Source organism: Streptomyces sp. NPDC060049, from assembly GCF_042736715.1.
GTDB lineage: Bacteria > Actinomycetota > Actinomycetes > Streptomycetales > Streptomycetaceae > Streptomyces.
In genome coordinates this window covers 128,552-183,060 of record NZ_JBHWVV010000009.1, presented here as the reverse complement: position 1 = coordinate 183,060, position 54,509 = coordinate 128,552, and the positions used below count along the sequence as shown (strand labels likewise).

53 protein-coding genes (1 of these 53 cut by a window edge) are annotated in these 54,509 nt (G+C 73.4%); 29 read left to right on the top strand and 24 right to left on the bottom strand.

Annotated features, from left to right (window positions below):
• Both ACFWBY_RS18860 and ACFWBY_RS18855 read left to right on the top strand, forming a co-directional pair.
• On the top strand, positions 1-367 hold the final stretch of the coding sequence (locus tag ACFWBY_RS18860; RefSeq protein WP_385336850.1) for an NADH:flavin oxidoreductase/NADH oxidase. The gene continues 734 nt to the left of window position 1, outside the view; the window shows 367 of its 1,101 coding nt (coding positions 735-1,101); the start codon falls outside the window, past its left edge; the stop codon is at positions 365-367.
• A 124-nt stretch (positions 368-491) separates the two neighbouring features.
• The gene (locus ACFWBY_RS18855; RefSeq protein ID WP_385336847.1) at positions 492-839 is read left to right on the top strand and encodes an ArsR/SmtB family transcription factor; all 348 of its coding nucleotides are present in this window, start codon (positions 492-494) and stop codon (positions 837-839) included.
• A gap of 26 nt (positions 840-865) precedes the next feature.
• Here ACFWBY_RS18855 and ACFWBY_RS18850 read toward each other — a convergent pair whose 3' ends face one another.
• Together ACFWBY_RS18850 and ACFWBY_RS18845 are read right to left on the bottom strand one after the other, a co-directional pair.
• On the bottom strand, positions 866-2,221 hold the full coding sequence (locus tag ACFWBY_RS18850; protein ID WP_385336845.1) for an FAD-dependent oxidoreductase: 1,356 nt from the start codon (positions 2,219-2,221) through the stop codon (positions 866-868).
• Between the two features lie 52 nt (positions 2,222-2,273).
• A complete protein-coding gene (locus ACFWBY_RS18845; protein WP_385336842.1) occupies positions 2,274-2,924 on the bottom strand; it encodes a DUF305 domain-containing protein in 651 nt (216 codons plus the stop codon).
• Positions 2,925-3,009: 85 nt separating this feature from the next.
• Here ACFWBY_RS18845 and ACFWBY_RS18840 point away from each other — a divergent pair, with 85 nt between their 5' ends.
• The gene (locus ACFWBY_RS18840; protein WP_385336839.1) at positions 3,010-4,494 is read left to right on the top strand and encodes an LVIVD repeat-containing protein; all 1,485 of its coding nucleotides are present in this window, start codon (positions 3,010-3,012) and stop codon (positions 4,492-4,494) included.
• Here the strand turns inward: ACFWBY_RS18840 and ACFWBY_RS18835 are convergent.
• The 4 genes from ACFWBY_RS18835 to ACFWBY_RS18820 form a co-directional block, all read right to left on the bottom strand.
• Positions 4,485-5,120, bottom strand: coding sequence for a TetR/AcrR family transcriptional regulator (locus ACFWBY_RS18835; protein ID WP_385336836.1), 636 nt, complete (start codon positions 5,118-5,120; stop codon positions 4,485-4,487). The two genes, ACFWBY_RS18840 and ACFWBY_RS18835, sit on opposite strands and share 10 nt — an antisense overlap.
• Before the next feature lie 37 nt (positions 5,121-5,157).
• On the bottom strand, positions 5,158-5,847 hold the full coding sequence (locus tag ACFWBY_RS18830) for a phosphatase PAP2 family protein (protein WP_385336834.1): 690 nt from the start codon (positions 5,845-5,847) through the stop codon (positions 5,158-5,160).
• Between the two features lie 79 nt (positions 5,848-5,926).
• Complete coding sequence (locus ACFWBY_RS18825; protein ID WP_385336832.1) at positions 5,927-6,865, bottom strand: M56 family metallopeptidase; 939 nt, start codon at positions 6,863-6,865, stop codon at positions 5,927-5,929.
• Positions 6,866-6,965: 100 nt separating this feature from the next.
• The gene (locus ACFWBY_RS18820; RefSeq protein ID WP_385336829.1) at positions 6,966-7,493 is read right to left on the bottom strand and encodes a DUF5134 domain-containing protein; all 528 of its coding nucleotides are present in this window, start codon (positions 7,491-7,493) and stop codon (positions 6,966-6,968) included.
• 169 nt (positions 7,494-7,662) lie between these two features.
• Between ACFWBY_RS18820 and ACFWBY_RS18815 the strand changes: the two genes are divergently transcribed.
• Complete coding sequence (locus tag ACFWBY_RS18815) at positions 7,663-8,202, top strand: GNAT family N-acetyltransferase (protein ID WP_385336826.1); 540 nt, start codon at positions 7,663-7,665, stop codon at positions 8,200-8,202.
• 31 nt (positions 8,203-8,233) lie between these two features.
• Here ACFWBY_RS18815 and ACFWBY_RS18810 read toward each other — a convergent pair whose 3' ends face one another.
• The gene (locus ACFWBY_RS18810; RefSeq protein ID WP_385336824.1) at positions 8,234-8,926 is read right to left on the bottom strand and encodes a glycerophosphodiester phosphodiesterase; all 693 of its coding nucleotides are present in this window, start codon (positions 8,924-8,926) and stop codon (positions 8,234-8,236) included.
• Between the two features lie 190 nt (positions 8,927-9,116).
• Positions 9,117-9,773 (bottom strand): PadR family transcriptional regulator, encoded by a 657-nt coding sequence (locus tag ACFWBY_RS18805; protein ID WP_385336822.1) that lies wholly within the window; start codon positions 9,771-9,773, stop codon positions 9,117-9,119.
• A 49-nt stretch (positions 9,774-9,822) separates the two neighbouring features.
• On the opposite strand from ACFWBY_RS18805, the gene ACFWBY_RS18800 reads away from it, so the two are divergent.
• From ACFWBY_RS18800 to ACFWBY_RS18775, 6 genes are all read left to right on the top strand, one after another.
• Complete coding sequence (locus ACFWBY_RS18800; protein WP_385336820.1) at positions 9,823-10,944, top strand: LLM class flavin-dependent oxidoreductase; 1,122 nt, start codon at positions 9,823-9,825, stop codon at positions 10,942-10,944.
• A 10-nt stretch (positions 10,945-10,954) separates the two neighbouring features.
• The gene (locus tag ACFWBY_RS18795; protein WP_385336818.1) at positions 10,955-12,022 is read left to right on the top strand and encodes an alpha/beta hydrolase; all 1,068 of its coding nucleotides are present in this window, start codon (positions 10,955-10,957) and stop codon (positions 12,020-12,022) included.
• Between the two features lie 81 nt (positions 12,023-12,103).
• Positions 12,104-13,510 carry a DUF6421 family protein gene (locus tag ACFWBY_RS18790; RefSeq protein WP_385336815.1) on the top strand — a complete coding sequence of 469 codons (1,407 nt, stop codon included), beginning with the start codon at positions 12,104-12,106 and terminating at the stop codon, positions 13,508-13,510.
• A 26-nt stretch (positions 13,511-13,536) separates the two neighbouring features.
• On the top strand, positions 13,537-14,298 hold the full coding sequence (locus tag ACFWBY_RS18785; RefSeq protein WP_385336812.1) for an SDR family NAD(P)-dependent oxidoreductase: 762 nt from the start codon (positions 13,537-13,539) through the stop codon (positions 14,296-14,298).
• Between the two features lie 11 nt (positions 14,299-14,309).
• On the top strand, positions 14,310-15,398 hold the full coding sequence (locus tag ACFWBY_RS18780) for a threonine aldolase family protein (protein ID WP_385336810.1): 1,089 nt from the start codon (positions 14,310-14,312) through the stop codon (positions 15,396-15,398).
• Between the two features lie 85 nt (positions 15,399-15,483).
• The gene (locus tag ACFWBY_RS18775) at positions 15,484-16,083 is read left to right on the top strand and encodes a transglutaminase family protein (protein ID WP_385336807.1); all 600 of its coding nucleotides are present in this window, start codon (positions 15,484-15,486) and stop codon (positions 16,081-16,083) included.
• Here the strand turns inward: ACFWBY_RS18775 and ACFWBY_RS18770 are convergent.
• On the bottom strand, positions 16,019-17,281 hold the full coding sequence (locus ACFWBY_RS18770; RefSeq protein WP_385336805.1) for an MFS transporter: 1,263 nt from the start codon (positions 17,279-17,281) through the stop codon (positions 16,019-16,021). The two genes, ACFWBY_RS18775 and ACFWBY_RS18770, sit on opposite strands and share 65 nt — an antisense overlap.
• Before the next feature lie 334 nt (positions 17,282-17,615).
• Here ACFWBY_RS18770 and ACFWBY_RS18765 point away from each other — a divergent pair, with 334 nt between their 5' ends.
• Positions 17,616-18,845, top strand: coding sequence for an alginate lyase family protein (locus ACFWBY_RS18765; RefSeq protein ID WP_385336803.1), 1,230 nt, complete (start codon positions 17,616-17,618; stop codon positions 18,843-18,845).
• Positions 18,846-18,929: 84 nt separating this feature from the next.
• Here the strand turns inward: ACFWBY_RS18765 and ACFWBY_RS18760 are convergent, their stop codons facing one another.
• Complete coding sequence (locus ACFWBY_RS18760; protein ID WP_385336801.1) at positions 18,930-19,652, bottom strand: lysophospholipid acyltransferase family protein; 723 nt, start codon at positions 19,650-19,652, stop codon at positions 18,930-18,932.
• A gap of 199 nt (positions 19,653-19,851) precedes the next feature.
• Here ACFWBY_RS18760 and ACFWBY_RS18755 point away from each other — a divergent pair, with 199 nt between their 5' ends.
• The 5 genes from ACFWBY_RS18755 to ACFWBY_RS18735 all read left to right on the top strand — a co-directional run bounded on the left by ACFWBY_RS18755 (position 19,852) and on the right by ACFWBY_RS18735 (position 24,553).
• Positions 19,852-20,283: a TlpA family protein disulfide reductase gene (locus ACFWBY_RS18755; RefSeq protein ID WP_385336864.1), complete on the top strand. Its 432-nt coding sequence runs from the start codon at positions 19,852-19,854 to the stop codon at positions 20,281-20,283.
• 223 nt (positions 20,284-20,506) lie between these two features.
• Positions 20,507-21,061 carry a flavin reductase family protein gene (locus tag ACFWBY_RS18750; RefSeq protein ID WP_385336798.1) on the top strand — a complete coding sequence of 185 codons (555 nt, stop codon included), beginning with the start codon at positions 20,507-20,509 and terminating at the stop codon, positions 21,059-21,061.
• 201 nt (positions 21,062-21,262) lie between these two features.
• A complete protein-coding gene (locus ACFWBY_RS18745; RefSeq protein WP_385336795.1) occupies positions 21,263-22,048 on the top strand; it encodes an electron transfer flavoprotein subunit beta/FixA family protein in 786 nt (261 codons plus the stop codon).
• Between the two features lie 58 nt (positions 22,049-22,106).
• Positions 22,107-23,069, top strand: coding sequence for an electron transfer flavoprotein subunit alpha/FixB family protein (locus ACFWBY_RS18740; protein WP_356656677.1), 963 nt, complete (start codon positions 22,107-22,109; stop codon positions 23,067-23,069).
• Positions 23,070-23,254: 185 nt separating this feature from the next.
• Positions 23,255-24,553, top strand: coding sequence for a DUF6986 family protein (locus tag ACFWBY_RS18735; protein WP_385336793.1), 1,299 nt, complete (start codon positions 23,255-23,257; stop codon positions 24,551-24,553).
• A gap of 74 nt (positions 24,554-24,627) precedes the next feature.
• On the opposite strand, the gene ACFWBY_RS18730 is transcribed toward ACFWBY_RS18735, so the two are convergent.
• Positions 24,628-25,662: a LacI family DNA-binding transcriptional regulator gene (locus ACFWBY_RS18730; protein WP_385336790.1), complete on the bottom strand. Its 1,035-nt coding sequence runs from the start codon at positions 25,660-25,662 to the stop codon at positions 24,628-24,630.
• A gap of 148 nt (positions 25,663-25,810) precedes the next feature.
• Here ACFWBY_RS18730 and ACFWBY_RS18725 point away from each other — a divergent pair, with 148 nt between their 5' ends.
• Entirely contained in the window at positions 25,811-26,851 is a 1,041-nt protein-coding gene (locus ACFWBY_RS18725; RefSeq protein ID WP_385336787.1) for an NUDIX domain-containing protein, read from the top strand.
• 7 nt (positions 26,852-26,858) lie between these two features.
• Here ACFWBY_RS18725 and ACFWBY_RS18720 read toward each other — a convergent pair whose 3' ends face one another.
• Together ACFWBY_RS18720 and ACFWBY_RS18715 are read right to left on the bottom strand one after the other, a co-directional pair.
• On the bottom strand, positions 26,859-27,557 hold the full coding sequence (locus ACFWBY_RS18720) for an MBL fold metallo-hydrolase (RefSeq protein ID WP_385336785.1): 699 nt from the start codon (positions 27,555-27,557) through the stop codon (positions 26,859-26,861).
• Between the two features lie 154 nt (positions 27,558-27,711).
• Positions 27,712-29,076, bottom strand: a complete 1,365-nt coding sequence (locus tag ACFWBY_RS18715) for a dipeptidase (protein WP_385336783.1) — start codon at positions 29,074-29,076, stop codon at positions 27,712-27,714.
• Between the two features lie 279 nt (positions 29,077-29,355).
• Between ACFWBY_RS18715 and ACFWBY_RS18710 the strand changes: the two genes are divergently transcribed.
• Positions 29,356-30,636, top strand: coding sequence for a geranylgeranyl reductase family protein (locus ACFWBY_RS18710; protein ID WP_385336861.1), 1,281 nt, complete (start codon positions 29,356-29,358; stop codon positions 30,634-30,636).
• Positions 30,637-30,753: 117 nt separating this feature from the next.
• Here ACFWBY_RS18710 and ACFWBY_RS18705 read toward each other — a convergent pair whose 3' ends face one another.
• Positions 30,754-31,212, bottom strand: a complete 459-nt coding sequence (locus ACFWBY_RS18705; RefSeq protein WP_385336780.1) for a nitroreductase/quinone reductase family protein — start codon at positions 31,210-31,212, stop codon at positions 30,754-30,756.
• A gap of 148 nt (positions 31,213-31,360) precedes the next feature.
• Between ACFWBY_RS18705 and ACFWBY_RS18700 the strand changes: the two genes are divergently transcribed.
• On the top strand, positions 31,361-32,059 hold the full coding sequence (locus ACFWBY_RS18700; RefSeq protein WP_385336777.1) for a TetR/AcrR family transcriptional regulator: 699 nt from the start codon (positions 31,361-31,363) through the stop codon (positions 32,057-32,059).
• 122 nt (positions 32,060-32,181) lie between these two features.
• Complete coding sequence (locus tag ACFWBY_RS18695; protein ID WP_385336774.1) at positions 32,182-33,153, top strand: spherulation-specific family 4 protein; 972 nt, start codon at positions 32,182-32,184, stop codon at positions 33,151-33,153.
• 78 nt (positions 33,154-33,231) lie between these two features.
• Here ACFWBY_RS18695 and ACFWBY_RS18690 read toward each other — a convergent pair whose 3' ends face one another.
• Positions 33,232-33,978: a maleylpyruvate isomerase family mycothiol-dependent enzyme gene (locus ACFWBY_RS18690; RefSeq protein WP_385336771.1), complete on the bottom strand. Its 747-nt coding sequence runs from the start codon at positions 33,976-33,978 to the stop codon at positions 33,232-33,234.
• A 36-nt stretch (positions 33,979-34,014) separates the two neighbouring features.
• On the opposite strand from ACFWBY_RS18690, the gene ACFWBY_RS18685 reads away from it, so the two are divergent.
• On the top strand, positions 34,015-34,701 hold the full coding sequence (locus tag ACFWBY_RS18685) for an alpha-ketoglutarate-dependent dioxygenase AlkB family protein (protein ID WP_385336768.1): 687 nt from the start codon (positions 34,015-34,017) through the stop codon (positions 34,699-34,701).
• Between the two features lie 40 nt (positions 34,702-34,741).
• Complete coding sequence (locus ACFWBY_RS18680) at positions 34,742-36,157, top strand: ROK family protein (RefSeq protein WP_385336765.1); 1,416 nt, start codon at positions 34,742-34,744, stop codon at positions 36,155-36,157.
• A 174-nt stretch (positions 36,158-36,331) separates the two neighbouring features.
• Here the strand turns inward: ACFWBY_RS18680 and ACFWBY_RS18675 are convergent, their stop codons facing one another.
• Positions 36,332-36,883: an ATP-binding protein gene (locus tag ACFWBY_RS18675; protein ID WP_385336762.1), complete on the bottom strand. Its 552-nt coding sequence runs from the start codon at positions 36,881-36,883 to the stop codon at positions 36,332-36,334.
• Between the two features lie 229 nt (positions 36,884-37,112).
• Here ACFWBY_RS18675 and ACFWBY_RS18670 point away from each other — a divergent pair, with 229 nt between their 5' ends.
• Positions 37,113-38,240, top strand: coding sequence for a PLP-dependent cysteine synthase family protein (locus ACFWBY_RS18670; RefSeq protein ID WP_385336759.1), 1,128 nt, complete (start codon positions 37,113-37,115; stop codon positions 38,238-38,240).
• Positions 38,241-38,652: 412 nt separating this feature from the next.
• Here the strand turns inward: ACFWBY_RS18670 and ACFWBY_RS18665 are convergent, their stop codons facing one another.
• Positions 38,653-39,141, bottom strand: a complete 489-nt coding sequence (locus ACFWBY_RS18665; RefSeq protein WP_385336756.1) for an SRPBCC family protein — start codon at positions 39,139-39,141, stop codon at positions 38,653-38,655.
• A 125-nt stretch (positions 39,142-39,266) separates the two neighbouring features.
• Between ACFWBY_RS18665 and ACFWBY_RS18660 the strand changes: the two genes are divergently transcribed.
• Complete coding sequence (locus ACFWBY_RS18660; RefSeq protein WP_385336753.1) at positions 39,267-39,779, top strand: GNAT family N-acetyltransferase; 513 nt, start codon at positions 39,267-39,269, stop codon at positions 39,777-39,779.
• A 29-nt stretch (positions 39,780-39,808) separates the two neighbouring features.
• Here ACFWBY_RS18660 and ACFWBY_RS18655 read toward each other — a convergent pair whose 3' ends face one another.
• The 5 genes from ACFWBY_RS18655 to ACFWBY_RS18635 form a co-directional block, all read right to left on the bottom strand.
• The gene (locus ACFWBY_RS18655) at positions 39,809-42,331 is read right to left on the bottom strand and encodes a right-handed parallel beta-helix repeat-containing protein (protein WP_385336750.1); all 2,523 of its coding nucleotides are present in this window, start codon (positions 42,329-42,331) and stop codon (positions 39,809-39,811) included.
• 104 nt (positions 42,332-42,435) lie between these two features.
• Positions 42,436-43,047, bottom strand: coding sequence for a hypothetical protein (locus ACFWBY_RS18650; RefSeq protein WP_385409676.1), 612 nt, complete (start codon positions 43,045-43,047; stop codon positions 42,436-42,438).
• 228 nt (positions 43,048-43,275) lie between these two features.
• A complete protein-coding gene (locus tag ACFWBY_RS18645) occupies positions 43,276-44,100 on the bottom strand; it encodes an MOSC domain-containing protein (protein WP_385336746.1) in 825 nt (274 codons plus the stop codon).
• A gap of 72 nt (positions 44,101-44,172) precedes the next feature.
• Positions 44,173-44,736 (bottom strand): DUF6643 family protein, encoded by a 564-nt coding sequence (locus tag ACFWBY_RS18640; RefSeq protein WP_385336743.1) that lies wholly within the window; start codon positions 44,734-44,736, stop codon positions 44,173-44,175.
• 255 nt (positions 44,737-44,991) lie between these two features.
• Positions 44,992-46,182, bottom strand: a complete 1,191-nt coding sequence (locus tag ACFWBY_RS18635; RefSeq protein WP_385336741.1) for a glycosyltransferase — start codon at positions 46,180-46,182, stop codon at positions 44,992-44,994.
• A 124-nt stretch (positions 46,183-46,306) separates the two neighbouring features.
• On the opposite strand from ACFWBY_RS18635, the gene ACFWBY_RS18630 reads away from it, so the two are divergent.
• The 4 genes from ACFWBY_RS18630 to ACFWBY_RS18615 all read left to right on the top strand — a co-directional run bounded on the left by ACFWBY_RS18630 (position 46,307) and on the right by ACFWBY_RS18615 (position 50,101).
• Positions 46,307-47,101, top strand: coding sequence for a glutamate racemase (locus ACFWBY_RS18630; RefSeq protein WP_385336738.1), 795 nt, complete (start codon positions 46,307-46,309; stop codon positions 47,099-47,101).
• Between the two features lie 170 nt (positions 47,102-47,271).
• Positions 47,272-47,784 (top strand): hypothetical protein, encoded by a 513-nt coding sequence (locus ACFWBY_RS18625; RefSeq protein ID WP_385336735.1) that lies wholly within the window; start codon positions 47,272-47,274, stop codon positions 47,782-47,784.
• 133 nt (positions 47,785-47,917) lie between these two features.
• Entirely contained in the window at positions 47,918-49,603 is a 1,686-nt protein-coding gene (gene lnt / locus ACFWBY_RS18620) for an apolipoprotein N-acyltransferase (RefSeq protein WP_385336732.1), read from the top strand.
• 9 nt (positions 49,604-49,612) lie between these two features.
• The gene (locus ACFWBY_RS18615) at positions 49,613-50,101 is read left to right on the top strand and encodes an NUDIX domain-containing protein (RefSeq protein WP_385336729.1); all 489 of its coding nucleotides are present in this window, start codon (positions 49,613-49,615) and stop codon (positions 50,099-50,101) included.
• Positions 50,102-50,147: 46 nt separating this feature from the next.
• Here ACFWBY_RS18615 and ACFWBY_RS18610 read toward each other — a convergent pair whose 3' ends face one another.
• Entirely contained in the window at positions 50,148-50,921 is a 774-nt protein-coding gene (locus ACFWBY_RS18610) for a trypsin-like serine peptidase (protein ID WP_385336727.1), read from the bottom strand.
• 189 nt (positions 50,922-51,110) lie between these two features.
• The gene (locus ACFWBY_RS18605) at positions 51,111-52,640 is read right to left on the bottom strand and encodes a hypothetical protein (RefSeq protein WP_385336724.1); all 1,530 of its coding nucleotides are present in this window, start codon (positions 52,638-52,640) and stop codon (positions 51,111-51,113) included.
• A gap of 179 nt (positions 52,641-52,819) precedes the next feature.
• Here ACFWBY_RS18605 and ACFWBY_RS18600 point away from each other — a divergent pair, with 179 nt between their 5' ends.
• Positions 52,820-54,109, top strand: coding sequence for an ATP-binding protein (locus ACFWBY_RS18600; protein ID WP_385336721.1), 1,290 nt, complete (start codon positions 52,820-52,822; stop codon positions 54,107-54,109).
• Positions 54,110-54,509 lie beyond the last annotated feature (400 nt).

Here is a 54,509-nt window from a genome sequence, read left to right as displayed (position 1 = left end):
CGACTGGCTGGAGGAGGACGGCTGGACCGCGGACGAGACCGTGCGGCTGGCCACGCTGCTCCAGGAGCACGGCGTGGACCTGCTCGACGTCTCCACCGGGGGCCTCGCACCCGGCGTGACGATCCCCGCCGGCCCCGGCTACCAGGTGCCCTTCGCCGCCCGGGTCAAGGCCGAGACCACCCTCCCGGTCGCCGCCGTGGGCCTGATCACCGAACCGGAGCAGGCCGAGAAGATCCTGGCCAACGGCGAGGCCGACGCCGTCCTGCTGGGGCGGGAGCTGCTGCGCGACCCGTACTGGGCCCGCCGCGCGGCGGCCGAGCTCGGCGCCGGGATCCCTGCGCCCGACCAGTACCACCGCTCCTGGTGAACCGGTGCGGCGCGGTCCCCGGTACCGCGCCGCACCCGGCCCGCCCGGATCGCCTCCGGTCCTACGAAGGTTCTCGTACGATGGACCACGACCCCGGATCACCCGAGCGAGTGGAGCTACGGACATGACGGAACGTGACGCGGCCCGTGTCCTCGCCCACCCCGAGGCCGCCGAGATCCGGCTCGAAGACGTCCTGCACGCTCTCTCCGACCCGGTCCGGCTGGCCATCGTCCGCGACCTCGCGGCCACGGACGCCGAGCTGGCCTGCTCGTACTTCGAGCTCCCGGTCACCAAGTCCACGACCACGCACCACTTCCGGGTCCTGCGCGAGAGCGGCGTCGTGCGCCAGTGCTACCGCGGCACCGCCAAGCTCAACGGGCTGCGCCGCACCGACCTGGCGGAGCTGTTCCCCGGGCTCCTCGACAGCGTCCTGACGGCGGCCGCCGCCGAGGAGGCGCGGCTCGCCGTCTGACCGGACGGGCTCGCCGTCCGGCCCGGTCAGCCGGACCGGTCCGCGGCGCCCAGCAGGCCCGCCCAGTCGGGGATCTTGACGGAGCGGCGGCCCAGGGAGCGCCCGAGTTCGGCCTCCGCCGTCTCGATCGCGAGCCAGCCCGGCCACTCCACCGGGCGCAGCCCCGCCGCCCGCATCGCTTCCAGAGGGTCCGCGTCCCGCTCGCGGCGGGCCAGTGCCCCCGCGTCCTGGAGCAGGGAGGACGCCGTCTCCTTCGCGCACGGCCGGTTGGTGCCGATCACCCCGGTCGGGCCGCGCTTGATCCAGCCCGCCACGTACTCGCCCAGCGAGGCGCGGCCCGCCCGTACGACCCGGCCCGCCGCGTGCGGGACGGTACCGGTGCGCTCGTCGAAGGGCAGGCCGGGCAGCGGGACCCCCTGGTACCCGACCGAGCGCAGCACCAACTGCGCCGGAACGTCCTCGTGGACGCCGGTCCCGGTCACCCCGCCCCGGCCGTCGGGAGCCGTCCGCTCGAACCGCATCCCCGTGACCCGGCCGTCCGCTCCGCCGAGCACCTCCACCGGGCGCAGGAAGAACCGCAGCGCGATGCGCCGCCCTCCGCCGCCCGCCGGACCCCGCGCCCAGCCGCGCAGCACCTCCACGTTGCGCCGGTTCACCGCGGGCAGGGCCGCGCCCGGATCCGCGTAGGCCGGGTCGATGGCCAGCTCCGCCGGGTCCGCGGCGATGTCCACGCCCGGGAGCGTGCCGAGTTCGCGCAGCTCCTTCGTGGTGAACTTCCCTTGTGAGGGCCCGCGCCTGGCGACCATGTGGACCTCGCGCACCCCGCTCTCGCCGAGCGCCCCGAGGGCCGTCTGCGGCATGTCGGTGGGGGACAGCTCCGGTACGCCGCGGGCCAGGATCCGCGTCACGTCGACGGCGACGTTCCCCGCGCCGACCACGATCGCCGAATCCACCCCGGACAGGCCGAAGGCCTCGGCGGCCGCGTCCGGGTGCCCGCTGTACCAGGCCACGAAGGCGGTCGCGGAGTGCACGCTGGCGAGGTCCTCGCCGGGGATGTCCAGCATCCGGTCCCGGGCCGCGCCGACGCAGTAGACGACCGCGTGGTACAGCTCCAGGAGGCGCGCGGTGGACAGTTCGCGCCCGCCGACCTCGACATTGCCGAGGAACCGGATCCGCTCGTCCTCCAGCACGGTCCGCAGGCTGCCCTGCAGCGACTTGATCTTCTCGTGGTCGGGGGCCACCCCGTACCGCACGAGCCCGTACGGAGCCGGCAGCCGGTCGAGCACGTCGACCCGTACGCCCGGGACCTCACGCTGTTGTACGAGTGTCTGGGCGGCGTAGACCCCGCTGGGGCCCGATCCGACGACGGCGATACGAAGCACGGCGGAGCTCCTCACGCAGGTGTTCCCAGCATGACACCGGGTGCGGGGGCCGTCAGCCCATCGAGCGCATCCGGTGGATTTCGGCGGTCTGGGTGGCCACCACCTCGGTGGCCATCTCCTCGACGGCGACGTTGTTGCCCGAGGCCAGCGCCTCGCCGGCCATCTTCAGCGCGCCCTCGTGGTGGGCGGTCATCAAAGTGAGGAAGAGCCGGTCGAAGTCGGTGCCGGTGGCGCCGGTGAGCTCTTCGAGCTGCCGTGCGGTGGCCATGCCGGGCATCGCCGCGTGGTCGTGTCCGCCCGCGTCCGGGGCGGGCGCCGGGTAGCGGGCCGCCCACCGCTCCATCGCGCCGATCTCGGGCTGCTGCGCGGCCGTGATCCGTTCGGCGAGCCGCTTGACCCCGTCGGCCGAGGCCCGGGCGGGGGCGAGGGCGCTCATGGCCACGGCTTGCCTGTGGTGTTCGGTCATGTTTCGCACGTACGCTCGGTCGGCCGCGTTGGGGCTGTCGTCGGGCAGTTCCCGGGCGGCCTGTTCGGGGGAGATGGTGCGCGCCTTCTCGCCGGGCTTGCCGGGTGCGATCACCGCGGCCGGGGCCCCTTCCGCCCCTGCCGCGCCGCCGTCCTGGCAGCCGGTGAGTGCGAGCAGGAGTCCGGCGGCGAGGGCCGCCCCGACGATTCGCCCGAGTACCACTTTCGCCATGTCCATGCAAAGGACGATACTGCCGGGGTCCGCGTTCCGTTCCCACCACGGGCGGAACCGACAGGACTCATGGGAGGGCACAGTGACCTCGATGCAGACCAGCAGGGCGCGGCGCAGATTACTGGGGGCGGCCGCAGCGGCGGCCGGCCTGATCACCACGCTCCTGGCGGCCGGACCCGCGGCCGCCACCCCCGACCCGGGCGACTTGCTCCCGGGCGCGGGCGCGCCGCACAGCTCCGCCGCCACCGCGGCCGGTGAAGGCCGGGAAATGGCGCCCGGAGAGATCCCGGGCCAGGACGAGATCGTCCACAGCAAGAACATCAAGCACCTGGCGAACATACCCAGCACCGACCCGGCCGGAATCAACTCCGACCTGGCGTTCCAGGGCAAGTACGCCTACGCGGGCAGCTACAACGGCTTCACGATCTACGACATCGGCAACCCCAAGGCGCCGAAGACCGTCACCGAAGTGCTCTGCCCCGGCGGACAGAACGACATCTCGGTCCACGGGGACCTGCTCTTCCTCTCGACCGACTCCTCGCGCAGCGACGACTCCTGCAGCAGCGTCTCGCAACCCGCCACGGAGAAGTCCTCGTGGGAGGGCATCAAGATCTTCGACATCAAGGACAAGAAGAACCCCAAGTACATCAAGTCCGTCGAGACCGCCTGCGGCTCCCACACCCACACGCTGGTGCCGGGCGGCCGGGACGTCTACCTCTACGTCTCCTCCTACTCCCCGAACGACGCCTTCCCCGACTGCAAGCCGCCGCACGACGGCATCTCGATCGTGAAGGTACCGAAGAAGAACCCGGCGCAAGCCGCGGTCGTCGCCTTCCCGGTCCTCTTCCCGGACGGCGGCAACCCGGGCGGGCCCACCAACCCGGGCGTCTCCAAGACCACGGGCTGCCACGACATCACCGTGCTGCCCTCCAGGAACCTCGCCGCCGGCGCCTGCATGGGCGACGGCATCCTCTTCGACATCAGCAAGCCCGAGGAGCCGCGCGTCATCGACCGGGTGCAGGACAACGTGAACTTCGCGTTCTGGCACTCGGCCACCTTCAACGAGCAGGCGAACAAGGTGGTGTTCACCGACGAGCTGGGCGGCGGTGGCGGCGCCACCTGCAACGAGGCCACCGGTCCCACCCGGGGAGCGGACGGCATCTACGACATCACCGGCCGCGGTGACCAGCGCAAGCTCGTCTTCAAGAGCTACTTCAAGATCCCGCGCCACCAGGCCGACACCGAGAACTGCGTGGCCCACAACGGCTCGCTGGTCCCGGTCGGCGGCGGCCGCGACATCATGGTCCAGGCCTGGTACCAGGGCGGCGTCTCCGTCTGGGACTTCACCGACTCCACCAGCCCCAAGGAGATCGGCTACTTCGAGCGGGGGCCGCTGACCACCGACAAGCTCGGCCTCGGCGGCTCCTGGTCCGCCTACTACTACAACGGGCACATCTACTCGAACGACATCGCCAAGGGCTTCGACGTGCTGAGGCTCGACGACTGGCGCACCGAGAGCGCCAAGTGGGTGCGGATGGACCGGCTCAACGTGCAGACCCAGCCCGACTACCGCTGACGCGCAGAAGGAAACGTTCCGCCGGGCGGTCCGCCGTCCGGCGGGACGCCCATCTCCCAGTCCAGCCCGTACCGCTGGAACAGCTCCGCCCGCAGCCGCGCCGCGGGCATCGGCGCGCCCGGCAGCAGCACCGCCACCACCGCGCCCATCAGCAGGGCCCGCAACAGCGGATAGTCGGTGTCCGCGTCCACCGAGCCGTACCGCACGACCGTGTCCCGAAGCAGCTCCGCGAGCCGCTGCTGCTCCACGCACTGGACGAACCCCTCCGCCTGCAGGATGCCCGCCATGTGGGTCCGCATCAGGCGCGGCTGGTCCCGGGCCAGCCCGAGGATCGCGTCGATCGCGCGTGCCATCCGCTCCCGGCCGTCGTCCGTGTGCGGCTCCCGCTCCAGGGCCGCCTCCAGCGTGAGGTGCATCAGCCGGTGCACGGCGGACTGCAGCAGCTGGCGCTTCCCGGGGAAGTAGTACGAGACCAGGCCGCGGGCGGCGCCCGCCCGGTCGGCGATGTCGCCGAGCTTGGTGGCCTCGTAGCCACGCTCGGCCACGAGCTCGACCGTGGCCTGCAGCAGCCGCTCCCGGGAACGCCTGCGCAATTCTTCATTGACCGATGCGCTGCGCGGGGACATGCTTGCTCCTGCGTTGACTGGCTCCGAGCCAGTATACTCAGCGCGCTGGACCGTCTGCTCTGGGCGACACGGGGGATCGCCCAGAGCAGGCACCGTCCGCTGTCGCGAGCAGCACGAGGCCCGCGCCCAGCAGCCAGCCCGCCAGGACGTCCGAGAACCAGTGGACGCCGAGGTAGAGCCGGGTGAAGCCGACTCCGAGGACCGAGACGGTCGCCACGGCCACGGCCGCGGCCAGGGCGAAACGCGCGAAGCGGCCCGGGCCACCGCGCGGGACCAGACACAGCAGCAGGCCGCAGACCACGGTCGCCGTCATCGCGTGACCGGACGGATAGGCGGAGTAGTGCGCCGAGTCCACCGGATCCGGCCACACCGGACGCTCCCGCCCCACCGATGCCTTCAGACCCATCTGAACCGCCGAGGCGCCGAGAACGACCAGCCCGACCCTCAGCGCACACCGGCCCTCGCCCCTGCGCCACAGCCAGAGGCAGGCCGCGGCGGCCAGAACCCGCATGGTCCACGGATCCCAGAACCAGTCGGTGAGCACCCGCATCACCCGGGTGACACCCGGGTGGGAGGCCGCGTACCCGTGCAGGCTCCGTGCGATCCCCTCGTCATAGGGCGTCAGGGGCTGCCGGCGGGCCATCACCAAGACCGTCAGAAGGGCGACGGCGGCGAGCAGCACGCAACCGAGCCGAGCCCGCCGCGACCGTAGCCAATCGCTCCGCATGCGCCGATCCTCGCACCCGGGCCCGCCCCTTCCCGGCGCCCGCCGCGCGGGACCGCCCGGCAAGATCCGAAAGGGACGCCTACGCCAGCGCGCTCAGGCCGGGTCCGAACGCCACCAGCAGGGGGACCGCCGGAGCCAGCGTCGCCAGGGCGGTCAGCCGCAGCCGCCGGACCGCCGGGAGGCGGGGCTCGGCCGACAGGAGCCGCCGGACCCGCTGCGGGACGTGCGCCTGCGGGGTGGGGGAGGGGCCGAACACCCCGCGGTCCTCGTTCAGGCCGATGAGGGCCAGCGCGATCGTCAGGCGCCCGTACCGCCGCGAGGCCACGTCGTCGGCGGCCAGCTCCACCAGCCGGTGCATCTCGGCCTCGAACGCGGCGAAGACCGGGACCTGCGGAAATCCCCCGGACAGCGCGCGCGAGCAGTGCAGCAGCCAGTCGTGCCGGGCCGCCGCGTGTCCCTGTTCGTGTGCCAGTACGGCGTCCAGCTGGCTCCCCTTGAGTCGGCTCAGCGCCGCCGTCGTGACCACCAGCTGGGGGACCGGACCCGGCAGCCACCAGCTGTCGGGCCGCTCGCCCTCCAGTACGACGAGCCTGGCCCCCGCGGCCTCCTCCCCGGGGAGCAGCGGGGCCCGCAGCAGCAGTTCGGCGTCCTGCGCGCGCCGGCGGGCCCGAGCCCGCAGGACCTCCCTGGCCAGCATCGCGCCCGTCCACAGGCCGCCGCCCGCCAGCACGAGGGCGGTGCCGGTGGCCCAGGGGCCGCCTCCGGCGCCGAGCGCGTAGGCGTCGACGACCCCGCGCGGTGCGGGCGCGAACAGCCTGCCCCGGACCGCCTGCCAGGCACCGGCCGCGCTCAGCAGCATCGACAGCGCGAAGCACAGGAGCACCGCGCCCACCACGCACTGCCACGCCCACAGGGCGACGACCGGTTCGCGCTCGGGCCACTCGGCCCGGGCCAGCAGGCGGGGCGCGAGCAACGCGGTCAGGGCGCCGAGCAGCAGGAGAACGGCGGGGACCATCATGGGCCCAGCCTATGAGCGCGCACCTACCTGCGGGTACGGTCCGGGGGAAGGGTGACGGAGCACACGTTGGCCCCGCCCGGCGCCGGTCCCGAGCGTGATGTCACATCGTGAGCAGCATCGCCAACATCCCCATCCCCATGGCCAGTCGGCAGGCCTTGATCACTTCCGCCGGCCCGGCGGGGGCGCTCGCGCCGCCCACCGTGACCAGCCGCGCCCCGCCCAGCACCACGTACCCGGCGTAGTAGACCAGCAGCAGCCCGGTCAGCAGCGGCAGACCGGCTCCCTCGCCGTGGCCGTGACCCTGGCCGGAACCCTGGCCGGCTCCGGGCGCCAGTGCCATGTAGACCATCGTCAGCGAGCCCACCAGGTGGTGCGCGTGGTGCGGGCCGGCGCGCAGCAGCCACACCGCGTGCAGGGTCGCGCCGCAGAAGACCGCGCCGAGCACCGGCGCCTGCCATCCGCCGCCGGTCCCGAGCGGCAGCGCCATCAGCGCCATGCCGAACCCCATCGCGGCCTCGCCGGCGGCCGGGCCGCCGCCGGATCTTCCCGCCCGCCGCAGGCAGTACGCGCCGCTCACCGCGCAGAGCAGGACGAGGATCCAGGCGGAGACGGAGGTGGAGAGGGACATGGCGGAACCGTGCACGGCGGAACCTCCCGGTTCGTCGGCTTCACCGGAAGAGATGCCCCCGTCGTGCGGGCCACACGCCGCCCGCGGCTAGGCTCTGTCGCGCGGGTGACCGGCGTGCCGTACGCCGCTCCCCGCCCCGTCCAGCAGACACCCGCAGAACGGATCCCCGATGCACAGCGCCGACCCCCGGCCCCTGAACTTCCGCAGTGCCGTGGCGGCCGACGTCCCGGCGCTGGTCGAGCTCGTCGAATCGGCGTACCGGGGCGACTCGAGCCGCGCGGGCTGGACCACCGAGGCGGACTTCCTGGACGGGCAGCGCACCGACGCCGAGGACGTGGCCCGGATCGTCGGGCACCCCGACGGCATGCTGCTCGTGGTGGAGCGTGACGGGGAGATCATGTCCTGCTGCCACCTCGAACACCGGGGGGACCACGTCTACTTCGGGATGTTCGCCGTCCGCCCCGGGCAGCAGGGCGGCGGCCTCGGCAAGCAGGTCTTGGCCGAGGCCGAGCGCCGCGCCCGCGAGCAGTGGGCGGCCAAGGAGATGCGGATGACCGTGATCAACGTGCGGGAGGAGCTCATCGCCTACTACGTGCGCCGCGGATACGAACGCACCGGTGAGATGAGCCCCTTCCCCTACGGGGACGCGCGCTTCGGCGTCCCGCTCCGTGACGACCTGGCCTTCGAGCTGCTGGTCAAGGCGCTCTGAACCCGTCCGGCGCCCCCGGGCCGCCGGGGCCTCAGGCGGTGAAGCGGCCCGTGGAGCGGATCTCCGGGAAGTCGGTCAGCACGCCGTCGAGTTCGAGGGCCCGTGCGAGGCGCAACCGCTCCAGCGAGTTGACCGTCCAGCCCGTCACGCGCAGTCCCGCCTCGTGCGCCGCCTCCACGGTGTGCAGGGTGAGGTGCTGGATGTTCAGGGCGATCGTTTCCGCGCCCGCGGCCACGGCCCGTGCGACGGCCGCCCCGGCGTCCGCCGCGCCCTGGTTCGCGTAGAGCACGGTGCGGACGCCCGGCACCAGCCGGGCGGCCTCCACGAGCACCTCGTCGGTGAAGGAGGCCACCTCCACCCGCCCGGTCAGGTCGCGGCGCAGCAGGAGCTCCGCGAAGGCCCCGACGGCGCGGAGGTCGTGGACCTGCACGCGCAGCGGGGCCGCGACCGCGTCCAGGACCTCCTCCAGGAGGGGCACCTGCTGGCCCTCCCCGGCGTCCAGCCCGCGCAGTTCGGCCAGGGTCAGGTCGGCCACGGCTCCCGAGCCGTCGGTGGTGCGGTCCACCTCGGCGTCGTGCAGGACGACGAGGGCGCCGTCCTTGCTGAGCCGCAGGTCCAGGGCGAGGACGTCCATGCCGGAACGCTCCGCGCGGACGAACGACCGCAAGGTGTTCTCGGGTTCGACACCCATGACCCCGCGGTGACCGATGGTGAGGAAAGTCAAGGTTCTCTCGCTTCCGTCGACGGCGGCTCCCCGCGCGGTCGCGGTATCCCGGCCGGCCGCGCGTGGTCGAGGATCAATGCTAGTGCGCCGCACGGACGATGGGACCTTCCCCGCGGGCCCGCCGGGCGCCGTCCGGCCGCATCCCGCCGGACAAGACGGGTCCCCGGAGCCCCGGACCGGGCTCCCCGTGTCACCCGGGGGTGGGCGCGCCCCCACCGCCTTGACGGTCCCGCGCGGAGCCCGGCCGCGGGCCGCCCGGCCGGGGGACCGCCAGGTCGCCCAGGGCATCCAGGTCCGCCAAGAGCGCCCGCGCCAGCTCCAGTTCCGCCAGGTGTCGGCGCTCGCTCCAGCGCAGGGCGAGGACCGGGAACGCCCAGTCCAGTTCGGCGGAGGCCTGCGCCATGGCCTCCCGCACGGCGGTCAGTTCCCGCTCGGTGTGCTCCGCATGCTCGCCGACCATCGTGCGCAGCCGCTCCGGCTCGGCCAGGTGCCCGAGCCAGACCCGCAGCAGCAGCCCGTGCTTGAGCACCGGTGGGCCGGCCACCGCGGTGTCGCCTGCCCAGCCGGCCAGCGCCTCGCGCCCGGCGGGGGTGATGCCGTAGCGGCGCTTGGCCCGCACCTCCTCGGGCCCCGAGCGCACCGAGGCCGCGTAGCCCAGCTCCTCGAGGCGGCGCAGTTCGGCGTAGATCTGGCTGATGGCCGGGGACCAGTAGAAGAAGCGCAGGGAGGAGTCGGCCCACTTCTTCAGCTCGTAGCCGGTGCGCTCCCCCGGGAAGGAGAGGAGGCCAAGAACGGCCCAAGCGGTCGGCGGTAGCTCTTGCTTCTTCGACGTCTGACTACTAGTCATATTACTCATTGAAGTAAGACCGGGCACGGGACGCAACCCTGGAGGCACCGTGAAATTTTCCGTGATCTTCGAAGCTCAGCTCGCCGACCCGACCGTGGAACGGGAGCACCAGGTCATCCGCGACAGCGTCGAACAGGCGGTACTCGCCGAGCGGATGGGGTTCGACCGGATCTGGGCCGTGGAGCACCACTCCTTGAAGTGGTACGCCCACATGAGCGCTCCCGAGATCTTCCTCACGTGGGTGGCCGCCCGGACCGAGACCATACGCATCGGGCACGGAGTCGTGTGCATGCCCTTCGCCTTCAACCACCCCGTCCGGGTCGCCGAGCGGGCCGCGATGCTCGACCTGCTGTCCGGCGGGCGGGTCGACCTCGGCGCCGGGCGCGGCGGGACCGCGCAGGAGACCTCGCTGTGCGGGGTCGACAAGGACCGCACCACGGCGGAGGTGGAGGAGGCGCTGCGGATCATCGGGAGGGCATGGCAGGAGGAGGAGCTCGAGTACCACGGGGAGCTCATCGACATCGACCCGCACCCGATCCTGCCGAGGCCGAGCCAGACCCCCCACCCGCCGCTGTTCCTGGCGTGCAGCCGGGCCGAGACCCTGACGCAGGCCGCCGAGCTGGGCGTCGGGGCGCTGGTGATGGGATTCGCGGGGCCGGACTCCATCGCGGGGATGCGCGCCGTGTACGACGCCGCGATCGCGGGGCGCGACGGCGGCCGCTTCGTGTCCACCGCGGTCAACGACCACTTCTCGGTGCTCTGCCCGACCATCGTGCTCGACGATCCCGAGGAGGCGCGCCGGATCGGCGTCCGGGGGCAGCGCTTCTTCGCGCAGTCCATCGGCCACTGGTACGGCGGGTCCGGCATCCCGGACGAGGCGGTGGTGGCGGGCGCCGACGAGGAAGCGCGGATGCGGGAGGCCGCCGAGCAGGTCGTGGCCCGGCTGAACGAGCTGGACATCCCGGTGCGGCCCACGTCCACGGCCACCTTCAACGCGGATCACGCCTACGGGAGCGCGGACGAGGCCATCGCGTACGTCGAGCGGCTGAGGGAGGCGGGTGCCGACGAGATCATGTGCCTCATCCAGATGGGGACGGTGCCGCAGGAGGCCTGTCTGGAGACGCTGCGCCAGTGGGGCGAGAAGGTCATCCCGCACTTCAGGAACGCGTAGGGCCGGCGCCGTGACCGATGTGGATCACGGGTCCCGCGCCGCGGCGGCCCGGCCGACCGGGACCGGGGCCGACGTTGCCGCCGCCCCCGGGGCGGACGACCGGCTCGACCCCGCCGCCCGGCCCTACGCCGACGCGCTGGCCTCCTTCTTCCCCGACCTCGGTGGGAGCGTCACCGATGCCGGAGAGGCGCGCCGGATCCTCGCCGCGGCGCGCGCGACGGTCCACCCGCCGGCCGTCGGCTCCGTGGAGGACCGGGACGTCCCCGGGCCGGACGGGGCGCCGCCGGTCCCGGTGCGCGTCTACCGCCCCGACCCCGGGCGGTGGCCCGGACCGAGGCCGACCGTGGTGTTCTGCCACGGCGGCGGCTGGGTCCTGTGCGACCTCGACAGTCACGACGCCACCGTGCGGGCCCTGTGCCGGGCCTCCGGCGCCGTCTTCGTGTCCGTCGGCTACCGCAGGGCCCCCGAGGACCGCTTCCCCGCGGCCGTCCACGACGCGTACGCCGCCCTGTGCTGGGCGGCCGAGCACGTCGGCGAGCTGGGCGGGGACCCAGCCGCCCTGGTGGTGGCCGGGGACAGCGCCGGCGGGAACCTCGCGGCCGCCTCGCTGCTGCTGGCCCGCGAGCGCGGGGGACCGGCCGTCGCGCTCCAGGTGCTGCTCTACCCCTGTCTGGACGCCCGGCAGGACAGCGGGTCCTACCGGAGCAACGGGGAGGGCTACTTCCTCACGGCAGCGCACCTGCGCTGGTTCTGGGAGCAGTACCTGGGCCCGGACGGCGACGGCGGCGATCCGCTCGCCTCGCCGCTCGCCGCCGACCTGCGGGGACTGCCGCCGGCGTTCGTGGTGGTCGCCGGGTGCGATCCGCTGCGGGACGAGGGCGAGGCGTACCACCACCGGCTGGCCGGAAGCGGGGTTCCCTCGGTCCTCGACTCGCACCCCGGGATGTTCCACGGGTTCCTCGCGCTGGCCGGCGTACTCCCACAGGCGCGCGAAACGCTGGCGCGGCTGGGTGAAGTCATCGGCTCCACGCATAAGAACGGGAAGAATTTCGGTTACACCGGGGGTGACGCAGGATAATTTCCCGGATCTCCACTTGAACAGGAGACCCTCGCACGCATACGCTGCCTTGACGTGAGGTTCTCCTGTGGAGGAAGTGACATGACGGAAACTCTTGTGCCGGGTATCGGCGGCGCCGTGATAACCGCCGGTGTACGGGTGGTGGACCACCCGGCGTGGCCCGAGCTCAAGGCCGCCGTGGAGGAGATCCGGCCCTGGCAGTCGGCCGACGGCTCCATCGACTTCGACGCGGAGGGCGCGCCGTCCCGCGCCGCCGCCGAGGCCGCCGTAGAGCGCGTGGTCACGGCCGTCGAGGCCCTGTCCCCGCTGCTGCCGCACGCGGGCGCCTACCACCGCGCCCTCGTCGCCGACCTGCGCAAGTGGGCCGTCGGCGGCTTCGTCGTGCCGGACTTCCTCGACTCCCTGCTGGCCTTCCACCCGGCGGCCGACCGCGCCGACGGGCTCCAGCACCTCGTGGTCTTCCCCATGTACACGCAGAACGGCAACCCGGACCGCAACCTCGAGGCCGTCGTGCTGAAGATGGTCTGGCCCGAGTGGCTCGCGGAGCTGGAGCGCACCCGGTACGACAACCCGCTCTTCCTCGGCATCGCCCTGGAGGACTTCACCCCGGGTTACGACACGCACTCCGCAGTGCTCTTCCCGGAGACCATCGCGGTCCGCGAGGCCCCCGAGCGCTTCACCTGGGGCGGCATCTTCTGCGACCGCGAGGCCGCCCGCTACCGCAAGGTCACCGAGGCCGCCGTCGACATCCTGGGCATCGAGCTGCCCGAGGACATCGCCCGCATGGTCGAGGACCAGGAGCGCTGCGAGAAGGCCTTCGTCCTGTGGGACATGGTCCACGACCGCACCCACAGCCACGGCGACCTGCCGTTCGACCCCTTCATGATCAAGCAGCGCCAGCCGTTCTGGATGTACGGCCTCGAAGAGCTGCGCTGTGACCTCACCGCCTTCAAGGAGGCCGTGAAGCTGGAGTCCGAGGGCAACGAGCACGGCCGTGACGTGCAGTACGCCGTCCTCTTCGACCGGATGTTCCGCTTCCCGGTGTCGGGCGACCGCAACCGCAACTACGACGGCCTCGGCGGCCAGCTCCTCTTCGCGTACCTCCACAAGCACGACGTGGTGCGCTGGACGGACAACAAGCTGAAGATCGACTGGATGCGGGCCCCGCAGGTCACCAACCAGCTGTGCGCCGAGATCGAGGACCTCTACCGCGCCGGCATCGACCGTCCCAAGCTCGTCCACTGGTTCAAGGCCTACGAGCTGGTCTCCGAGTACCTCGCCCCCCACCCGGGATCCCGCTGGGCCCAGGGTCCCGACGCCCTGGACCTGACCCAGCCGCCGCGCAAGCTCGTGGACGACGTGCTTCCGGACGAGTTTCCGCTCAGCATGTTCTATGAGGCGCTCGCCAAGAAGCTCAAGGGTGTGATCGCCTCTACCAAGGGCATCACCGCTCTGAACTCTGACGACGCGCAGCGAGTGGCCGCGTGAGCACTCGCCCTCAGGAGGCTGCACCGATGAACGGCTCCGGGAACGGCAACGGAAAGCTCCATGGAGCGGTAGTGGCGGTGGCCGGGGCCGGCGGGCCCGCCGGCCGCGCCACCCTGCTCCGCCTGGCGGAGGCGGGCGCCGTGGTCGTCGCGTCCGACGCCGATCCGGCACGCCTCGCCGAAGCGGTGGACGCGGCGCGCTACGCCCACGGCGGCGCCACCATCACCGGCGACACCGTGAACCTGCTCGACCTGGCCGCCACCAAGGCCTGGGCCGAGCAGACCGAGAAGGAGTTCGGCCGGATCGACGGCCTGGTCCACCTCGTGGGCGGCTGGCGCGGCAGCAAGACCTTCACCGACGTCGACCTCGCGGACTGGGACTTCCTGGAGAAGCTCCTCATCCGCACGGTCCAGCACACCTCGCTCGCCTTCCACGACGGACTGCTGCGCAGCGAGCGCGGCCGCTACGTCCTGGTCAGCCAGTCCGGCGCGCACAAGCCGGTCGCCAACAACGCCGCGTACAACGCCGGCAAGGCGGCCGCCGAGGCCTGGACGCTGGCGATGGCCGACTCCTTCCGCAAGGCGGGGGGCGAGGACGGTCCGCAGGCCGCTGCTGCGATCCTGGTCATCAAGGCACTGGTGCACGACGCGATGCGCGCCGAGCGTCCCACTGCGAAGTTCGCGGGCTTCACCGACGTCAAGGAGCTGGCCGAGGCCATCGCCGACGTGTGGGAGCGGTCCGCCGCCGATGTGAACGGACAGCGCCTGTGGCTCACTCCGCAACCGTGAAGAACGCTGCCGTGAGGACCGCGATCAGGAAGTCCGAGGCGAAGACCGACGCCCGCCGGCACCACGACCCGGCGGTGCGCGGTTTCGCGAGCGACAACTACGCCGGCGTGCATCCCGAGATCCTGGCGGCCATCGCGCTGGCCAACGGCGGCCACCAGGTCTCCTACGGCGACGACGAGTACACCGAGCACCTGCAGACGGTCTTCCGCGGCCACTTCGGCGCGGACGCGCAGGCCTACCCGGTCTTCAACGGCACCGGCGCCAACGTGACGGCCCTGCAGGCCCTCACCGACCGCTGGGGCGCCGTGATCTGCGCGGAGTCGGCGCACATCAACGTCGACGAGGGCGGGGCGCCCGAGCGGATGGCGGGCCTCAAGCTGCTCACCGTCCCCACCCCGGACGGCAAGCTCACCCCCGAGCTCATCGACCGGCAGGCCTGGGGCTGGGAGGACGAGCACCGGGCGATGCCGCAGGTCGTCTCGATCACCCAGAACACGGAGCTCGGCACGGTCTACACCGTCGACGAGATCCGGGCCATCTGCGAGCACGCGCACGGCCAGGGCATGAAGGTCCACCTCGACGGCGCCCGGATAGCCAACGCCGCGGCCTCGCTCGACGTGCCGATGCGCAGCTTCACCAACGCGGTCGGCGTGGACGTGCTGTCCTACGGCGGCACCAAGAACGGGATGATGGCCGGCGAGGCCGTCGTCGTGCTGAACCCGGACTCCGTCCGGCAGATGAAGCACATCCGCAAGATGTCGATGCAGCTCGCCTCCAAGATGCGCTTCGTGTCGGTGCAGCTCGAAGCGCTCCTCGCGAAGGACCTGTGGCTGCGCAACGCCCGCCACGCCAACGCGATGGCGCAGCGGCTGGCGGCCGGGGTGCGCGAGAGCGACGGGGTGGAGATCCTCTACCCGGTGCAGGCGAACGCCGTGTTCGCGCGGCTCCCGCACGAGGTGACGAGGCGGCTCCAGGAGCGCTACCGCTTCTACTTCTGGGACGAGATCGCCGGCGACGTCCGCTGGATGTGCAGCTACGACACCCAGGAGGAGGACGTGGACGGCTTCCTCCAGGCCCTGAAGGAAGAGCTGGCCCGCTGACCCGCAGCGCCCCGCACCCACGGGGAGACGTAGCGGTCATAAATCTATAGGCATGCAGAATTATGCATGAGTATGCTCCTGGATCGTGAAACTGATCCAGGAGCATACTGAGCTTTCCGCCTATCTGGCCGCCGACGAAGCGGTAGATCACGGCCATCCCCTCGTCGAAGAGACCGCCGACGCCCTCTGGTCGGCTACGGGGGACGCATATTCATACGCCGAGGCGGCCTTCGAGTTCGTCCGCGACACCATCCCGCACAGCGCCGACTCCGGGGACGACCGCGTCTCCTGGCGCGCCTCCGAGGTCCTGAGCACGCGCAACGGCATCTGCTACGCCAAGTCCCACGCGCTCACGGCCCTGCTGCGCGCCCGGGGCATCCCGGCCGGCCTCTGCTACCAGCTCCTCGCCGACGACGACGGATCGAACCTGGCCGTCCACGGCCTCGTCGCGCTGCGCCTGCCCGGAAGCGCCCACTGGGCCCGGGTGGACCCACGGGGCAACAAGCCCGGTGTCGACGCCCGGTTCACCCTCGACCGCGAACAACTGGCCTTCCCCGTCCGCCCCGAGTTCGGCGAGGCCGACTACCCCGGCCTGTACGCCGCACCGCACCCGGCGACGCTCAAGGCGCTCCGGGAGTCCGCGGACCGGACGCAGTTGTGGCGGAACCTGCCGACGGCACTGTAGCGGCGCAGGCTGCGGAGGTGGCGGCCTGCGGTCCGCGTGCCGGGCCGCCTGCCGTCACCAGCGTGTGCAGCAGGGCGGCGGCCAACTGCAGCGCGGCGATCGCGAGCACCAAGGTCCACGGCGGCGCGGCGGCCGCGAGCCCCACGAGGGCGGCGCCCGTCGACGCGGCCGTGACCTTGAGCCCGGCGCCGAGGGTGAACACCTGGGTCCGCACCCCCTCCGGTGCGAAGTCCGAGCGGATCCGCAGGGTGGCCGTCAGCAGCGGCCCGTCGCACACGCCCGCGACCGCGAACGCCACCGCCGTGAGGGCGAGGGACGGGGTGAAGGCGGCCGCCGTCAGCGCCACCCCGGTCGTGGCCATGGCCCAGCGCGCCAGGCGGCCCGGCGGCACGGCCGTGATCCGGCCCAGCGTCAGGGAGCCGGTCAGGGCGCCCAGGGCGAAGGCCGTCATCAGCACCCCGCCGCCGCGCGGGCTGCCGAGCGTGGTGGCCAGCAGCACCGAGGTGGTGGTGAGCGCCCCGATGCCCATGTAGGCCAGGGTCGTGGCCGAGGTGACCGCCCGAAGGTCCCGGATCCGCCACAGGGCGGCCAGCCCGGCGCCCAGCCCGGCCCGGCGTCCGCCAGGCGCGGGGCCCGGGTCCGGCTTCCCGTACGGAAGGGTCGCCGCCAGCGCCGCCGCCACCGCGCCGGACGCGGCCAGGAGCCCCATCGCGGGCCCGGCCGAGCCGAAGGCCGCGACCAGGCTGACGGCCGCCGGGGCGGTGACCGCGGCGCCGTTGTAGGTCGACGCGTCCCACCCGTACGCCCGGTCGCGAGCGGGACCGGCCGGCACCAGCCCCGCCACCAGGCTGGACAGCCCGCCCGTCGCCATCGGCCCGCAGGATCCGCCGAGCACCGCCACCACGAGCACCACCGGCGTCGGCGCCCGTCCCAGCAGGACCGCCAGGGCCGCCACGGCCACGGTGAATCCGGCCAGGGCGCCCACGTGGAAGAGCCGGGGCCGGCGCGACCGGGCCGCGGCGGCGCCCGCGAGCGGAGCCGCAAGTACGTGCGGAGCCAGCCAGGCGGTCAGCACGAAGGCGCCGTGTGCCGCGCTCCCGGTGCGTTCCAGGGCGAGCAGCACCACCGCCATGCCCATCCCCTCCGAGGCGGACCGCGCGGCCAGCGCGGCGGCCAGGTACCGTCCGAGCCCCTGCATTCCAGGCCCCTCTCGCGATGTGACGTGATGGAGGAGCAGAGGTTACGTCATGCGGGTGTAGGACTAAACGATCGTGGCGCGGCCGTCCGCGGGGCCGGATCCCGGGCGGCCCGGCGGCTGTTCGCCTCGGCGATACCGTTCGCGGTACACGCGAAGTCCCTCGCGCGCAGCGGGCTTTGCCGCTCGCGCGGCACGTCCCCGGCCGCGGGTTTTCGGTCAATAGGAAACTTTCCTGTCTGACATCGTTGTCAGCTGACATGTGCATGAGTATCTTCGGCCGCGGGATCCCCCCACGGGCCCCCGCCCCCCCCACCTCCGACCGGAAGGTCGCCCCATGCGTTACGGAGTCCCCGCCGGGCTGGTCGCGACGGCCCTGGGCCTGGTCGCGGCACTGACCCTCACCCCCACCTCCGCCGCACGCGCCGGAACCACCCCCGCCGCCCCCGCCTCCGCAGCGGAGCCGGCCGCCGCCCCCACCGCCTTCGCCCATCCCGGAGTCCTCAACAGCCGCGCCCAGCTGGACTTCGTACGCGCCAAGGTCCAAGCCGGACAACAGCCGTGGAAGGCGGCGTTCGACGACATGCTGGCGAGCCGGTACGGCTCGCTGTCGCGGACGCCCAAGCCGCGCGCCGTCGTCGAATGCGGTTCCTACTCCAACCCGAACATCGGCTGCACCGACGAGCGCGAGGACGCCATCGCCGCGTACACCCACGCGCTCGCCTGGTACATCACCCGCGACGCCCGGTACGCGAAGAAGTCCATCGAGCTGATGGACGCGTGGTCCGCGACGATCCGGGACCACACCAACAGCAACGCCCCGCTGCAGAGCGGCTGGGCCGGCTCCACCTGGCCGCGCGCCGCCGAGATCGTCAAGCACGCCTACACCGGCGGCTGGGCCGGACAGGGGCGCTTCGCGACGATGCTGCGCGAGGTCTACCTGCCCGAGGTGATCGGCGGGAGGCCGAACAGCAACGGCAACTGGGAACTGATCATGATGGACGCCGCCGTCGGCATCTCCGTCCACCTCGACGACCGCGCGAGCTACGACAAGGCGATGGCGATCTACCTCGGGCGGGTGCCCGCCTACTTCTACCTGGCTTCGGACGGCCCGCAGCCCAAGTACCCGCCGCGCTCCACCATCGACAGCAGGAGCGAGCTGATCGAGTACTGGCACGGCCAGAGCACCTTCGTGGACGGCCTGGCACAGGAGACCTGCCGGGACTTCGGCCACACCGGCATGGGCATCGCGGCGACGATGCACGTGGCCGAAACCTCGCGCGTCCAAGGCCGGGACCTCTACCCGGAGTTCAAGGACCGCTTCCGGCACGCGCTGGGCTTCCACGCCAAGTACGAGCTCGGCGCGGCGGTGCCCTCCTCGCTGTGCGGCGGGAGCGTGGCCAAGGGCCTGGGCCCGGCCACCGAGGTCGGCTACAACGCGCTGCACACCCGGCTCGGCGTCACGCTGGAGAACACCCGCAGGCTCACGGAGAGTCGGCGCCCGGCGGGAACCGAGAACCACTTCGAGGCGTGGGAGACCCTGACCCACGCGGAGAACCCCAACTGACGGCCACGGCCACCGCTACGGCCACTCCCGTGACCGGCACGGTGCGGTCCCGCCACCCGGCGGGGCCGCACCCGCGCGGATGCGTCAGCCGGCTTCCTTGACCTGCGCCGCCGTCGGCGCGGTGCCGCCGAGGTGGGCCGGCAGCCACCAGGAGTCCTCCGTGCCCTCGGGCTTGGCCGGATAAGCGCTCTGCGCCGCATCCAGGAGCTCCTGCACGCGCTCGCGCAGCCGGCGGGTGATGGCCCCGGCGTACTGGTCGGACGGCGCCTCCAGCGGCTCGCCGACCCGCATCGTCACCGGGATGTGGCTGCGCTTGAGGTCCTTGGGGCGGCCCTTGGTCCACAGGCGCTGCGTGCCCCACAGGGCCACCGGGATCAGCGGGACCCCGGCATCCTGAGCCATCCGTGCCGCACCGGACTTGAAGCTCTTGAGCGTGAAGGACTGGGAGATCGTCGCCTCCGGGAACACGCCGATGATCTCGCCGGCGCGCAGCGATTCCAGGGCGTGCTGGTAGGCGGTCTCACCCTGCGCGCGGTCCACCGGGATGTGCTTCATCGCGCGCATCAGAGGTCCGGACACCTTGTGCCGGAACACCGAGTCCTTCGCCATGAACCGCACGAGCCGCTTCTGCGGACGCGCGGTGAGCCCCGCGAAGATGAAGTCGAGGTAGCCGATGTGGTTCGACACCAGGACCGCCCCGCCCTTGCGCGGGATGTTCTCGGTGCCCTTCATGTCGATGCGGACGTCGAGGGCGCGGAACAGGGCGTGCGCGGCGCCGATCACCGGAGGGTAGACGAGCTCAGCCATGGTGGGGGAGACCCCGCTTTCTGCCTGGAGGTGCTCCCGGCCGGAAGTTACGGCAGCGTAGGTACGCGGCCATGGGGATCGTGCCCCAAACGCGAGCCGCAGGCCAGTCCAGACGCCCGTGCCCGGAGAGATTCTCGTCACGCCGGGAATGCGGCGCGCGCCCGGGGCGCTCGGATCAGCGTACGAACGTACCGGGATGATGGGCGGGTACGGGGACGGCCGCACGTACGACGGTGGGACCGGGCGCGGGGCGGCACGCATCGGCGGTACGGCCACGACGGCGACGGGAGCACGTGTGCGCGGACACGAGGGGCACGGGGACGGGCGACGGTTGGGCGCCGCGGAACTGGGCGCGGAACCGGGGGAGCGGGCCACCCTGTTGCAGTTCTCCAGCGCCTTCTGCCAGCCCTGCCGGGCCACCCGCAGGATCCTGGCCGAGGTCGCGGCCATGGTCGACGGCGTGGCGCACATCGAGATCGACGCCGAGAAGAACCTGGACCTCGTACGGGCGCTCGGCATCGAGAAGACTCCGACGGTGCTCGTCCTGGACGCGGCCGGCCGGATCGTGCGGCGGGCCGCCGGAATGCCGCGCAAGGCGGACGTGATCGCCGCCCTCGGGGCCGCCGTATGAACCGCAACCGGCCGGGCCCCGCGCGCCGGAGCGGGCCGGGTCCCGCGACCGACCACCGGCCGGCGCCGTGCCGCGCGCTGGTGGCCGGAGCGCCGGTACGCGCGCCCGCACGCAGCGTGACGCGCCCTACATCTGTCCGCCACGGCTTGACTGTGTACACGGCTGATCGCCAGGCTGGCGACATGCGGTACGAACTCCTGCTTCACCGATGGGGACTCCCTTCATGACGGCTCCGACGGCCCCGACGGCTCCGTCCCCGCGTTCCGGCGCCGCCCTGCCCGGCTCGCCCGACCTGCTGCGCGCGGTGTTCCGCCGACACGCCGCGGGCGTCGCCGCGATCACCGCCGAGAGCGGTGGCAGGCCGGTCGGCTTCACCGCGACCTCGCTCAACTCGGTGTCCGCCGACCCTCCGCTCCTGTCGTTCACCATCGGTACCGGATCCTCCAGCTGGCCCGTGATACGGGACTCCGAGCACCTCGGCGTCCACATACTCGGGGAGCACCAGGCCGACCTGGCCGGGCTGTTCGCGCGCAGCAGCGCCGATCGCTTCGGTCCGGCAACCGGCTGGGCGCCGGGGCCGTACGGGGTCCCGGTCCTGGACGGGGTCCTGGCCTGGCTGGTGTGCCGGGTGGTGGCGCGGGTGCCCGCCGGAGCGCACCGGGTGATCATCGCGGAAGCGGTGGCCGGGGACCCGGCGGGGGATCCCGTGGGGGATCCGGCGGGGGAGGGCCGCCCGCTGCTGTACCACCAAGGACGCTTCAACGCGTTGCGCGACTGAATCGTGCCTGTTGGGGCGGGTTGCGGTGGCGTTGGCCAGATCACAGTTCGCCACCCTTGCAACCTGGCGGAACCCGCTGTGTACTGACGAGTAACATCCCCTATGGGGCACGGGCCGCCCCTTAAGGGGTGGCTCCGAGATGGCGCCTATGCTGCCTGGGCAAGGCGGTACCAGAAATGTCGATGCGGTAGGAGAGCCGGCGTGAGCCTGAGGATCGTTGTCTGTGTGAAGTACGTGCCCGACGCCACCGGCGACCGGCAGTTCACCGAGGACCTGACCGTCAACCGCGACGACGTCGACGGCCTGCTCTCGGAGCTCGACGAGTACGCCGTCGAGCAGGCGCTGCAGATCGCCGACGAGGCCGACGACGCGGAGATCACCGTCCTGACGGTGGGCCCCGAGGACGCGAAGGACGCGCTGCGCAAGGCGCTGTCGATGGGTGCCGACAAGGCCATCCACGTCGAGGACGACGACCTGCACGGCAGCGACGTCATGGGCACCTCGCTGGTGCTCGCCAAGGCGATCGAGAAGGCCGGCTACGACCTGGTCATCACGGGTATGGCCTCGACCGACGGCACCATGGGCGTCCTCCCGGCGATCCTGGCCGAGCGCCTGGGCGTCCCGCAGGTCACCCTGCTCTCCGAGGTCAAGGTCGAGGACGGCGTCGTGACCGGCCGCCGCGACGGCGACTCGGCGAGCGAGCAGCTGGAGGCCTCCCTCCCGGCGCTCGTCTCGGTGACGGACCAGTCGGGCGAGGCCCGCTACCCGTCCTTCAAGGGCATCATGGCCGCCAAGAAGAAGCCGGTGGAGGCCTGGGACCTCGAGGAGCTCGAGATCGAGGCCGACGAGGTCGGCCTGGAAGGCTCCTGGACCAAGGTCGACTCCGCGGCCCAGCGCCCGGTCCGTACCGCCGGCACGATCGTCAAGGACGAGGGCGAGGGCGGCAAGGCGCTGGCCGAGTTCCTGGCCGGCCAGAAGTTCATCTAAGAGCTTCGGTCATCCCTCGAAAGTCCCCCTGACTACTTCGCATTCGCAGGAGCATTCCATGGCTGAAGTCCTCGTCTACGTCGACCACGTCGACGGTGCCGTCCGCAAGCCCACTCTCGAACTGCTGACGCTGGCCCGCCGCATCGGCGAGCCCGTCGCCCTGGCGCTGGGCGCCGGCGCCGAGGCCACCGCCGCCGTGCTCGCCGAGCACGGCGCCGTCAAGGTCCTCACCGCGGACGCCCCCGAGTTCTCCGACTACCTCGTCGTACCGAAGGTGGACGCGCTCCAGGCCGCGTACGACGCCGTCTCCCCGGCGGCCGTGCTCGTCCCGTCCTCCGCCGAGGGCAAGGAGATCGCCGCCCGTCTGGCCGTCCGCATCGGCTCGGGCATCATCACCGACGCCATCGACCTGGAGGCGGGTGACGAGGGTCCGGTCGCGACGCAGGCCGCGTTCGCCGCGTCCTTCACCACCAAGTCGCGCGTCTCCAAGGGCACCCCGGTCATCACCGTGAAGCCGAACTCGGCCCCGGTCGAGGCCGCTCCGGCCGCCGGCGTCGTCGAGGCGCTCGCCGTCACCTTCGGCGCCCTGGCCACCGGTACCAAGGTCACCTCCCGCACCCCGCGCGAGTCGACCGGCCGCCCCGAGCTGACCGAGGCAGCGATCGTGGTCTCCGGCGGCCGCGGCGTCAACGGTGCCGAGAACTTCCACATCATCGAGGCGCTCGCGGACTCCCTCGGCGCGGCCGTCGGCGCCTCGCGCGCCGCCGTCGACGCCGGCTGGTACCCGCACTCCAACCAGGTCGGCCAGACCGGCAAGTCGGTCTCCCCGCAGCTGTACATCGCCTCCGGCATCTCGGGCGCGATCCAGCACCGGGCCGGCATGCAGACCTCGAAGACGATCGTCGCGATCAACAAGGACGCCGAGGCTCCGATCTTCGACCTCGTCGACTACGGCGTCGTGGGCGACCTCTTCGCGGTCGTCCCGCAGCTGACCGACGAGATCAAGGCGCGCAAGGGCTAGTCCTCGACCAGTAGGCGCTGACCTGCGGGTAAGTGGTCTCCGGGGCCGTGTGGTGTTTCTCACCGCACGGCCCCGAGTCGTTTGTCCCAGGCCGTGGAGGGACCATTGACTGAGCGGAACCCCCGTGACTAAATTCTGCAATGCGGATCTAAGCTTCCGTGAAGCGGAAAAGAGGAGAGTGCACGATGGGTCAGCAGGAGAAGGTGGCGACGAGCCTCGCAGGCGCGGTCAGCGAGGGCATCAGCGCTTCCCTCGCGCCGGTGGACGCGGAACTCGCGCGCCACTACCCGGGCGACCCCGGCACCCGCCAGCCCATCCACACGGTCTACGTGCCCGGTGACGTCTTCGCCGAGGACACCATCCGCTCCTGGGGCGACCAGGCCCTCGCGGCCCTGGACGAGCACGCCCCCGACGCCGCCACCTTCGCCAAGGTACTGGGCATCGCCGACGACCTGGCCGTACCCGTCTACGAGCGCGTCCGCGCCAAGCTCGCCTCCGAGCCCGTCGAGGACCTCCGCGTCGACTTCGAGGACGGCTTCGGCGTCCGCTCCGACGAGGAGGAGGACCAGGCCGCTGCCCGCGCCGCCCGCCTCGTCGCCGAAGCCTTCTCCAACGGCACGAACGCCCCGTACATGGGCATCCGCATGAAGTGCATGGAGTCCAACGTCCGCGACCGCGGCATCCGGACCACCGACATCTTCCTCTCCGGCCTGCTGGCCCACGGCGGCCTGCCCGAGGGCCTCGTCCTGACCCTGCCCAAGGTCACGTACCCCGAGCAGGTCACGGCCTTCGTGAAGCTGCTGGAGGCCTTCGAGACCGCCCGCGGCCTGCGGCCGGGCCGGATCGGCTTCGAGATCCAGATCGAGACGAGCCAGTCCATCCTCGCCTCCGACGGCACCGCCGCGGTCGCCCGGATGATCGAGGCCTCCAAGGGCCGCGCCACCGGCCTGCACTACGGCACCTTCGACTACAGCGCCTGCGTCGGCGTCTCCGCCGCCTACCAGTCGAGCGACCACCCCGCCGCCGACCACGCCAAGGCGATCATGCAGGTCGCGGCCGCGGGCACCGGCGTACGCGTCTCCGACGGCTCGACGAACGTCCTGCCGATCGGCACCACCGAGCACGTCCACGAGGCCTGGAAGCTGCACTACGGCCTCACCCGGCGCGCCCTGGCCCGCGCCTACTACCAGGGCTGGGACATGCACCCGGCGCACCTGCCGACCCGTTACGCGGCCGTCTTCGTCTTCTACCGCGAGGGCCTCGAAACGGCCGCGGCGCGCCTGAAGGCCTACGTCGCCAAGATCGAGGGCGACGTCATGGACGAGCCCGCCACCGCGAAGGCGCTGGCCGGCTACCTGGTCCGCGGTCTCGACTGCGGTGCCGTCGGCACCGAGGAGGTCACCGCACTGACCGGCCTGACCCGCGCGGAGCTCGACGCCTTCGCCATCCCGCGCCGCTCGGCGACCCTGAAGGCGACCGCCTGAGCACCGCCCCGCACTCCTGCGGCCCCGCCCGGACGACCGGGCGGGGCCGCAGTGCTCCGCGGCGGAGCGGCCGGTCAGGCCGGCGGGAGTTCGCCCGAGCCGCGGGGGATCAGGCGGGTCGGGAGTTCGATGCGGGACGGGGGGAGGTCGGCGCCCGCCAGGCGCTGGAACAGGCGGTCCGTGGCCACCCGGCCCAGGGCCGCCGCGTCCTGGGCGACCACGGTGACGCCGGGGCGCAGCAGGTCGGCGAGCTCGAAGTCGTCGAAGCCGACCAGTGCCGCCGGGCGGGGCCGCGCCGCCAGGACCCGTACGACGGTGACGGTCACCCGGTTGTTGCCGGCGAAGAGGGCGGTGACCGGCTCCGGGCCGGACAGCATCGACAGGGCGGCGGCCCGGACGTGCTCGGGGGCCGTCGGGCCGAGGGAGACCCAGGACGCGGCGACCGGCAGGCCGGCGGCCGCCATGGCCTCGCGGTAGCCCCGCAGGCGCTCGGTCGCCGTGTGGACGTGCGGGTGGTCGCCGATGAAGCCGATCCGGCGGTGTCCGCCCGCGATCAGGTGGGCCGCGCCGTCCCGGGCGCCGCCGAAATTGTCGGACAGGACGACGTCCGCGTCGATCCGGCCCGCCGGCCGGTCCACGAACACCGTGGCCACGCCGGCCCGGATCTCCGGCTCCAGGTAGCGGTGGTCGTCCCCGGCCGGGATCACGACGAGGCCGTCCACCCGGCGGGCGCACAGGGCCAGTGCCAACTCCCTTTCGCGGTCGGGGTCCTGGGCGCTGGAGCCGTTGATGAGGAGGGCGCCGTGCGCGCGGGCGACTTCCTCGACGGCCCGGTTGAGCGGACCGTAGAAAGGGTCGGAGAGGTCCTCCAGGACGAGGCCGATGCTGGCGGTACGGCCCTTGCGGAGCACGCGGGCCCCGTCGTTGCGGCGGAAGCCGAGCGCGTCGATGGCTTCCTGGACCCGCCTTTCGGTGTCCGGGGTCACTCCGGGCTCTCCGTTGACCACGCGCGACACCGTCTTCAGGCCCACGCCGGCCCGGGCCGCCACGTCCTTCATGGTCGGCCGGTTGCCGTAGCGGGCCTCGGTCGGGCGGCGGGTGTGCGGCACGGTGGGGAACCTCCGGTGGGTCGGGCGCCCTGCGGCGGGGACGGGTCCGTGGCCTGTGGCCTCGAGGATAAGCACTCGGAGGGGGAGCGGGGTTTCCGTGGCAGGGTGGTGCGGGCAAGCCACTGGGGGCATCGGGAGAGGGGTAGACGTGATCGTCTGGATCAACGGCACTGTCAGCGCCGGGAAGAGCAGTACGGCCCGGGAGCTGACCGGACTCCTGCCGGACAGCACCCTGTTCGACCCGGAGTTCATCGGTGACGCGCTGCGCGTGCTGTTGCCGCGCAAGCGCCTCGCGGAGGTCGGCGACTACCAGGACCTGCCGAGTTGGCGGCGGCTGGTCGTGGACACAGCGGCGGCGATGCTCGCGGAGCTGGGCGGGGTGCTGGTGGTTCCGATGACCCTGCTGAGGCAGGAGTACCGGGACGAGATCTTCGGCGGGCTGGCGGCGCGCAGGATCGCGGTGCGGCACGTGCTGCTCGCTCCGGCGGAAACGATCCTGCGCGAGCGGATCGCGACGCGGGAGGAGCCGGGGGAGGCGGCGGACGCGGACCTGCGGGTGCGGCAGTGGGCCTACGACCACATCCCGGCCTACCAGCACGCGCTGGGCTGGCTGACGGCCGACGCGCACGTCATCGACAACGGGGCCCTGACGGTACGGGAGACGGCGGAGCGGATCGCCGAGGCGGTACGCACCGACACGGCCCGGGTCTGCGACATCGTGCAGACCCCGCAGCCGACGCGGGAGACGGTGGCCGCCGGGGTTCTGCTCTTCGACGACGCGGACCGGGTGCTGCTCGTCGACCCGACGTACAAAGCCGGATGGGAGTTCCCGGGGGGCGTCGTCGAGCCGGGCGAGGCACCGGCGCGCGCTGGGATGCGGGAGGTCCAGGAAGAACTGGGCCTCGAACTGGAGCTTCCCCCCGAACTCCTGGCCGTGGACTGGGAGCCGCCCTGCCCGCCGGCGGGATACGGAGGGCTGCGGCTGCTGTTCGACGGCGGCCGGCTGTCCGCCGGCCAGGCCGAGCGGCTGCGGCTGCCGGGCCCCGAGCTGCGGGCATGGCGGTTCGCGACGCGGGAGGAGGCGGCGGACCTCCTCCCCGAGCAGCGCTACGAACGCCTGCGCTGGGCCCTGCGGGCCCGCGAGCGCGGACGTGCGGTCTACCTGGAGGCGGGCACCCCCGTCGGTTGACCGCCCGTCAGGAGGTCGTGTCGGCGGCGGCCTTGGCGAGGGCCGCCGCCGTGTCCGTCGTCAGGGGGTCGCCGTGCCCGAAGCAGGCGACGGAGGGGGAGAGCGCGGCCAGGCGGCGGAAGGAAGCGATCGCCCGGGCGCGGTCCACGTTGAAGACGCCCAGCATCAGCGGGCCCACGGCGGCGACGCAGTCTCCCGTGAACAGCACCCCGTGGCGGGGGAGGTGCACGCCGATGCTGCCGTCCGTGTGGCCCGGGGCGTGGACCACGTAGGCGCCGTCCCCGAAGCCCAGGGCGTCCCCGTCCTCCAGCTCCCCGTCGACCGGGGTGGGCGGGGCTCCCGGCACCACCGACAGGGCGTGCTCGTACAGCGGGACCTCCCAGTCCAGCAGTACCGGTTCGGGCACGGGCCGCGCGCCCCGGATCACGGGCGCGTCCAGCCGGTGGGCCAGTACGCGCGCGCCCCAGCGGGCGGCGAGCTCACCGGCCGCGCCGGTGTGGTCGCCGTGGCAGTGCGTGAGGACGATCCGCTCCAGCCGCCCGGGATCCAGCCCGAGGGAACGTATCGCCCCCTCGATCTCGGCGGCCGACTCGGCGTTGCCCGAGTCGACCAGGGTGAGGGCTCCGCCGTCCTGCCAGAGATAGGCCTGGCCGATGGGGAAGCGGAGCATGTGGAGACGGTCCGGAAGGACTTCGACGAGATCCATGCCGCGAACGTACGCACGACCGGACGCCCGGAGCACGCGAGTTCGCCGGGAGCGTGGTACGCCCAGAGCGCACTGCGCCCTGGGCGTACACACGGCCGCCGGGACCTCGGTCGCCGGGACCTCGGTCGGCGGGACCTCGGCCGCCGGGCGGGGGTCAGGCCCGCTTGGACTGCGCGTAGTTGACGAGGAACAGCGCCTCCGCGACGGAGAGGCGCTCCAGCTCCTCGGGGGAGACGCTCTCGTTGACGGCGTGGATCTGCGCCTCCGGCTCGCTCAGCCCGATCAGCAGCATCTCCGCGTCCGGGTACAGCGAGGTCAGCGTGTTGCACAGGGGGATGGATCCGCCCATGCCGCTGATCTGCATCTCCTGGCCGGGGTACGCCGTCTCCATGGCCCGCGCCATCGACGCGTACGCCGGGCTGTCCGTGTCCGCCTGGAACGGCTGGCCCTGGCCGACGACTTCGAGCTCCAGCCGGGCCTGCCACGGGGTGTGCGCCACCAGGTGCGCCTCCAACAGCTTGATCGCCTGCGCCGTGTCCACGCCCGGCGGCACCCGCAGGCTCACCAGCGCGCCCGCACTCGCGTGCACCGACGGGGTCGCGCCGACCAGCGGCGGGGAGTCGACGGCCAGCACGGTGACGGCCGGCCGGGCCCACAGCCGGTCCGCGATCGTGCCTTCGCCGATCAGCTCGACACCGTCCAGCACCCGCGCGTCGGCACGGAAGTCGGCCTCCGGGTACTGCAGGCCCTCCCACACCGCGTCCGAGGCCAGCCCGTCCACCGTGGTCGAACCGTCCGGCGAGCGCAGCGAGGCCAGCAGCTGGATCAGGGCGGCCATCGCGTCGGGGGCGACCCCGCCGAACATGCCGGAGTGCAGGTTGCCCGCCATGGTGTCGACCTTGACCTTCAGCAGGGCCATGCCGCGCAGGGTCGCCGTCACGGTCGGCAGGCCCTTGCGGAAGTTGCCCGCGTCGCCGATCACGACGGCGTCGGCGGCCAGCAGCTCGGGGTGGGCCGTCGCGTACTGCTGGAGCCCGCCCGTGCCCTGCTCCTCGGAGCCCTCGACGATCACCTTCACGCCCACCGGCACACCGCCGTTGGCCTTCAGGGCGCGCAGCGCGAGCAGGTGCAGGACGAACCCGCCCTTGCAGTCCGCCGTACCGCGCCCGTACCAGCGCCCGTCGCGCTCGGTCAGCTCGAACGCGGGGGAGACCCAGGCCGCGTCGTCCAGCGGGGGCTGCACGTCGTAGTGCGCGTACAGCAGGACCGTCGGCGCGCCCGCCGGGCCGGGCAGGAAGCCGTACACCGACTGGGTGCCGTCGGGGGTGTCGAGGAGCGCGACGTCCTGGAAGCCCTCGGCGCGCAGCGCGTCGGCCACCCAGTTCGCGGCGCCCTCGCTCTCGCTCTTGGGGAACTGTGCCCAGTCCGCCACCGACTGGAAAGCCACCAGCTCGGCCAGCTCCTGCTTGGCGCGGGGCATCAGCGAGGCGATGGTCTCGGCGATCGGGTGCGACGGCATGGGCACGCTCCTCTTGGGTGCGACGTTGGTATGGGTGCGACGTGGTACGGGTGTGCGCCCCCGCATGCGCGGGGTGGGCGCGTGCGGGTCGGGCTGAACACTGTCTCGATCCTCGCACAGCGGGGCAGTCGGTCCGGCGCCGTAGGATTTCCCCGGCATCGTGCAAGGCGTGAACCGCAGGATCAGGAGCAGCAGCACATCGTGAGCAGCGACGAGAGCGACAGCGGCGACGTACGCGACGCGGCAGCAGGGCAGGCCGCTCAGGGGGCGGACGCGGAGGTGGCCGGGGGGACCGGCGAGGTGTGGGACGTGGTCGTGGTCGGGGCCGGGCCGGCCGGGTCCTCGGCCGCGCACGCGGCCGCGGCCGCGGGACGGCGCGTCCTGTTGTTGGAGAAGGCGGAACTGCCCCGGTACAAGACCTGCGGCGGAGGCATCATCGGCCCCTCGCGCGACGCCCTGCCGCCGGGTTTCGTACTGCCGTTCAAAGACCGCGTCCACGCGGTCACCTTCTCGCTGGACGGGAAGTTCCCCCGGACGCGGCGTTCGAAGCAGATGTTGTTCGGGCTGATCAACCGGCCCGAGTTCGACGCGGCCCTGGTCGCCGAGGCGGAGAAGGCGGGCGCCACCGTCCGTACGGGTACGGCCGTGGCGCGCGTCGAGCAGCACGGCGCGTCCGTGCCCGACCGTCGCACCGTCGCCGTGGTGCTGGCCGACGGCGAGACCGTGCTGGCGCGCGCCGTGGTCGGCGCGGACGGCAGCGCGAGCCGGATCGGCGCGCACGTCGGCGTCGAGATGGACCAGGTCGACCTCGGGCTGGAAGCCGAGATCCCCGTGCCGGACACCGTCGCCGCGGACTGGAAGGGCCGGGTCCTCATCGACTGGGGCCCGCTCCCGGGCAGTTACGGCTGGGTCTTCCCCAAGGGCGACACCCTCACCGTCGGGGTCATCTCGGCGAAGGGGGAGGGGGCCGCGACCAAGCGGTACCTGGAGGACTTCATCGCCCGGCTGGGGCTGGCCGGCTTCGAACCGGCCCTCTCCTCGGGGCACCTGACCCGCTGCCGCAAGCCCGGCTCGCCGCTCTCGCGCGGCAGGGTGCTGGTCGCCGGCGACGCGGCGGGTCTGCTGGAACCGTGGACCCGCGAGGGCATCTCCTTCGCGCTGCGCTCGGGCCGGCTCGCCGGAGAGTGGGCCGTGAAGGTCTCCGAGGCGCAGGACGCGGTGGACGCCCGCCGCCAGGCGCTCAACTACGCCTTCGCCGTCAAGGCGGGCCTGGGTGTGGAGATGAACGTCGGCAAGCGGATGCTGACGCTCTTCGAGGCCAAGCCGGGGCTCCTGCACGCGGTGATCACCGGCTTCCGGCCGGCCTGGCTGGCCTTCGCCCGGATCACGCGCGGCTCGATGACCCTGGCCGAGATGGTGCGTACGTACCCGCTGGCGCGCAAGGCCCTGCACCTGCTCGACGCCAGGCAGGCGCGCGGCCGGGCCGAAGGCGCGAGCCCGGCTGAGGGCGCGGGCGGGGCCGAGGGCCGGGCCGAGGGCGCGGGCGGAGATCAGGGCTGAAGCCGGCGCTCCGGCGGGGGCGCGGAGGTACCGCGGTACGGATTGTGGCGGTCTTGCCGGGTGTGCCGGCGAGGCCGCCTCCGTCGTCGGGCACCGGGTGTCCGGGGCCGGCCGGGTTCAGCGGGTGACCGTGATGCGGAAGACCGGGTGGTCGGCGGCGGCCGCCTGGAGCTCGGGCTCGGAGGACTTCGCGGTGACGCCGTGGAAGAACCGGTTGACCTCCCAGCCCCACTTCTTCAGGTAGCCGCGCAGCACGACGGCCTTCTCGGCGGGGTCGGTGATCTCGGTGGCGGTGAAGGTACGCGTCGTGCGGCCCACACGGATCTCGCCGCTGCCCGCCGCGCGCATGTTGCGCACCCACTGGGAGTGGCCGCGGGCGGAGACGAGGTACTGCTCGCCGTGCTGCGTGTACGGGTTCACGGGGATCCTCTGTATCCGGCCTGATGTGCGGCCGCGCACCGACAGTTCGGCCGATCCGGCCAGGCTGATGCCGAGGCGGGCGAGTTTCCCGAAGAAGGCGTTGAGGCGGAAGTCGAACGGGCTGACTTTGGCGTAGTAGGGCGTGGGCTCGTTCATGGCGGCCTCCGAGGCAGTGGGGAGAGCAGTGCTCTCGCTTGAGAACAGTGTCCACGGATCGGCGCTCCAAAGCAAGAGCAGTGCTCTCTAAACGGATCGCCGCTTCTTATGTTGGGCAGTGCTCTGCTTGCATGTCACACTGAATCTCATGAGCCCCGTGCGAGGGGCCCGCGAGCGGGCCCGCATCGAAGTCACCGCCGCCATCAAGGACGAGGCCCGCCGCGCGCTCGCGGCCGAGGGGGCCGCCAAGCTCTCCCTGCGCGCCGTCGCCCGCGAGCTGGGCATGGTCTCCTCCGCCCTCTACCGCTACTTCCCCAGCCGCGACGAGCTGCTCACCGCGCTCATCGTCGACGCCTACGACAGCGTCGGGGCCGCCGCCGAGGAGGCCGACGCCCGTACCCTCGCCGCCGGCTCCGGGCCCCGCGCCCGCTGGATCGCGGTCTGCGAGGCCGTCCGCGCCTGGGCGCTGGAGCACCCGCACGAGTACGCCCTCATCTACGGCTCGCCGGTCCCCGGCTACACCGCCCCCCTCGACACCATCGGCCCCGCCTCCCGGGTCGGCAACGCCCTCATCGAGATCGCCCGCGCGGCCTACGAGGGCCGCGGCGTCAGCCTCCCGCCGCTCCCCGCCGAACTGCGCCCCGAAGCCGTCCGGATGACCGGGCACTTCGCCGAAGGTCTGCCTCCGGAGGTCACCGCCGCCCTGGTAGCCGCGTGGGCGCAGCTCTTCGGACTCGTCTCCTTCGAACTCTTCGGCCAGTTCACCCGGATCGTCGAGGACCGGGACGCCTTCTTCCGGCACGCCGCGGGGCAGTTGGCCCACGGGGTGGGACTGCCCGTCGTGTGACGGCCAGGGGAAAGTTCGCTTGTCAGTTCCTCATACCGAAGCGAACGGTTTCGCCTTGGTGTGACCGGCCGCGCGTCTAGTGTTCCTCGGGTCGCCCCCCAGCCGCCGCCCGAGGAGCAGTCATGACCCGCGCCGCGAAGGCCGTCTACGCCGTCCTCGCCACCCTCTTACTCGCCGCGCCGGCGCCCGCCGTCACCGCCTCGGCCAGCTCGGGCCGGGCCGCGGCAGCAGCCGCCGCCGGCGCTCCCGGACCGGCCGCGGCCCCCCAGGTGACCCCGACACCCCGCAGACCGGGCGTACGGGGCCTGGAGATAGCCGTACCGGCCTACGTCTGGGCCGACGACCCGATGCTCGTCGAACTGTCCGCCACCGGTCCGGCCGCCTCCGTGGTCGTCCTCAACCCGGGCAACGGAGACTCCCCGTTCGACGCCCCCTGGCGGGCCCGCGCCGACGCCCTGCGCACCGGGACCACCGCCACGGGCGAGAAGACCAAGGTGCTGGGCTACGTCCACACCGACCACGGCAACCGTGACATCGCCGCCGTCAAGGCCTCCGTCGACAACTACCTGAAGACGTCCGACGGCCGCCTCCACGTGGACGGCATCTTCTTCGACGTCGTCAGCCGCGACTGCGGCCCGGCCAACGCCACCCGCGACCACTACGCGGAGCTCCGCGGCTACGTCCAGGACACCATGGAGGCGGTCGCCCCCGGCGCAGCGGACCTGGTCGTCAACAACCCCGGCACGGCCATCGCCGACTGCTACCTGGAGCCCGGCCACCGCACCGCCGACCTCTTCGTCACCTACGAGGACTCCTACGCCGCGTACACCGGCGGGGGATGGCTCGGCGGCAACGTGTTCAACGCCCTCACCGGCTATCGCCCCGGCACCGAACTCGACCCGAGCGGGACGGCGTTCTGGCACCTCGTCCACGACGTCCCGGACGCCACGGCGATGCGCGCCACCCTGCGCACGGCCTTCGAGCGCGGGGCGGGCTACGCCTACGCGACCAGCGCGCGGATGCCCAACCCCTGGAACGCGCAGCCGGATTGGAAGTACCGCGCCCAGACCACGTACGCGTCCGGCCTCGGCTGAAACGGCCTCTCCCAGGGCCGGACGCCGGAGGCGGCCAGGGCGCTCGCCCGCCACCGCCAGGCCGCGCCCGGCGGCGGATCAGATTCCGGCCGTGTCCACCCAGAGCCGCGCCAGCTCCGCGTCACCCGAGACGCCCGGCCCGGTGAGCGGCACCCGGTTCCACAGGGCCGCGTACAGCCAGGCCGCCCCGCCGGTCAGCGTGCAGTCGGCCGTCTCCGCCCCCGGCTCGCCGCGCACGGTCCGCGCCGGCTGCTCGGACAGGTGGACGGTCCACACCGCGCCGGTGTCGTCGGCGCGGACCCGCAGCACCCGCGGCTCCGCCGTCCGCACCCGGCTCTGCGGCCGCGCGTGGAAGCCGGTCAGCAATTCGTCCACACCGTCCTGCGCGAATCCGGGCTCCACCGCCCCGAACGCGGTGCCCAGCGCCGCCTCCGCGTCGATCCGGTGCATGGTGGTCTCGTGCGCCTGGCGCCGGGCCCAGAACGCCAGCGGCGACGGCGGGGCCGTCGGCAGGAAGGTCCAGCACTCCACGTCCGCCGGCGCCTCGGTCAGCGTCCGCACCAGTGCCGCGTGGCCCTCGCGGAACCACGCCAGCAGCTCCGCGCCCGCCACTCCGGGTGCCTGCGGGAACGGCACGCGCTCGTCGCGGCCCTCAGCGACGTAGCCGGTCGCCCAGCGGTGCACCGAACCGGTGTGCCGCAGCAGATCGGCTACCCGCCACTCGGGACAGGCGGGCACGATCGCGTCCGTACCGGCCCGTTCGGCGGCGTCGGCGAGCGCCTCGCCCTCCCGCGCGACGGTCTTCACATAGTCGATGATCTCCATGCCGGGAGTCTGCCAGCCGGACGCACAATGGAGGGCATGGACGGGGAACTCTTCCCGCGCGAGCTCTTCCCGCGCGAGCGGACCGAGATCGTGCCGGGCGCCGTGCACGTGCCCGACTGGCTGGAGCCCGCCGCGCAGCGGGAGTTGCTGGACGCCTGCCGCGCGTGGGCCCGGCCGCCCGCGGGGCTGCGCACCGTGCGCACGCCGGGTGGCGGGACGATGACCGCGCGGCAGGTGTGCCTGGGGCTGCACTGGTATCCGTACGGGTACGCGCCCACCGCCGTGGACGGGGACGGGGCGCCCGTCAAGCCGATGCCCGACTGGCTCGCGCGTCTGGGGCGGGACGCCGTGGCCGCCGCCTACGCGGACGTCCCGGACCTCGCCGCGGCGGACCCCGGGAGCGCGTACGACATCGCCTTGGTCAACTTCTACGACGGCGACTCCCGCATGGGCATGCACCGCGACGCCGAGGAGCGCTCCGAGGCCCCGGTGGTCTCCCTCAGCCTGGGAGACTCGTGCCTCTTCCGCTTCGGAAACACGGCCTCGCGCGGACGTCCGTACCGGGACGTCGAGCTGCGCAGCGGGGATCTGTTCGTCTTCGGCGGACCGGTCCGCAGGGCCTACCACGGGGTACCGAAGGTCCTGCCGGGCACCGCTCCTGCCGCCCTCGGGCTGACGGGGCGGCTGAACATCACACTCCGGGTCGGCGGGCTCGGCCGGTAGGCGGCGTCCCGGGCCCTCCGGCCGTGCGAGGATCGCTGTCATGAACGGCAACGGGGCCCCGCCGCGGGTGGGGGACGTGACCACGGTGTCCGCGGGGACCGACGGGACGGGCAGCACGGGCAGCACGGGCAGGTCCGGCGCATCTGACCGGTCCGACGGGCCCGACGGGGCCGGGGCGGCGGACGGCCCCGCGCCGGCACCGCCGGACGCCCAGGCATCCTCGACCGCCCCCACCGCGTACGCCGGCGGCTCCGCCCGGAGCAAGCTGGAGCGCGGCCGCGGTGCCCTCGGCCCGGCGCTGGAACTCGTCCACACCGGCCGGGCCCCGACCCGCGCCGTCCTCACCGCCGAGCTCGGCGTCACCCGCGCCACCGCCGGGGCCGTGGCCGCCGAGCTGGAGGCGCTGGGCCTGATCCGCGTGGACTCCCGCCCCGGCGGGGCCGGCGGAGCCCAGGGGCGGCCCTCGCACCGGCTCTCCGTGGACGAGGACGGCCCGGTGGCGCTGGCCGCGCAGGTGCACTCGGACGGCTTCCGGGCCGCACTGGTCGGCCTCGGCGGCCGGATCGTGGCCACCGCCCCCGGCCGGGTGCCCGTGTCCGCGGACCCCGCCCAGGTGCTCGGCGCGGTCGTCGAAGCCGGCGCCGCGCTGCTCGCGCAGACCGGCCGGCGCTGCATCGGCGCCGGGCTGGCGGTGCCCTCGGCGGTCGCGGAGCCGGAGGGTACGGCGCTGAACCCGCTGCACCTGGCCTGGCCGGCCGGTTCTCCGGTCCGGGACATCTTCGCCGAGCGCGTGAAGGCCGCAGGCATCGACGGCCCGGCCCTGACCGGCAACGACGTCAACCTCGCCGCGCTCGCCGAGCACCGTCACGGAGCGGGCCGCGGCGCGCAGCACCTGCTGTGCGTGGCCACCGGGCACCGCGGGGTCGGTGGGGCGCTCGTCCTGGACGGGCGTCTGCACAGCGGGAGTTCGGGCCTGGCCCTGGAGGTCGGTCACCTCACCGTGAACCCGGAGGGGCGCGCCTGCCACTGCGGCAGCCGCGGCTGCCTCGACGTGGAGGCCGATCCGCTGGCCTTCCTCACCGCCGCCGGGCGCACGCCCGGTCCCGAGGTGTCGCTGCTCCAGCAGGCCCGCGACCTGCTGCGCGAGGAGCCCGCGGAGCCGGGCGTCCGGGCGGCCGTCGAGGAGCTCATCGACCGGCTCGGGCTGGGTCTCGCAGGCCTGGTGAACATCCTGAATCCGGACCGGATCATCCTCGGCGGACTGCACCGCGAGCTGCTCGACGCCGACCCCGAGCGGCTGCGCGCGGTCGTTGCGGACCGCAGCCTGTGGGGGCGCAGCGGAGGCGTGCCGATCCTGCCCTGCACGCTCGACCACAACAGCCTGGTCGGCGCCGCCGAGCTCGCCTGGCAGCCCGTCCTGGACGACCCCCTAGGGGCCCTGGGGGCGGCGGCCTGACCGCTTGACGGCGCCTGCGGGCGCTCGCCGGGTAGCGCGGCGCGGAGCCCTGCCGGATGCGGAGCCGTGCGGGGCGCGGAGCTGTGCCGGGCGCGGAGCCGTGCCGGGGCGGCGACAACGCGGCCGGGAACGGTGCCGGGCTCCGCGGGCCCGGCACCATCCGAGAGCGAAGCCCTAGCCGGGCCGGGCTCCGACCGAGGCCGCCACCGGCAGGCCCGCCGGGACGGGCTCGGCGGGAACCGCGACGAGCAGGGCCGGCGCGGGTGCTCGTAGGGGTTTGTCGGCCAGGATCACCGGGTGCTCCGACGGAGCCACCGGGCCCGGAGCCGCGCGCAGCGAGAACCACACCACCTTGCCCGGGCAGTCGGCCTGGGGCCGGGCCCCCCACGCCTCGCTGACGGCCTCCACGAGCGCGAGCCCGCGTCCGGAGGTCTCCAGGGCGTCGGCCTCGACGGGATGGAGCACCGGCAGGCGCGGATCGCTGTCGTAGACGGAGACCGTCAGGCGGCCGAGCCGGAGCTCGATCTCGACCGTGCAGGTCTTGTCCGGCTGCGCGTGGCGGTGGACGTTGCTGAGCAGCTCCGTCACGCCGAGCGCTGCCCGGTCGATGAGCGGATCGAGCTGCCAGTGGCGCAGTTGCGCGGAAACGATGCGGCGGATCTGTCCGATCCGCAAGGGCAGGGCCTGCAGTTCGACTACGCAGTGCCTGCGGGAATGACTGATCACGGCTGCGACTCCCCGACATCAGTGTTACGGGTGCTGCACCCTCGGTGACACCCCCCAAGGGTCACCCACTGTGCGGATCTGTGCAACCGAATGCGATCGAAAGGGATTCATATGGATACCCAAAGTGACTGTTTGTGCAGGTGAGCGGGGTACATTGCGAAAGCGGGCCGCAAAGAGACGCACCCCGAAGAGCACTCGGGACATCGGGAAGTACGAAGGAGCACGGCGCATGAGCACCACCGGTACGACCGCCACGACCATCGACGTCGACCGCAGCGACGCGGACTACCGGGCTTGGCTCAAGGAGGCCGTCCGCAAGGTCCAGGCGGACGCCAACCGCTCCGCCGACACCCACCTGCTGCGCTTCCCGCTCCCCGAGGCCTGGGGCATCGACCTCTACCTCAAGGACGAGTCCACCCACCCGACGGGCTCCCTCAAGCACCGCCTCGCCCGCTCGCTGTTCCTCTACGCCCTGTGCAACGGCTGGATCCGCCCCGGCCGCCCGGTCATCGAGGCCTCCTCCGGCTCCACGGCGGTCTCCGAGGCGTACTTCGCCAAGCTGATCGGCGTTCCGTTCATCGCCGTGATGCCGCGGACGACGAGCCCGGAGAAGTGCCGGCTCATCGAGTTCCACGGCGGCGCGTGCCACTTCGTCGACGACTCGATGAAGATGTACGAGGAGTCGGCCGAGCTCGCCGCCCGGACCGGCGGCCACTACATGGACCAGTTCACGTACGCGGAGCGCGCCACCGACTGGCGCGGGAACAACAACATCGCGGAGTCCATGTACCAGCAGCTGCGCCTGGAGCGTTACCCCGAGCCCGCGTGGATCGTGGCCACGGCCGGCACCGGCGGCACGTCCGCGACCATCGCGCGCTATGTGCACTACATGCAGCACGACACCCGCATCTGCGTCCCGGACCCGGAGAACTCCTGCTTCTTCGACGGCTGGACCAACAACGACCCGTACGCGAGCAGCGACTGCGGATCGCGCATCGAGGGCATCGGCCGGCCCCGGATGGAGCCGAGCTTCGTACCGGGCGCCATCGACCGCATGATGCGGGTCCCGGACGCGGCGAGCATCGCGGCGTGCCGCGCGCTGGAGACGGCGATCGGCCGCAAGGCGGGCGGTTCCACCGGTACGGGCGTGTGGAGCGCGCTGAAGATCATTTCGGAGATGGTGGCGGAGGGTCGCACCGGCAGCGTCGTCACCCTGCTCTGCGACCCGGGCGACCGCTACCTGGACAAGTACTACTCCGACGAATGGGTCGCGGCGCAGGGCCTCGACCTCGCCCCGTACGCGCTGACTCTCGAAACCATGCTGACGACCGGAGTGTGGCGGGAGCCTGCCGCATAAAGGTTTCCTCTGGCCGGTCCCGACGGCGCTGGCTACGCTGTGCGGACTTCGGGTACGGGGGCACGGCGCGGAGGGGGCGGGGGCCATGGCGGAGATGACGGACGGCGGCGGGCGGTCACCCGGGAGGTGATCTCGCCGCCCACCGCGCGCGGACGGGGCCCGGCCTCGCCGCCGCCGAGCGGCTCTGGCTCCAGGGCTGGTGCTGCGGGAGCTGCGCCAGGGTCCACTTCGAGGGCGAACAGGCCGCCCTGACCCTCCAGGGGTTCCGCGTACGGGTGTGGACGGCCGGTGGCTACGGGGACCTGGCAGAGGCCAACCCGGCCGTCGGCCACAGACCGGACGGCTCCTCCCGAACCGTTCCGCTCGGCTCCGCCCGGGCCCGGCTCCTACTGCTCCGCCCGGATCCCGGCTCCTACTGCTCCGCCCCGCGCCGGCCCGCCAGGCGCCGGTCCAGTGTGCGGACCGCCGTGCGGAAGGAGTGGCCCAGTCCCGGGCGTGCGGCGGCGAGGGCGAACCGCAAGGGGGCGGGTCCGTCCGCCGCGAAGGTCCAGCGGACCTGCGTTCCGGTTCCGGCGGGCGCGAGTCGCCATTCCTCCAGCAGGGCCCGCATGCCGGGGGCGTTGGTCTCGTCGACCCGGTACGCGTAGCGCCGCTCCGGCTCCGCGGCCATGATCGTCTCCTGGAACCGGACCCCGCCCATCAGCCTGACCTCGCGCCCGGCGCCCCCGTGCGTCGGCCGGGCGAGCGTGACCGCCCGGAACCAGCTCGGCCAGCCCTCCACCTCCTCGGCCAGCGCCTGGTACACGGTCTCGGGCGCCGCCGTGGTGCGGGTGGTGAAGGCCAGGCGCACGGGGGCGTCCTCGATGAAGTCCAGCCCCACGGGGCGCAGTCGGCGGGCCATGGCGGTACTCCCTGGGTCGGGTGGACATCCGGCGGGCAGCCACCATAGCTGGCGGACCGTCAGATGTCCGCCGTGGGGTGGTGAACTCGTTTCGCGGACCCGGCTCCGGGCGGGACAATGCCCGCATGCTGATCAGAGCAGCGCACATCGACGAACTGGCCGTCCTGCGGGACATCGAGCGGGCCGCGGGGGAGTGCTTCCGGGACATCGGAATGCCGGAGATCGCCGATGACGAACCGCTCCCGCTGGAAGAGCTCCTCGGCTACCGGCGGGCCGGACTGGCCTGGGTCGCGGCCGACGGGACGGGGAGGGGGACCCCGGTCGGCTACCTCATCGCGGACCGGGTCGACGGCAACCTCCACGTCGAGCAGGTGTCGGTGCGGCCGGACCGCGCGCACCGCCGCATCGGGCGCTCCCTGCTGGAGCACCTGGCGGAGCGGGCCGGGGCGGAAGGCGCCCCCGCCCTGACCCTCACCACCTTCACCGACGTCCCGTGGAACGCCCCCTACTACGCCCGCTGCGGCTTCCGGGCCCTCGACGAGAGCGACTTGGGGCCCGGCCTGCGCGACATCCGCGACCGGGAGGCCGCCCACGGCCTCGACCGCCGGCCCCGGGTGTGCATGCGCCGCGACCTGTAGGCCCGGGCCCTGTGAGCGGGGCCCCCAGGTCAGCGCGTCGCGGGGACCTGCTGTCCGGCGGGGCCGGGCGACGCGTTGAGGCCGGGAAGGTCCGGCAGGTCCGGCAGGTCCGTCGGGAACAACAGCGTGAGGTCCTCCGTACTCGGCTCCGGCAGCTGCGCCACCCGCCCCGCGTGCCGCTCGACCATCGACTCGAAGGTCTGGCGGGCGGTGCGGCCGTTGCCGAAGGCCGGCCCCTTGGGCAGGTCCGTGAAGTACGTCAGCAGCGCCTCGGAGGTCTTCTCGCCGAGGAGGTACTCGTGCTCCTCGGCCTGTTGCTCCACGATCCGCAGGAGCTCCTCGGGCCCGTAGTCCCCGAAGGTGATGGTCCGGGAGAAACGCGAGGCCACTCCGGGGTTGACGGTCAGGAAGCGGTCCATCTCCGCCGTGTACCCGGCCACGATGACCACGACGGCCTCCCGGTGGTCCTCCATCAGCTTCACCAGCGTGTCGATGGCCTCGCGCCCGAAGTCGCGCCCGGAGTCCTCGGGTGCCAGCGCGTACGCCTCGTCGATGAACAGCACCCCGCCGCGCGCCCGTTCGAAGGCCTCCTGGGTGCGGATCGCCGTGGACCCGATGTGCTCGCCGACCAAGTCCACCCGGGAGACCTCCACCAGGTGGCCGCGCTCCAGCACACCGAGGGACGCCAGGATCTCGCCGTACAGCCGGGCCACGGTCGTCTTGCCGGTACCGGGGGAGCCGGTGAAGACCAGGTGGCGCCGGACGGAGGCCGCTTTGAGGCCCGCCCGCTGCCGCCTGCGGCCTACCTCGATCATGTCGGTGAGCGCACGGACCTCCCGCTTGACGCTGTCCAGGCCCACCAGGGCGTCGAGCTGGCCCAGCACCTCGCCCGAACCGCGCCCGGCCGCAGCCGCGCCGGCGACCGGATCCGCCCCGTCGGACGGCCGCGGCGCCGGCAGCGGCGCCCGGTCCGCCGCCGGGGGCGCTACGGGGCCCCGCGCGACCGGGACCGTACGGATCCCCGCGCGCTCCCCGGACTGCCCCGCTCCCGCCCCCGAGGCCGACTGCGCGGCGAGGCGGGGCCCCGACTCGTCGCTCGTGCACTCCTCGGCGACCGGGCCGTCCTCGGCGAACTCGTAACCCCCGCGCGCGCAGCGTTCGGTGTGGCAGCGGTTCAAGGTGGTGCGGCAGCCGTCGAGGACGTGGAACCCGAAGCCGGAGCTGCCCGTCACCCGGCACGCCGTGAAGGTGCCGCGTCCGCCCGCCGACACGTAGAACCCCGCCTCGGCGGGGGAGCTGACCGTGCACCGCTCCAGCGCGGGATCGGCACCCTTGGTGACGATCACGCCGGTCTGGACCGCGTCGATGGTGCAGTTGGCCAGGGTGCCTCCGCTGCCGTGGTCGCGGAACCAGGCACCGGTGGCCGCTTCCCGGATCCGGCAGTCGTCCAGCTGCACGGTGGCCCCGTCACTCACCGAGACGGCGGTGTTGCGCACTTGGGAGAGATCGCTGTCCACGACGTCGGCGCGCGAACCGCGGTCCAGGACGAACAACGCGTCGGGCACGTCGTGCACGCGGCAGGAGTCCAGCGAGGCACTGGCCCCGTCGCTGATCCAGACCGCGGGATAGTCGCCGGTGCTGTCGTGGATCTCGCAGGAGTCGGCGACGACCCGGGTGCCCGGATCCCACACCGACAGCCCGTTGCGGCCGAACCGGCGGACGGTGGTGCGGCTGAGGGTCAGCACCGCGCGGGAGCGCAGGTCCACTGCGTTCTCCGGGATGTCGTGGATGTCGCACCCGTCGAGGGTCAAGGCGGCGTCCGTGTCGAGCGTGACCCCGTCGGCCGAGGTGCGGTGGACCGCGCAGTCGGTGAGCACGGCCGTGGCCCGCGCGGCGATCTGCACGCCGGCGCCCTTGATCTCATAGACCTCGCAGCCCAGCGCCTCAAGTCCCGAACCGTCACCGGTCACCCCGATGCCCGCGCCCGTGGCGTGGTGGATCCGGCAGCGCTCCAGACGCGGGCGGCCGCCGCCGCGCACCGAGACCCCGGTCTGCCCGGCGGCGACCACCTCGCACTCCTCGAACACCCCGCCGCCGCCGTCCAGTACGGCGATTCCGACCCCGGCCGGATTCTCCACGGTGCATCGCCGGACCAGCGGCCGGGCGCCGCTGCCGCGGACCTCGATGCCGGCCGCCGACCGGGTGCTGACCCGCAGGTCGCTGAGCTCGGGGGCGCCGTCCTCGACGAGCAGCGCGGGCGCCGCCCGGTCCTGCCCCTCCAGGTGCAGGTCCTGGACGACGGCCGAGGCGCGGATGGTCAGCGCGACCCCGTCGAGCGGCGCGATCCGCACCGATCCCAGCGCGCCCTCGGTCCCGCGCAGGATCACGGCGTGCTCCAGCACCAGGTTCTCCCGGTAGGTGCCGGGCGCGATGGACAGGACGTCGCCGTCGCCCGCCGCGGCGAGCGCGGCGGTCAGCGTCGGATATTCACCGGAGCGGCGACGCCACCGCGAGGTCCCGCCGTGCGTCACCTGGACCGTGCCCTGAGCCATGGTGCTGTCGTGCCCCCACCCTCGTGTTCGCGTGCGCCCGTGCCGGCCTGCGCACCTCCTCCGGCGCTCCACCGTAGCGCGCGTGGGGCCGGTGAGCCGCCAGGTCAGCTGCCCGCGCCCGCCCGGCCCCAGTCCGGTCCCGCCTGGGCCCACGCGCGGTCCAGCCGTATGTACCGCCGATGCATGAGCCTGCGTACGACCAGGCGGCGAACGGTCTCCACCAGAGCGGCGATCACGAGCGCGGCCGCGAGGCCCGCGGCCACCGCGTGGAAGCTCGCCGAAGCCGGGTCCAGGGGCTGCCCGACCAGTCGGCCGTGCGTGTCGGTCCATATCCGGAACCGGTCGCCGGGGCGCGGCGGTTCCTCCGCGGCCGGCACCGTCCCCTGGTGGCTGCTGCCGTCGGGCGCGGTCCACGACGCGACGATCCTGGTGCGCTGCGGGGTCTGCCGCTGCGCCGCCGGGTCGGCTTCCGCGTCGACGGCCTGCTCCGGCGAGGGCCGGACCACCACCGCCGGTACGAGGTACCGCTCGTGCCGTTGTTCGCTCGCTGCCCGCTGCAGCGTGCCGTCCACCCGCAGGCCCGCGGCCCAGCCGACGGCCGGGGCCACGACGAGCACGCACACCGCGGCGGCGAAGGCCACCCACGCCTCGAATAGATCAGTCCGGCGGCGCAGCGGATTGCGCCGCCAACGCCACACACCCATAGCTGTCCACACGGTCCGGCTCCCCCAACTTCTGCCAGTCTCCGCCTGCCTGCAGTCCTAGCCTCCCGCATGCCCTCAGCGAGCGCATTCCGGGACTCGCGAGACGTGTGTCACCCGGTCCGGCGCACATGTCCCGACTGATCCAACGGGCAGTTCACGGTGGTTGGTTCCACCGTTTCCCCAGAGCCCCCCGAAGGTGTCATTCCGAGTGGGCTCAGCGGCTGTCGCGCCAGTCTTCCCTCATTCCAGGACGCGGACCTCGTCACCGACTCGAACCGTACCCAGACGCACGGGGACCAGCAGTCGTCCGAAGGCGAGCGACTTCCCGATCCGCCGGTGCCGGGCCAGGGCCTTGAGCGGTTCCTTGCCCCGCCGGGCCGTCGTCTGGTCGGTGGTCGTGACCACGCAGCGCCCGCACTCGCGCGCCCCGCGGAAGACGGCGTCGCCGATCGCGACGCGCAGCCAGCCGTCCTCGGCCCACGCCTCGGCCCCGGAAACCACGACGTTCGGGCGGAAACGGTTCATCGGGAGGGGGCCCTCCTCCGGATGGTCCCCCCGGGAGATCAGCTCGTTGAGCGCGTCGAGCGAGGCGAGGGTGACGATGAGCAGCGGATAGCCGTCGGCCAGGCTCACGGTCTCGCCGGGCAGCGCGTACTCCGGGTCCACGGGCCGCCGAACGGCCGGGTCGTCCAGGTGGGCCAGGCGCGCCGGCACCCCGAGGTACGCGGTGAACCAGTCGGCCGCCGCGCGTGCCGCGCTCACGGTCTCGATGCTCTTGCCGAAGAGCACCACCGGCTCCAGCGGCCCCGGACCCGGTACCTCCACCGTCAGGTCCGCCATGCCCGGTGCCGACAGCGCGATCCCTCCGCCCCCCAGCGGACGGGCGCTCGCCAGAGCCAGCCTCGGCTGCTGGCGCTGGGTGATGACCATGCCCTCGCCGTCCACGACGGCCCATCGCCGGTCGCCGGACAGGCCCCAGGGCTCCACGGCCACCTCGTCGGGAGCTGTCCCCGCTACCGACTTGACGGGGTGAACGTGGAGCGCCTGGACACGCAATATCGACATGAGGGAATACTGCCAGTCGCCCTCAGGACCTCCGCGGCGACCTCCTCCGAGCGATCGTGGCGAGTGCCCCGGTCAGTAGCCACGCCCCTGCTGCTGGTACGGACGGCCGTACGGGTCCTCGTACGAGGCGGCCGGAACGGGCGCGGGCTGCGCCTGCATCGGACGCGGCGCGGCCGGGCGCATCGCCTCGTACCCCGTGCCCGTGGCGACCGGGCGGGGCTGCTGCGGCTGGGGCTGCGGGACGTAGCCCGTGCGGGCCGCGAACTGCTGCTGAGGGATGTAGGGGGCGGGCGCCTGCTGGAGCGGCATCGGCTGCTGCATCTGACCCATCTGGGCCATCTGCGGCATCGGCTGCGGAGCGGACTGCTGCTGGTACGGGTACCCGTACGCAGGGGCGTGCTGCTGCGAGCCGGCCGGCGGGAGCGCGGCCGGCAGCGCGGGGAGCGAGGACGGGAGGGCCGGGAGGTACCCACCGCTCGAGTAGCCGGAAACCGGTGACTCGTAGGCGGCCGGGACGCGGATCGGGGCGATCTGCGGAGTGCCGCGTTCGGCGACGAGGGAGTCGTAGATAGGGGTGTCCGGGAAGGAGGGCGCGGAGTAGTAACCGCCGCCATAAGTGGAGCGGGGGGAGGTCATGGACCTAAGTTAAGCCCACGACTTCACCGGGTCCATAGCGAGGTGTCGTCAACACCGCGCTGACCTGCATATTCGCAGGTCAGGGCCACAGGTTTCACTTCCTCTCCACGTGCACGATTCGTCACTTCCATCCCGTGTTGCTCCTACTCGTACTGGCCGGTTGGGTGTTGAGCCGACGACGGCCCGCGGAATGCTGACAGCGAGTCACAAAGCTGTGACCTCGGATGGCATGGTTTCGGATGGGGACGACCGGTTTCAGGCATCGCCGGGGCGGGCATAGGTACGTCCTTTCCATGCCGCTCCGCGTCCGCGGTAGTGCTGCACGGCGGAATCGACGGTCATCAGGAGATAGAGCAGCGCGGTGAGCGGAAGCAGCGGCGCGAGCGCGATCGGCTGACGGTAGTAGCGCAGCATCGGCAGGTACGTCGCGGTCATGAGCAGCCAGGCCAGGCCGCCGGCCCAGGCGACGGCGGGCCGGTCCGTCGCCAGGCCGGCGAGGAGGGTGACCGGCGGCACGAGGTAGACGAGGACCAGCCCGGCCACCGTTCCGGCGAGCAGGGCGGGCTGGTGGCGCAGTTGCGCGTAGGCGCTGCGCGAGACCATCCGCCACAGGTCCGCGAGGGAGGCGTACGGGCGCACGCTGTCCACCCGCTCCGCGAGGCCGAGCCAGATCCTGCCGCCGGTGCCCTGGACCGCGCGGGCCAGCGAGACGTCGTCGATGACGGCCTGTCGGATCGAGTCCGGCACCCCGGCCCGCACGGCCGCCCCGGTGCGCAGCAGGAGGCATCCGCCGGCGGCGGCCGCCGTGCGGGCTGCGGGGCGGTTGATCCAGCGGAAGGGGTAGAGCTGCGCGAAGAAGTACACGAAGGCCGGCACGATGAGCCGCTCCCACATGCCGACGGCGCGCAGCCGGGCCATCTGGGAGACGAGGTCGAGGCCGGCCGTCGTCGCGGCGGCGACCAGCTCGCGCAGGCTGTCGGGCTCGTGGGCGATGTCGGCGTCGGTGAGGAGGAGGTAGTCGGGCTCGACGGGCGCTCCGCCGGGGCGGGTGTGCGCGGTACGGGCGTGCTCGATCCCGTGGCGCAGCGCCCAGAGCTTGCCGGTCCAGCCGGGGCCGGGGTCGCCCGGGGAGACGACGGTCAGGGGGAGCCCGGGGTGGGCGAGCGCGAGGCGTCGGGCGAGGGCGGCGGTGCCGTCCGTACTCCCGTCGTCGACGAGGATGACCTCGGCCTCGCCGGGATAGTCCTGCGCGAGCAGCGAGGGCAGGCTCAGAGGCAGCACCTGCGCCTCGTCCCGGGCCGGGACGACGATCGCGACGGACGGCCAGCGGGCGGGTGCGTGCCGGGGCGGCAGCCGTGTGTCGGTCCGCCAGAACATGCCCTGCCCGAGGGCGAGCCAGAGCCAGACGGCGAGCGATGCGCAGGCGGCGACGAGAAGGAGACCCATTCCCGGCAGTGTGCCGCCAATCGCCGGTCGTGAGGCCCCGGACACCGGACTCCGGCGGGTGGTTCGGAGCGGGCGGCGGTCCCGCCGCCCCGGGCCCGCCCGGACGATCGATTAAGGTGACCAAGTGAAGATCGCCCTGATGGACTCCGGTATCGGCCTCCTCGCGGCGGCCGCCGCGATGCGAAGGCTGCGGCCGGACGCCGAGCTGGTGCTGTCCTGCGACCCCGACGGGATGCCCTGGGGTCCGCGGACCCCCCAGGACCTCACCGGCCGGGCGCTCGCCGTCGCCCGCGCCGCCGCCGAGCACCGGCCGGACGCACTGATCGTCGCCTGCAACACCGCCTCGGTGCACGCCCTGCCCGCGCTGCGCGCCGAGCTGGAACCCGTGGTCCCGGTCATCGGGACCGTGCCGGCGATCAAGCCCGCCGCGGCCGCGGGCGGCCGCGTGGCCATCTGGGCCACCCCGGCCACCACCGGCAGCCCCTACCAGCGGGGCCTGATCCGCGACTTCGCCGACGGGGCACGCGTCACCGAGGTGCCCTGCCCGGGGCTGGCCGACGCCGTGGAGGCCGCCGACGGGGCCTCCGTCGTACGGGCCGTCGCCGCGGCCGCCGCGCTGACCCCGGCCGACGTCACCGACGTGGTGCTCGGCTGCACCCACTACGAGCTGGTCGAGTCCGCCATCCGGACCGCACTGGACCGGCGCACCGGTGGCGCGGAGCTCGTCTACCACGGCTCCGCCGAGCCCGTCGCCGTCCAGGCGCTGCGCCGGCTCGGAGCCCGGCCCGCGCCAGGCCTGCCCCGCACCGGCGGCCTGACCGTGCTGCTCAGCGGCCGTCCCGGCACGCTTCCCGAGCCCGCTCTCGCATACGCCGAGGGCCGCCTCCTCGCCGACCGGAGCGCCGCCGTCCGGGGATGACCCCGGTCAGGGCGTGACGGCGGCCGCGCGCTCGCCGATGGCGACGTGCTCCTCGGACTCCTTCCGGGTCAGGCCGTCTCGCGGTAGGGGTTCCAGGCCCCCCGGGGGCGCCTCCGGTGCCGGGGGCGAGGTCGGTGGCGTACGTGCGGAACGTGAGTACGCTGCTACACATGAAGGTTCACCCCCCGGGTCCGCTCTGGACGGGCCGGGCCTCCAACCGCGTGCAGTGGGTGCTCGCCGGCGCCGGTCTGGCCTGCCTCGCGCTCGGTGTCGAGCTCGCCGTGGACTACGGCGACGCGGGCCTCGTCGCGCTCCTCATGGCGGTGATCGGCTGCCTCGCCGTGGGGCTGCTCATCCTCTTCGGCACCCTGGCCTTCGTCCACGTCGCCGTCACCGTCGACGCGGAGGCGATGGAGGTGCGCTGCGGCCTCATCGGCCTGCCGCGCCGGAAGATCAGGCTCACCGAGATGGCCTCCGCCGAGTTCGTACCCAAGATCACCCCCCAGCAGTGGGGCGGCTGGGGCTACCGCTGGCGCCCGGAGAAGGGCACGGGCGTCATCGTGCGGCGCGGCGAGGGCGTGCAACTGCGGCTCGGCGACGGCAAGCTCTTCACCGTCACCGTGGACGACGCGGCGAGCGCGGTCCTCGTGCTCCGCGCCCACATGCGGGCCCGCGCGCGCTGATCCCCGCCCGGTCGAACGGTCTGTCCATCCGCGCGCCGACCCGCGCGCCGACCCACCGTGGGGCCCCTTCACCCGCCCGAACGGCCCCGCCGGGAAGTCCACCGGCACAGCACAGGGACGTACACTCCGCCAGATGAGCAGCAGTGCGACCCGCGCGGCCGGGAACGAGCCCCCGAAGCCCGCCACCCGAGCCGAAACGGAAACGGAACCAGCGACCGGTTCCCCGGCCTCCACCGAGGGCGTCCCGGCCTCCACCGAGGGCGTCCCGGCCTCCACCGAGGGCGTCCCGGCGGCCTCCCCCGCGCGACGGCGGTCCGAACGCCTCGCGCGTCCCGCGCTCGCCGTCCTCTCCGGCGTGCTGCTCTACCTCAGCTTCCCGCCCCGCCCCCTGTGGTGGCTGGCCCCCCTCGCGCTCGCCCTGCTCGGCTGGTGCCTGTACGGGCGCCGCGCCCGCGCGGGCTTCGGCCTGGGCGTCCTGCACGGCCTCGGCTTCCTGCTGCCGCTGCTCGTCTGGACCGGCGAGGGCGTCGGCCCGGTTCCCTGGCTGGCCCTCGTCACGCTCGAATCCCTCCTGATCGGCCTCGCCGCGCTGGGCATCGCCCTCGTCAGCCGGCTCCCCGGCTGGCCGCTGTGGGGCGCCGCCGTCTGGATCGCCGGCGAGGCGCTGCGCGCCCGCGCCCCCTTCGGCGGGTTCTCCTGGGGAAAGCTCGCCTTCGGACAGCCCGACGGCGTCCTCCTGCCGCTCGTGGCCCTCGGCGGCACCCCGCTGCTCTCCTTCGCCGTGGCCCTGTGCGGATTCGGCCTCTACGAGGTCCTGCGCGTCGGCGCCGACACCCGCCGGGCCACCGCCGCGCTGCTCGCCGCCACCGCCGTGGCCGCCCCGCTCGCGGGCGCCCTCGCGGCCCGGCCGCTCATCTCCGACACGGCCGAGGACGGCACCGTCGTGGCCGCCGTCATCCAGGGCAACGTGCCGCGCGCCGGCTTCGACTTCAACGCCCAGCGCCGCCAGGTCCTGGACAACCACGCCCACCGCACGGTCCAGCTCGCCGAGGACGTCAAGGCCGGCCGGGTCCCCAAGCCGGACTTCGTCGTCTGGCCGGAGAACTCCTCCGACATCGACCCGTACGCCGAGCCCGACGCCTACGAGGTGATCGACGAGGCGGTCAAGGCCATCGGGGTGCCCGTCGCGATCGGCTCCGTACTGGCCCCGGAGACCGGACCGCTGCGCAACACGATGATCCTGTGGGACCCGGCCAAGGGCCCCACCGACACCTACGACAAGCGCAAGATCCAGCCCTTCGGCGAGCGCATCCCCATGCGGTCCTTCGTCCGGCTCTTCAGCTCCGACGTCGACCGCGTGCGACGCGACTTCGGCCCCGGCAAGGAGCCCGGCGTCTTCGACATGGCGGGCAGCGGAGTCGGCATGGTCACCTGCTACGAAGCCGCCTTCGACGACGCCGTCCGTTCCACCGTCCGGGCCGGCGCCCAGGTCATCGCGGTGCCCAGCAACAACGCCACCTTCGGCCGGACCGAGATGACCTACCAGCAGCTCGCCATGGACCGGGTCCGCGCCGTCGAGCACAGCCGAACCGTCCTGGTCCCGGTCACCAGCGGGGTCAGCGCCGTCATCCGCCCCGACGGCGCGATCGTCCAGCAGACGAAGATGTTCACCGCCGATGCCCTGGTCGCGGAGATCCCGCTGCGCTCCAGCGAGACGCCCGCGACCCGCTACGGCCCGCTCGTCGAGTACGCCCTGCTGGCCCTCGCGGCCGCGGGCCTCGGCTGGTCGGCGGCCCGCCGCCTCGCCAAGGCCTCGTAGGCTCGGGAGATGACGACACCCGACTTCATCCGCGCCCTGCGCGCCTCCGCCGGGAACCAACTGCTCCTGCTGCCCGGGGTGACCGCCATCGTCGTCGACGACCTCGGGCGGGTGCTGCTGGGGCGGCGCGCCGACACCGGGCGGTGGTCGGTGATCGGCGGGATCGCCGAGCCGGGGGAGCAGCCGGCCGACACGGCGGTGCGCGAGGTCTACGAGGAGACCGCGGTGCGGTGCGTACCGGAGCGGGTGGTGCTGGTGCAGATGCTCCCGCCGATCACCTATCCCAACGGCGACGTCTGCCAGTTCCAGGACATCACCTTCCGCTGCCGGGCCACGGGCGGTCGGGCGCGGGTCAACGACAACGAGTCGCTGGAGGTGGCCTGGTTCGAGCCGGACGCGCTGCCCGAGCCCCTGGAGTCCTTCGCCGTCGACCGGATCCGCCGGGCCCTGCGGGACGAGCCGACCTGGTTCGAGGCCCCCGCCGCGGCCGGAGCGTAGAGGCGCACGGCGCGCGGCGCCGGGGAAACGGCGCGGTGACCGGACCTCAGCCGTCGACGGCCGCCTCCCGGTAGAGCTCCGACGCCTGGTCGCCCATGACCGCGCTGTACGAGACGTCCGGGTCGCTCCCGCCGCCCTCGTAGCCGCCGAGGACGCCCGCCAGGGCGCCGTCGACGAGCCAGGGACTGCCGCTGGTCCCGCCGCTGAGGTCCGGACACTCGATGCGACGCTGCGTCGCGGAGATCAGCGTCGTGCCGTTGGAGCAGTACAGCGGGGACTCGCCGGTACTCGGATAGCCCACGATGGAGACCGTGGCCCCGGCGGGCTGCTCCGCCGCGACCGTGAAGCCGCCGACCACGTCCTCGACCTCCCGGCCGCCCAGCGGGGCCAGCGTCGCGAAGGCGATGTCGTGATCGGGGTCGCGGCCGTCCGTCCAGTCCGGTGCCACGTACATGTCCGTCAGCCTCCACAGGCCGTACGGTGCCTCGCCGTCCCGGTAGCCGGGGGCGAAGTAGGTGCGGTCCAGGTCGCCCAGGCAGTGCGCGGCGGTGGCGATCACATCGCGGTCCTCGCTGCGCACCACGGCGGCCGTGCAGAAGTGCCCGCCGTCGATGCCGCCCGCGAACAGGGCGCCGACCCGTCCCGCCGTCGCGTCGGCCGCGGCCGTCGTGGTGACGCCGAGGGGCGGTCGGGCGAGGGCGTCCGGCACGTCGACGCCGAGCAGCGCCGTCATCGCTGCCAGGGCTGCCAGGATCCGTGACGCGCGCCGGCCACGGGCGCGGGGGCGGCGGTCCGATCGGGAGGGAAGGCGCTGGATCATGCTCAGAGCCTGGTGGGCGAACCTGTGGCGGGAGGCCGGGAATCCATATGAATCGGCTGTGAATCACCGGGGGCGGGCCCAGAGCGGGAGCCGGCCCCAGAGCCGGAGCGGGAGCCGGGGCCGGACCGAGCCGGAGCGGGCCCGTGCCGGCGCGACGCGCACGCCTCGCGACGCCGACCGCGCGCGGCGCTAGCGCCGCTCGTACACCGTCACCCGGCGGCCCCGGACCTCCCGGTCCGCCACCACCGTGAACTCGGCCGCCAGGACCGCCGCCTTCGCCCGGTCCGCCTGGGCGCCCGGGGGCTTCGCCGTCCTGGTCGCGTCCGTCACCAGCAGCACGCGCCGCCGCCCGCGCAGCTCAGCCGTGATCCGCGCCGGGCCCGCCTCCTCGCCCTTGAGGGTGCCCGACTCCACGGGACCGCGGGCCAGGGCGACGTCCGCCAGCCCCGCGAACGCCCCGGGCGAGACCAGCGCGGTGTCCCGCCGGGCCGCCGGCACGAAGAGCACCGCGTCGCCGTCACGCTTCAGCCGGGACACCTCCCCGGCGACCGCCAGGACGTCGTCCACCCTGCTGGCCGGGGACCTGTCGGCGACCGCCACCGGCAGCACCGCCAGCGCCGAGACCCCTATGACGGCCGGGACGAGCGCGCCCGACGTCTTCGGCCACCGGGGCGCGAGGGCCCGTACGGCCGCACCGAGCGCGGCGCCGATCAGCAGGGCCAGCCCCAGCATGCAGAAGAGCACGTACCGGTCCAGGAACAGCGGCTGGACCAGGGAGGCGGCGGCCAGCCCCAGCAGCGGCACCGCCAGCAGCGGCAGCCCGACCGCCGCCGCCGACAGCCGGGCTCCGCGGCCCGCGCCGTGCGGCCCGTTCCACCGGTCCGCCCAGGCGCCCAGCACGCCGATCGCCAGAAGCACCGCCGGGCCGATCATCATGTGCCAGGTCAGCGGCGGTATCCACGAGACCTGGCCGGACTGGGTCCGGCTGAACAGGATCAGCGGGAGCGCACCCGCCACGGCCGCCGCCGAGGCGGTCAGCCAGCACGCCAGGGCGCCGCGTCCGGCCCGGACCCACCACAGGGTCGCCGCGTGCGCGGGCAGGATCAGCAGCGAGAACCAGTTCAGCAGCGCGCAGACCAGTACGACCGCCCCGTACGCCGCCCACCGCGGCCGCGTCCGCCGCCCGGAACCGGCCGTGAGCAGCGAGACCAGCAGCAGGGTCGAGACCCCGGCGCCGCCCGCGACCAGCGCGTACGCGCGGCCCTCCTGGAGCTGGAACTGCACGGCCGGCAGCAGCCCGAGGGCCAGCCCGCCGCCCAGTCCCGCCCACGGGCCCGCCAGCCGGCGCCCGATCAGCGCCACGCAGGCGGCGGCGAGCGCCACCGCCAGCACCGAGGGGAGGCGCAGGGTCGTCGTGCTCGCCCCGAACACCTCGAAGAGGACGTGCACCAGCAGGTAGTAGAGGCCGTGGACGGCGTCCACATTGCCGAGCATGTGCCAGATCTCGCCGGGCGAGCGCTGCGCCACCTGCCAGGTCGCCGCCTCGTCCCGCCACACGCTGTGCTGACGGGAGATCCCCCACAGGCCGAGCGCCAGTGTCCAGAGAAACGGAACCAGCCACACGAGATTCGGCCGCCGACGGCTGCGGCCGATGGCCCGTCGGCCCGTCGCGCGCAGGGCGGTACCGCTCGGCGGGCCGGTGGATATGTGGGATGTCATGAAGGCGTTCGGATCCTCGGAGCACTGTTCGGGCGGAAAGCACCAGTCTATGGACGCCACGGACGGTTTCCGGACCGGGTGTTGTGCACGACGGAGCGTGATCGTGTGGGCCGCCCGCCCCTAGCCTCGCGGCAGAAGGTGCCCAGCGGGCACACGGTGCACGACAGGGGCGGTACTTGGTGAACTGGCTGATTCACGACTACCGCGAGAGCGATCTCGCGGCCGTTGTCCATCTCATCGACACCACGGCCGAACTCGGCCAGGAGTCGGTCTTCTCCCTGGCCGAGTGCATCGGCGCCCTCACCGACCGGCAGCCCTGCGTGGTCGCCGTCCACCAGGGCGTACCGATCGGCGCCGCCCTCGCCTGCGTCACCGGCGAGCGCGCCTGGGTCATGCGGATCGCCATCGCCGCCGGCTGGCGCGGCCGGGGCCTGGCGAGCGCCCTGCTCGTGGAACTGGAGCGGCGGCTCATCGCGGCCCGCGTCGGCCGCATCGCCTACGTCCTGCCCGAGGAGGACCTGCTCGGGGAGGGCCTGCTCAACGCCGGATACACGCGGCAGCCCGCCGTCGCCTACTTCGAGAAGACCGAGCCGCTGCACGGACCGGCCGCCGGGCTCCTCGACGACCTCGGCGGCCGCTTCCTGCCGAACGACCTGTGGGCCAAGGTCGCCGGCATGGAGAAGGAGAAGGACCTCATCGAGCGGCGCGTGGTGCTGCCGCTCGCCGAGCCCGAGCGCGCCGCCGCGCACGGCGTGCGGCCACCGCGCGCCATCACCCTCTTCGGTCCGCCCGGCACCGGCAAGACCACCTTCGCCCGGGCCATCGCCTCCCGGCTCGGCTGGCCCTTCGTGGAGCTGCTGCCCTCGCGTCTCGCCGACGAGGGGAACCTCGCCGCCGCGCTGCGCGACGCCTTCGCCCGGATCGGCGAGCTGGAGCGGGTCCTCGTCTTCATCGACGAGGTCGAGGAGATCGCGCCCGTGCGCACCGAGCCCGCGCAGCCCGGCGGGATCCACGGGGTGACCAACGAGCTGCTCAAACTGATACCGGGCTTCCGGGAGGGCGACGAACGGCTTCTGGTCTGCGCCACCAACTCCGTCCGCTCGCTCGACCCGGCGTTCCTGCGCCCCGGCCGCTTCGACTACCTGATCCCGATCGGTACCCCGGACGCGGGCGCCCGCGCCGCGATCTGGTCCCGCTACACGGCGGGCCGCGCCGATGTCGACGTACCGGCCCTGGTCGCGGCGACCGAGCTGTTCACACCGGCCGACATCGAGCACGCGGCGCGGATCGCGGCGCAGGTGTCATTCGAGCGGGACCTGGAGGCGGTGGGCGCGCGGGGCGCGGGGGCGGCGCAGCTCGGGGCGGGCACGGAGGACTACCTGGCGGCCGTGGCACAGTGCCGGCCGACGGTGACCCCGGCGATGACGGGCGAGTTCGCGGCGGACATCACCGCCCACGCGAGGTTCTGAGCGGGCGGCTCCGAACGGACGGCCCCGGCGGAGCGGAGGCCGGACCGTGCGGGCCCCCGGCGGAGGCCGGACCGTGCGGGCCCTGGCGGCGCCCCGCCGCATCCCGGACGGCAAGACGGCCCGCAGCCCCTCCCCAAAGCGGCTGCGGGCCTCCCGCGCGGACGAGGCGTCCGTGCGGGGCAGCCGCGTTCCGTCAGGGGTGTATCGCCGGCTGGAACGTGGCGGCGAGAGCGCCCCCGAGAGCGTCCCTGAGCTCTCGGCGGCACATACGAGTCAATCAGCGCGGGTCGTGGGGGCGCGGGGGGCCCCCCCCCCCCCACCCCCCGGGCCGGACAACCCCCCCCCCCGCCCCCCCCCGTAGGCGGAACGGAGTGACGGGGCCGGGCGGGGGGACGGCGGC

What these genes read in the sequence shown, in the direction of transcription:
- ACFWBY_RS18855 (WP_385336847.1), top strand. Translation starts at nt 492, where the DNA reads ATGACGGAACGTGACGCGGCCCGTGTCCTCGCCCACCCCGAGGCCGCC.
- ACFWBY_RS18845 (WP_385336842.1), bottom strand. Translation starts at nt 2,924, where the DNA reads ATGGACATGGCGAAAGTGGTACTCGGGCGAATCGTCGGGGCGGCCCTC.
- ACFWBY_RS18840 (WP_385336839.1), top strand. Translation starts at nt 3,010, where the DNA reads ATGCAGACCAGCAGGGCGCGGCGCAGATTACTGGGGGCGGCCGCAGCG.
- ACFWBY_RS18835 (WP_385336836.1), bottom strand. Translation starts at nt 5,120, where the DNA reads ATGTCCCCGCGCAGCGCATCGGTCAATGAAGAATTGCGCAGGCGTTCC.
- ACFWBY_RS18830 (WP_385336834.1), bottom strand. Translation starts at nt 5,847, where the DNA reads ATGCGGAGCGATTGGCTACGGTCGCGGCGGGCTCGGCTCGGTTGCGTG.
- ACFWBY_RS18825 (WP_385336832.1), bottom strand. Translation starts at nt 6,865, where the DNA reads ATGATGGTCCCCGCCGTTCTCCTGCTGCTCGGCGCCCTGACCGCGTTG.
- ACFWBY_RS18820 (WP_385336829.1), bottom strand. Translation starts at nt 7,493, where the DNA reads ATGTCCCTCTCCACCTCCGTCTCCGCCTGGATCCTCGTCCTGCTCTGC.
- ACFWBY_RS18815 (WP_385336826.1), top strand. Translation starts at nt 7,663, where the DNA reads ATGCACAGCGCCGACCCCCGGCCCCTGAACTTCCGCAGTGCCGTGGCG.
- ACFWBY_RS18805 (WP_385336822.1), bottom strand. Translation starts at nt 9,773, where the DNA reads ATGACTAGTAGTCAGACGTCGAAGAAGCAAGAGCTACCGCCGACCGCT.
- ACFWBY_RS18790 (WP_385336815.1), top strand. Translation starts at nt 12,104, where the DNA reads ATGACGGAAACTCTTGTGCCGGGTATCGGCGGCGCCGTGATAACCGCC.
- ACFWBY_RS18785 (WP_385336812.1), top strand. Translation starts at nt 13,537, where the DNA reads ATGAACGGCTCCGGGAACGGCAACGGAAAGCTCCATGGAGCGGTAGTG.
- ACFWBY_RS18770 (WP_385336805.1), bottom strand. Translation starts at nt 17,281, where the DNA reads ATGCAGGGGCTCGGACGGTACCTGGCCGCCGCGCTGGCCGCGCGGTCC.
- ACFWBY_RS18765 (WP_385336803.1), top strand. Translation starts at nt 17,616, where the DNA reads ATGCGTTACGGAGTCCCCGCCGGGCTGGTCGCGACGGCCCTGGGCCTG.
- ACFWBY_RS18760 (WP_385336801.1), bottom strand. Translation starts at nt 19,652, where the DNA reads ATGGCTGAGCTCGTCTACCCTCCGGTGATCGGCGCCGCGCACGCCCTG.
- ACFWBY_RS18755 (WP_385336864.1), top strand. Translation starts at nt 19,852, where the DNA reads ATGGGCGGGTACGGGGACGGCCGCACGTACGACGGTGGGACCGGGCGC.
- ACFWBY_RS18750 (WP_385336798.1), top strand. Translation starts at nt 20,507, where the DNA reads ATGACGGCTCCGACGGCCCCGACGGCTCCGTCCCCGCGTTCCGGCGCC.
- ACFWBY_RS18740 (WP_356656677.1), top strand. Translation starts at nt 22,107, where the DNA reads ATGGCTGAAGTCCTCGTCTACGTCGACCACGTCGACGGTGCCGTCCGC.
- ACFWBY_RS18735 (WP_385336793.1), top strand. Translation starts at nt 23,255, where the DNA reads ATGGGTCAGCAGGAGAAGGTGGCGACGAGCCTCGCAGGCGCGGTCAGC.
- ACFWBY_RS18720 (WP_385336785.1), bottom strand. Translation starts at nt 27,557, where the DNA reads ATGGATCTCGTCGAAGTCCTTCCGGACCGTCTCCACATGCTCCGCTTC.
- ACFWBY_RS18715 (WP_385336783.1), bottom strand. Translation starts at nt 29,076, where the DNA reads ATGCCGTCGCACCCGATCGCCGAGACCATCGCCTCGCTGATGCCCCGC.
- ACFWBY_RS18705 (WP_385336780.1), bottom strand. Translation starts at nt 31,212, where the DNA reads ATGAACGAGCCCACGCCCTACTACGCCAAAGTCAGCCCGTTCGACTTC.
- ACFWBY_RS18700 (WP_385336777.1), top strand. Translation starts at nt 31,361, where the DNA reads ATGAGCCCCGTGCGAGGGGCCCGCGAGCGGGCCCGCATCGAAGTCACC.
- ACFWBY_RS18695 (WP_385336774.1), top strand. Translation starts at nt 32,182, where the DNA reads ATGACCCGCGCCGCGAAGGCCGTCTACGCCGTCCTCGCCACCCTCTTA.
- ACFWBY_RS18690 (WP_385336771.1), bottom strand. Translation starts at nt 33,978, where the DNA reads ATGGAGATCATCGACTATGTGAAGACCGTCGCGCGGGAGGGCGAGGCG.
- ACFWBY_RS18685 (WP_385336768.1), top strand. Translation starts at nt 34,015, where the DNA reads ATGGACGGGGAACTCTTCCCGCGCGAGCTCTTCCCGCGCGAGCGGACC.
- ACFWBY_RS18680 (WP_385336765.1), top strand. Translation starts at nt 34,742, where the DNA reads ATGAACGGCAACGGGGCCCCGCCGCGGGTGGGGGACGTGACCACGGTG.
- ACFWBY_RS18670 (WP_385336759.1), top strand. Translation starts at nt 37,113, where the DNA reads ATGAGCACCACCGGTACGACCGCCACGACCATCGACGTCGACCGCAGC.
- ACFWBY_RS18665 (WP_385336756.1), bottom strand. Translation starts at nt 39,141, where the DNA reads ATGGCCCGCCGACTGCGCCCCGTGGGGCTGGACTTCATCGAGGACGCC.
- ACFWBY_RS18660 (WP_385336753.1), top strand. Translation starts at nt 39,267, where the DNA reads ATGCTGATCAGAGCAGCGCACATCGACGAACTGGCCGTCCTGCGGGAC.
- ACFWBY_RS18655 (WP_385336750.1), bottom strand. Translation starts at nt 42,331, where the DNA reads ATGGCTCAGGGCACGGTCCAGGTGACGCACGGCGGGACCTCGCGGTGG.
- ACFWBY_RS18645 (WP_385336746.1), bottom strand. Translation starts at nt 44,100, where the DNA reads ATGTCGATATTGCGTGTCCAGGCGCTCCACGTTCACCCCGTCAAGTCG.
- ACFWBY_RS18640 (WP_385336743.1), bottom strand. Translation starts at nt 44,736, where the DNA reads ATGACCTCCCCCCGCTCCACTTATGGCGGCGGTTACTACTCCGCGCCC.
- ACFWBY_RS18635 (WP_385336741.1), bottom strand. Translation starts at nt 46,182, where the DNA reads ATGGGTCTCCTTCTCGTCGCCGCCTGCGCATCGCTCGCCGTCTGGCTC.
- ACFWBY_RS18625 (WP_385336735.1), top strand. Translation starts at nt 47,272, where the DNA reads ATGAAGGTTCACCCCCCGGGTCCGCTCTGGACGGGCCGGGCCTCCAAC.
- lnt (WP_385336732.1), top strand. Translation starts at nt 47,918, where the DNA reads ATGAGCAGCAGTGCGACCCGCGCGGCCGGGAACGAGCCCCCGAAGCCC.
- ACFWBY_RS18615 (WP_385336729.1), top strand. Translation starts at nt 49,613, where the DNA reads ATGACGACACCCGACTTCATCCGCGCCCTGCGCGCCTCCGCCGGGAAC.
- ACFWBY_RS18610 (WP_385336727.1), bottom strand. Translation starts at nt 50,921, where the DNA reads ATGATCCAGCGCCTTCCCTCCCGATCGGACCGCCGCCCCCGCGCCCGT.
- ACFWBY_RS18605 (WP_385336724.1), bottom strand. Translation starts at nt 52,640, where the DNA reads ATGACATCCCACATATCCACCGGCCCGCCGAGCGGTACCGCCCTGCGC.